Here is a 57,671-nt window from a genome sequence, read left to right as displayed (position 1 = left end):
AGCATCAAACAGACTTGTCAATGATTATACCAATACGTTGACAGCGAATCAAAAGCAATTATTGGAACAAAAGCTACTGGCCTTTGAGGATTCTACATCCACGCAAATCGCGGTGGTTATGATGAATTCTACGGGAGGCTATGATATTTCTGATTACGCAGTACAATTAGCGAAGAAATGGGGGATTGGCAATAAAAAATACAACAACGGTATTTTATTGTTGGTCGCACTTGGGGATCGCGCGGTGACCATTCAGACTGGATATGGGATAGAGGGAGCTGTTCCCGACGCGATTGCCTACCGCATTATCGAGAATGATATTAAGCCTGCATTTCGTCAAAGAGATTATTACAAGGGAGTGGATGATGCGACCAGTTCCTTAATATCCTATACCAAAGGTGAATACAGAGCTGATCCAAAGCAACCAAAAGGAAAGGGCTCGGGATCTGTTATGTTTGTGATCATTATTGTGATTATCTTGATCGTTATTTTCTCGAATCGCGGCGGCGGCGGTGGCGGTGGCCGGCGTGTCATGAATGGGCGCGGTGCTTCTGATGTGTTTTGGTGGACATTGCTGAGTGGCCTTGGCGGCGGTGGCGGGCGAAGTGGTGGCGGCGGATTCGGTGGCGGATCGGGCGGTGGATTTGGCGGTTTCGGCGGTGGTGATTTTGGTGGTGGCGGTGCATCTGGCCGTTGGTAACATCTTTGCTAAAAAATGTTAAATAGCGCTTCCATGAACTGGAAATGTTTTACATTTATGTGGAGTATATAATTATGAAAAAGAGAATATTAATGGGTTTAAGCTTTTTACCAGCCTTATTAATGGCGCAAGAAAGCTACACCGTGACAGGGAAAGTAAACGCTACGTCGGACAAAGCGAAGGTGTTTATGCAATACATTACCAATGCAACCCGGCAGACAGATTCTGCGATGGTCGTAAAAGGTGAGTTTAAGTTCAATGGGCAGGTGACCTCACCAACCAAAGGTATGATGATCTATTCACCAGAAGGCTTATCTTTCGCTGAACTTAGAAATAGTCAAAAGCAGCCCGAAACGGCACAGCTATATCTTTCTAAGGGAGTTATCAAAGTCGATGCAACCAAAGGGTTTAAAGATGCAACTATTTCGGGTACAACACTTAACGACGATCTTATGCAGTATAAGGCTTTTGTAAAACCTTATTCGGACGCATTCGAAGCGTTGAATCAACAATATTACGCTGCTTCTGATACTCAAAAACAGGATCCAAGTTTCATCGAAGGTTTGCAAAAGCAAGCTGGTGAGATTTCTGAAAAAATGGAAAAATCAGATGCAGAATTTATAAACAAAAATCCGAAGAGCTGGTATACATTGGATTTATTGTCTGACAATCTCAATGGAGAGAATGTTACTGAATATGTAACTTCTTTCGAGAAATTGTCTCCTGAATTGAAAAGTTCCGAAAAAGGGAAGGAGTTGGCTGATCGCATTCAGAAATTGAAAGCCGTGGCTGTTGGTGCAATAGCACCGGACTTTACGTTGCCGGATACCACAGGAAAAAATATTTCCTTATCATCTTTAAGAGGTAAATATGTCTTGTTGGACTTTTGGGCGAGCTGGTGCGGTCCTTGCCGTCACGAGAACCCGAACGTGGTCGCAGCCTTCAATAAGTTTAAAGATAAAGGGTTTACGGTATTTGGTGTATCTTTAGATAATCCTGGTAAAAAGGATGCATGGGTGAAAGCCATCCATGATGATAATTTACAGCAATGGCCACATGTTTCAGACTTACAGGGCTGGAAATCTGCTCCGGTCAAATTATATGAAGTGCGTGGTATTCCACAAAACTTCCTGATCGATCCGTCGGGTAAAATTGTCGCATCAAATTTAAGAGGTGAAGCTTTGGAAGCGAAGCTGGCTGAATTGCTGAAATAACTCAATTCGTTTTCGGCCGCCATTAGGCCTTTAATAGCCCCTAATTGTTAAACTCATGTGATATGAGGATGCAATTAGGGGTTTCTTCTTAAGGGAACAAAAAAAATTATAATAATGAATAAAATAGTATTTCTGAGTATATTTTTGTGGAGTGTGATTGCCTCGTGTAGTGGTGATGAAGATAAGGGTATTCCTGTTGTGAACTTAGAAGCACTTCATGCCATTCCTCTGGATCATTCTATTGATCAATTGGCCAAGGACACTACCTTTATTGATGTTACGCTTCCGCCAAATGCCAGAATCGATCAGCTCTCCCAAGAAGAACTGGGAAAACTAAAAGCTGCTGCCTATCGCTTTTATCAGCATGTCACCTTAGAAGATAATCAATATCGCATTAACCTTAAAAGCCCTGAGGTTTTACACTTATCTGATCAGGTGGTTAAAGCCTATGAACAGGCTATCAGTAATACGAATCATTTCGCTGACTCGATGGCAAAAGCAGGTCAGGCAATACAATTACCCCCTGTGTCTGAGCAATACCTAAATAATTTGCTGAAGTAGTAGTTTTTATAAGATCGTGTGCTATAGTTCGTTTTGTGCTAATAAAGCGAAAGAGTTTAAAAGTCAAGTCAGTTTCCTTTATAGCTGCAATAGTGTTTTGGGGAGATCTGTATAAAGTAAAAAAAAACGTGGCTGTCCAAAAGGTTGGACAATCCACGTTTTTTTATATGAAGTTGAGACTAAACGATATCTTTTACAGCGAAAGGATCTCGATGATACGAAGCAGATCTTCGTTCATTTTCACATGGTGTTTAATGGCGCTTTTAAAAGGAGTAAATCTTACCTCACTGCAAATTAGTCCGGCCATTTCACCTCTGCGGCCTTGTAGTAAAGCCTCTACGGCAGCTACGCCAAGCCTGCTTGCTAAAACACGATCCATACATGTTGGACTTCCACCACGTTGAATATGTCCTAAAATAGAAAGCCTAACATCGTAATGTGGGAAATTTTCCTTGATTTTTTCTGATACAACCATACCCCCTTCTTTATCACCTTCAGCAACGATAATGATACGAGATGATTTATTTTTACGCGTCTTGTCGAGCCTTTTCATGATTGCGTCATAGTCCACTTCAAACTCAGGAACCAAGACTGCTTCTGCGCCGGTACTGATTCCTGAACGGACGGCAATAAGACCTGAATCGCGTCCCATTACTTCAATCACAAATAGCCTATCGTGAGACTCGGCAGTATCGCGAATTTTGTCTACAGCTTGGATAACAGTATTAATGGCTGTATCATAGCCAATAGTAAAGTCTGTACCGGCCAAATCGTTGTCTATTGTACCTGGAAGGCCAATAATAGGAAAATCAAATTCTTCAATAAATTTGGATGCGCCCGTAAATGTACCATCCCCGCCGATAACCACCATGGCATCAATACCGTGGCTGCGTAAGTTTTCATAAGCCTGTTTACGTCCTTCTGTCGTTTTAAAGGCTTCGCTACGGGCAGTTTTAAGGATAGTGCCGCCACGTTGTATGATATTCGCTACAGATTTGGCATCCATAGGGACAATCTCTCCATTAACAAGACCATCATAACCTCTTCTTACACCAAATACCTCAAGATTATTGTAGATTCCCGCCCTAACAACAGCGCGGATACCAGCATTCATTCCTGGAGCATCTCCTCCAGATGTCAGAACAGCAATTTTTTTAATGTTACTCATACGTACTCAAACTTAGCTTTTTTCAAGCGTATATACAATTATATTTCCTTTATTAGCTATCGCCAATAATGCTATTGGCAACTGGTAATGGCTTTTTTACTCCACTTTATTTCAGGTTAAGCTAAAGATAATGCAAATTTAATAATTACCTATATTGTTCATGTATGCTATTCTTGTCGAATGTCTCCAATCGTATACGGACTATTTCTTTGCCTTAAAAGCGTCAATTCCACTCTGAAGGAAAGCAATATATTCTGTAACGTTATAGTTTGCACCTGTTTTCGGGACCAATACGGTTCCGGATGAATCGACGATCACGTATAGTGGTTGCGAATTGCTGTCGAAAGTCGAGGCTTGGAAATCACTGTTTTTATTTCCTATCGTTTTTATCTTTTTCCCACTGTATTTTGAAATAAACTGCTCACTTTCTGGTAATTTAGTTTTGTCATCGACAAATAATTCAGCCATAATAAACTCTTCCTTCAATAGTTTGGCAACTGCGGGATCAGTCCATACATTGGCTTCCATTTTCCGACAATTGACACAATTCCAGCCTGTGAAATCAATAAGTACCGGCTTATTTTGCTCTTTTGAAGCTGCTAGAGCTTCCTCATAATCGTAATAAGGATCAAATCCTTTTGGCGTGCCCCGTTCATGAAAGATTTCAGCGTATTTTTTGACCTTACCATCGCTATGCGCTGGTGAACCGCCTACTCCAGTAGACAGGTCAAAATCCTGAGTTGCCGTAGGGGGAAGGAATGCCGAAATGGACTTCAATGGTGCACCCCATAATCCGGGTACCATATAAATGACGAATGCGAATACAATGACAGCCAAGATAGTTCTCGGTACAGAAAGAAATTTTAGTTCACTGTCGTGGGAAAACTTAATTTTTCCAATAAGATATAATCCCATCAGGCCAAAGATAGCAATCCATAGTGATAAGAATATTTCTCTATCTAGCCAATTCCAATGGTAAGCCAGATCTACATTTGAAAGGAACTTTAATGCTAGTGCGAGTTCTAAGAAGCCGAGTACGACCTTTACCGAATTTAGCCATCCGCCCGATTTGGGGAGGGATTTTAGCATCGATGGGAACATCGCAAATAAACCAAAAGGAATGGCAAGCGCTATGGAGAAACCGAGCATACCGACTGCGGGAGCTAGGCGCTCTCCTTTTGAGGCAGCTTCTACCAATAGCGTTCCAATAATGGGACCGGTACAGGAGAACGATACCAGCGAAAGGCTAAAGGCCATAAAGAAGAGGCCTATTAGGCCGCCTTTATCGGATTTGGCATCCATTTTATTGACGAAAGAGCTCGGTAAAGTGATCTCAAAGGCACCAAAAAAAGACGCGGCAAAAACAACCAATAACAGGAAGAATAAGAAATTAAATATCCCATCTGTTGATAAAGCATTTAACGCGTCGGAACCGAAGGAAATGGTGATGACCATTCCTAAAGCGACATAGATGACAATGATGAAGAGGCCATAAAGTAGTGCTTTGCTGATACCGCTAGTCCGACTTCCTGCTTGTTTCGTAAAATAACTCACCGTTAGGGGCAACATTGGAAATATACAGGGCATAAGTAGTGCTGCAAAACCACCTACTAATCCGGCAATAAATATGCTCCAAAGTGATTTCTTTCCCGTTTCTGGATTGCCTGAGGAGGCGTTTATTTTAGCTGGAGCGGTTTTACTGCTATCCTGGCTAACCATCGTGTCGGGTGAGGCTGTAAAATTAAGGTCTTCCGGTACTGCTTCAACTGCATTAGATGTGTCCGGTGATGATTCAAATTGAAGTCCTTCTGTACTCGCTAAGCTATCTTGTGTCGATGCAAGCGTCGCTGTTGTTAACGAAAGACTGAAAAAAGCAATCAGAAGTAAAATGAATGTATTTTTTAACATGCGTATGTATTTCAGATGTTAGGTTCAAAAATAAAAAAAGGCGATGAGAATCGCCTTATTAATTTATCCGTATAGAATCATTTTTACTATTTGATTGTCACAGCAAAAGCATATTCATCTGGAGGAAGACATTGTGAAGCATCACATGCTTGCCACTCTACTGTCCCTTTAACTGTTGCAGTACCTTTGTTTAACGTTACTTTTTGTTGAAATATCACTTCATTTGTAAAGTAACCTACATCCATTTTAAATACGTCTTCATGTTTCACTTTTGGTTTTGGCTCAGCAGTTTTACCAACCACGGTATAATCAGCCGCTTTCGCAAAGGTGAAAGAAGTTGGGATAGGTCCACCATCTTTTATATTTTGTGAATAAATGTGCCATCCATTTTGGATGGTTGCTTTTACATATACGACAGCTTCTTTGCTATTTAGCTTTTTGCTGGCCACTGTCCATTTTACTGGTTTGTGAATTTGAGCGAATGCTCCCGTAACTGCAAAAATCACTGCAGTCATTAACAGTATTAATTTTTTCATCAGACTTTAATTTGTTCTTTCTTTTTCCGCTACAATTATTGCAGTGTGTTGTTTTTATTAGATACGTTGGGTGAATAAAGGTTTAATCACGCTTTTGACAAAGTTAGAACAAAGCTTTGATATTTCTAAAAATGGGTTCTGCTTTTTTTGTAAAGATTAAGAAATGAGATGCGTAATCTCTTTGATATCAAATTCTTGTAATTGGTTATCTAATAAAATCTTTAGTTTACCTTCGGCAGATACCTGCTGAATAATGCCCGTTTGCTTGGTGCCAGCGATTAAAAATGGTTTTTCTTCGCCTTTCCAGAATAATAATTCGTTGTATTTGTTTAGCTGATAGTGGGATCCCTTGTGAATGAGGTTCAAATATTCCAGGTGTATACTTTGATACAGCTCATCCGCTAAGTTCTTTATGTCGTAATCGGTTCGATCGGTTAGGCATGCTAAAGAGGTTATTGTTGATGTTGTGTCAAAATTGGTTTGATTGATATTTATACCGATTCCTATGATAGCGCTATTGATATTATGGCCTTTTAATGTATTTTCTATTAAAATACCGGCTATTTTCTTTGAATTGACGTAGATATCATTGGGCCATTTTACGGCAACAGGCTGCTCAACTTTGGTTTTCAACCAGTTGGCGGTGGCAATGGCGATGGTAGCCGAAAGTGAGAATTGTTGCGCTATTGGTAAGAAATAGGGCCTTAAAAGGATAGATGTCGTGAGATTTTTCCCCGGTTCACTGATCCATGAGCTTCCTCGCTGGCCTTTACCTTGGAACTGTTCTTCTGCTAAAATGGCAGTCCCTTCTGCTAGTGGCTTGAATTTTGACAATAATTCCCTGAGATAATCGTTTGTAGAGGCGACTTTGTCAAGATATATTGTATTTTGGCCGATGATAAGTCCCGAAATATTGTTATTTTGCAAACTGAAAGTATTAAATAAATATTAAGTCAAAACTATCATATTTTTTAATGAGTAAAAATAAAAGTACAGAATTGTCCCAACGTCTATCAGAAATTATCGTTTACGGTATGCAAGAAAAGAAAGCAAACGAGATTGTTCGTTTGGATTTAAGAGATCTTCACAGTTCTGTTTCTGATTATTTTGTTATTTGTCATGCTGATTCCAACATTCAGGTNNAAGAAAATATAATTACGATATAATGAAAAAAATCCCGAGTAGTAAGGTAAGCCCTAAACCGCCGAAATTTAATTTTGTGTGGCTTATGATTGCCATGTTTTTAGGTTTTTTTGCCTTACAGTACGTTTTTGGAGAAAACCCAGCTAAGGAAGTTAGCTATAGCGATTTTGAGACACGCATGTTGAACACAGGCTCTGTAGAGCGCCTTGTCGCTTATAAGAAAAATGATCTTGTAGAGGTTGAGGTGTATCTGAAGAAGGGCTGGAAAGATAATCCTAGTTTTAAGGATGCTGTAAAGACCTCCGATCCTTTACCAAGTTTGTCTGGACAAGAGGACAAAGGACCACAATATATTTTTAAAGATGCTTCTCCCGATGTTTTGGAGAAAAAGTTAGCTGCTTCTCAAGCTGAGTTAGCGCCTGGTACACCGAAGGTACAATTAACGTATGATGATCGTTCTAATCCATGGGCGAGCTGGTTTATTACCTTTATGTTGCCATTATTGGTGTTGGCTGCAATCTGGATTTTCTTGATGCGCCGTATGGGCGGCGGTGCCGGCGGTGGTGGCGGTGCTATCTTCAATATTGGTAAGTCGAAAGCTCAATTATTTGATAAAGAGGCTCAGATCAATATTACATTTAACGATGTGGCTGGTCTTGAAGAGGCGAAGCAGGAAGTTATGGAAATTGTGGATTTCTTGAAAAATCCGCGTAAGTATACAAATCTTGGAGGTAAAATTCCAAAGGGAGCATTGCTTGTAGGGCCTCCAGGAACAGGTAAGACATTGCTAGCAAAAGCTGTGGCTGGTGAAGCTCAAGTGCCATTCTTTTCACTATCGGGATCCGACTTTGTGGAAATGTTTGTGGGGGTAGGTGCATCTCGTGTTCGTGATTTGTTTAAACAAGCTAAAGAGAAAGCGCCTTGTATCATTTTCATTGATGAGATTGACGCAATTGGCCGTGCTCGGGGCAAGAATTCAATGATGGGTGGAAATGACGAGCGTGAAAATACGTTGAATCAATTGTTAGTGGAGATGGATGGTTTTGGCACGGATTCGGGTGTTATTATTTTAGCAGCTACTAACCGTATCGACGTATTAGATACGGCATTGCTACGTCCGGGACGTTTCGACCGCCAAATTTCGATTGATAAGCCAGATTTGATCGGCCGTGAGCAAATTTTTAAAGTGCATCTTAAGCCTCTGAAATTGTCGGCTGAGGTTGATGCAAAAAAATTATCTGCACAGACTCCTGGTTTTGCAGGCGCAGAAATCGCCAATGTATGTAATGAGGCCGCACTTATTGCTGCCCGTAAAAATAAACCGGAAATTGATATGCAAGATTTTCAGGACGCAGTTGATCGCGTGATTGGTGGTCTTGAGAAAAAGAATAAAATTATCTCTCCGGAAGAGAAACGTATTGTCGCTTATCATGAAGCTGGGCATGCTATTGCTGGCTGGTTTTTGGAACATGCAGATCCTTTGGTTAAAGTATCTATTGTGCCCCGCGGTGTGGCTGCTTTGGGATACGCGCAGTATCTTCCCCGAGAGCAGTTTTTATATACGACAGAGCAGCTTATCGATAGCTTATGTATGACCATGGGAGGGCGTGTAGCTGAAGATATTACTTTTGGAAGAATTTCAACTGGTGCTCAAAACGACTTGGAGCGTATTACGCAGCTTTCGTATGCAATGATCGCGATATACGGTATGAATGACAAAGTGGGAAATGTTTCTTTCAGAGACAGCTCGGAGGCATCGTTCCAGAAGCCATATTCTGACAAAACGGCAGAGTTGATTGATGCAGAGGTCCGTAACTTGATCAGTGATGTTTATGCACGTACTAAACAGTTATTGCTGGATAAACGTGAAGGACTGATCAAAATAGCGGAGAAGCTATTGGAAAAGGAAATCCTCTTTCAATCGGATTTGGAAGAGATACTAGGGAAGCGTCCATTTGAAACCAAGACTACTTACGAGGAGTTTGTGAATGGTGCCGACGGTGGTGGTGTACCACAAACTGATTTACCCTTAGATATTCATCCGGATGAAGCGCGATCCAGCGATGGTCCGATTTCAGACAATCCGTCCAATAATTTGAATTAATTTGAATGTTGCAGCGCTAGAATTATCTAGCGCTGCATTTATATATTTGCGCCATGAACGTGAAGAACGCAACTGCGAAGGAGGTAATGTTAAAACGGGTACGTCAGGCATTACTACAAAAAAATGATAATCCCCATCCGAATTTTAAGGAAACTGCTCTTTACCATGATGAAGATGAATTAGTGGATCTTGTTTTTGTGCGTGAATTGACCGCTGCGGGAGGCAAATTTCTATATTGTGATGGCGAGATTGGTCTGATTGAAAATTTGATTTCATTGACCGAAGTAAATAGCATTAAAAATATCTATGCTTGGGAACAAGGTATTCAAAACTTACTCAGTCCCTATGGTTTTCCCTTTTTGAAAACAGAGAAGGATTTTGAATTGGCAAATGCCAGTATCACCTCTTGTGAGGCTTTAATAGCTCGTAATGGAAGTGTTATGGTGAGTAATGCAAATGCTTCCGGACGGCGGTTGAGTATATATCCCCCCATTCATATTGTCGTTGCCAAGGCTTCGCAATTGGTCTGGGATTTGAAAGATGCTTTGGCTTATATGCAGAAACGTTACGGTCAGGAGATTCCGACGATGATTTCCACCATTACCGGCCCGTCCAGAACGGCTGATATTGAGAAGAGGTTGGTTTTGGGAGCACATGGGCCAAAAGAACTTTATGTTTTACTTTTAGAGGATAGATTTTAGAAATTATTATGCTATTAACTTATTTAACCGAAACGCCTGTTGCGAGTATTATCTTCTTTTTTACGATCGCCGTCAGCGTCTATACTTTTTCACATGAACAACTTTTCGGCAAACTGATGTTGCATCCCTACAGTATTGCACGCAACCGCAATGTCTTTACGATCCTGACAAGTGGTTTTGTGCACAAGGATTGGGGACATCTGCTGTTCAATATGCTTACCTTTTACTATTTTGGGTTTGGTTTAGAACGTATACTTGCTGCTGCAAGTCCCTATGGCCATATCTTATTTGCTGTTATTTATGTAGGCAGCTTGATCCTGAGCGATATTCCAACCATCGTACAGCAGAAAAATAATCCAGGTTACTATAGTTTGGGTGCTTCAGGTGCCATCTGTGCGGTGCTGTTTAGTTATATTCTTTTCGACCCTAAAGTGACCATTGGGGTAATGATGATTATTCCTATGCCAGCTTACTTATTTGCATTTCTGTTTTTAGGTTATTGTGTATGGGCGTCCAAAAAGGGACAGGATGGTATTAATCACGATGCCCATTTCTTTGGTGCGCTGTCGGGACTAATCCTGACGATCATCTGTTTTCCATGGGTTATCAAACATTGTCTGGCACAATTCTAAAATTTTCCGTTCCAGGTTTCCCGATCTAAATTTCTGTATTGGATTGCTTCAGCGATATGGTGGTTATCAATTGTTGGGCTATTTTCCATATCAGCGATTGTGCGGGCAACCTTCAGTATTCTATCGTATGCTCTTGCGGATAGGCTGAGACGCTCGATTGCAGTTTTGAGCAATTTCCTTCCGGCTTCGTCAATCTGACATATTTCTCGCGTTAATCGGGTACTCATTTGTGCATTACAATGCACGTCTGGGAAAGATTTAAAACGTTCTTTCTGGATTTCGCGTGTCTGAATGACCCGACGGCGTACCGTGCGGCTATCATCTACAGAGCGTGTCGTACTCAATTCGTCAAATAGCACGGGGGTGACTTCGATGTGCAGGTCTATACGGTCTAAAAGTGGTCCTGATATTTTGCTTAGATAACGCTGGACGGTGTTAGTGCCGCAGATGCATTCTTTCTCGGGGTGATTGAAATAACCACAAGGGCAGGGGTTCATAGCAGCAATGAGCATAAAACTTGCGGGGTACTCGACGGTAAGTTTAGCTCTTGATATCGTAATTTGACGCGATTCCAGCGGCTGACGCATGACTTCGAGGACGCTCCGTTTAAATTCTGGCAATTCGTCAAGGAATAATACGCCATGATGGGATAAAGATATTTCACCCGGCAATGGATTTGAGCCGCCGCCTACCATGGCTACATCGGATATTGTATGATGTGGAGAACGAAAGGGCCGTGCAGTGACGAGGGAATCTTTCGCCTTTAGATTTCCAGACACAGAGTGTATTTTGGTCGTTTCCAGCGATTCGGTCATATTGAGCGGGGGAAGGATCGTTGGTAGTCTTTTTGCCAACATGGTTTTTCCTGCGCCTGGCGGACCTATTAAAATAAGGTTATGTCCACCAGCTGCTGCGATTTCCAGCGCTCGTTTGATATTCTCCTGTCCTTGTACATCAGAGAAATCGACGTCATAAATGGCCGTATCATCCTGAAAAAACGTTTGTATGTTAACTTTTGTAGGCTTGATTGTTACTGTATTGTTGAGGAATTCCACTACTTGGGTCAGATTTTCTACACCAATAACATCGATTTCGGTGACGATAGCTGCTTCTTTTGCATTGGCTTCAGGTAATATTATTCCTTTAAATCCTTCTTTGCGCGCCTGTAATGCAATTGGTAGAACACCACGTATGGGCTTAATACTTCCGTCTAATGATAGCTCGCCTAAGATAAGATAGTTTTCCAGACGGATATTTGTGATCTGCCCGGAAGATGCTAATATGCCTATTGCGATTGATAGGTCGTAACTTGAACCTTCTTTACGAATATCTGCGGGTGCCAAGTTGACAACGATCTTTTGGCGCGGCATGTGAAGTTGACAGGAATTAATGGCACTTTCGATACGTCTTAAGCTTTCTTTAACGGCATTGTCAGGCAGGCCGACGATATAATAATGGAGGCCAGTAGATACGATTACCTCGACGGTAATTGTACAGGCATTTATCCCATGGACGGCGCTGCAATAGGTTTTATTTAGCATAATTTTCATAATCGATTGATTTAAAGATACTAAAAAATTGAGTAAGTTAATAATTGTTGGGTGAGATATTGAAGGCGGATCCAAGATTACCGAAAAAAATGATTATATTGTTAATATAGTTCCTTATTAATAATGGATAAAAAGCATTGTTTGGCAAACGATTTGCTTTGGTAATTGTATTATTAACGAGGACTAGATTCGTCGTAATAGATTTAGAACTTTAAAAGAAAAAGAAATGAATGACACAAGTAAAGTAGCTTTGGCGTTATTGGCCGGTCTTGCCGCGGGTGCAGCTTTGGGAGTTTTGTTTGCTCCGGATAAAGGGTCGGATACAAGAGATAAAATAAATGATTCACTAAGTGATTTGAGTGATGCTATTCGGGAAAGAGCGGAGGAGCAATTTGATCAGTTGAATGATTTCAAAGAGAAAATTGTTTCTACATTGAAGGGTAAGTTAAATCAGGCAGAAGAAGTGCTGGATGATGATATCATCGAACATGCATAGTTCGCGATTATTCAAAAGAATAATTGGTGTAGAGTACATATTATCAGGCTATTTCGCGAGATAGCTGTTTTACGATAGCTGCGCGCTCTTCATGTGTGTAGAGTAGTGCTGTGTTGCGGTTATAAGATACAGCGTTTTCGTTTTGTTAGTTATGGGCTGAAATAGCCTGAATAAATTTTAGATGCATGGAAGAAGAAAAATTTTCACTAAGTGGTACGTTTCAAAAGACTAAGGAGTATATTGACTCCCAATTTAAACTTGTCAAATTAAAAACCATTGAACGGTCTTCTCGTTTAATTGCAAGCTTAGTGGTAGATGCAACTAAGCTTATTTTTACCTTATTTGTTCTGTTTTTCTTATGTTTAGCTCTAGGTTTTTGGCTAGGAGAGTTATTGGGCAGTTATTCATTGGGTTTTTTGGCAACAGCAGGTATCTTTTTAGTGATCATTATCTTAATACGCGTTTTTGAGCCTATGCTGGAAGCAAAATTTATGGATCTTTCCATTCGACGTTTTTTGGCTAAATGGAACGATGAAATTGAGGAAGAAGAGGAAGAACTGCATAAAGAAAAACTTGATAGAGAAAGGGCTACAAATGAACAATAAACAGACCAAAATACGTAATTTACAGGAGCTTAAAGCTGAAATATTGCGCTTAAAAACGCTAAAGAATGAACAGGAGCTATACCTAAGGGCTCAATTTACGTTGCTTAATAATAAAATAGAGGCCCCCATTCGTTTTTTCAATACCTTAAAAAATAATATCCCGGGAGCGAATATTATAAAGCAGATGTTTTCCAAGAGTAATAATCCAGATTCTGATTGGTTAACAAAGACTTTACGTATTGGCGTACCCTTTATAATGAACAGATTGTTTCTGAAAAATACAGGGGTTTTAAAAAAAGCGCTCATGCTGCTGTTATCAGAACGTGCGGTTGGGCAAATCAATCAAGATAAAATCAGTGGTCTTATTGGAAAGTTAACGAGTTTTATTCGACCTAAGAAGAAGAAGAAAAATAAATTTGCCCAAACGGAAAATGCTCCTATAAAGGACGAAGTAAATGAATACGGCATCCCTTCTTATAGCGAGACATATTAATGTGATATTGTTTTCGCTATTCGGCTACTTCTTTTTTCAAAAAGTCAGTATAAGCGAGTTGAATGCCCTCCCGAAGGTTAACTTTGTGCTTCCATCCGAGTGCATGTATCTTTGATACATCCATGAGTTTGCGTGGTGTGCCGTCGGGTTTGGAACTGTCAAAAGTGATATTACCTGTGTAACCAATTACATCTTTAATCAATTCTGCGAGATCCTTTATGCTTATATCTTGACCTATACCGATATTGACAAATTGCTTTTCATTGTAATGATTCATTAAAAAGATACAAGCTTCTGCTAGGTCATCAGAGAAAAGAAATTCTCTTAAAGGAGTCCCCGTGCCCCAGATAACAACATCATCTCGCTTATTGACTTTTGCTTCGTGGAATCTACGGATCAAAGCTGGTAAGACGTGCGAATTTTGAGGATGATAATTATCGTTGATGCCATATAGATTTGTTGGCATTACGGATATATAATTGCAACCATATTGGTCCCGGAAGGCTTCTGCCATTTTTATACCTGCAATTTTGGCGATTGCATAGGGTTCATTCGTTGGTTCTAGGGTGCCCGTCAGTAACATGTCTTCGTTTAAAGGCTGGGGAGCCATCTTCGGATAGATGCAGCTAGATCCTAAGAACATCAACTTTTTAATGTTATTGTCGTAGGATGATTTGATGACATTATTTTGAATGGCTATATTTTCATAGATAAAATCTGCGCGATAGGTATTGTTTGCCATAATCCCACCAACTTTAGCGGCAGCGAGAAAAACATAATCAGGTTTTTCTTCGTTGAAAAAGTCAGCTACTGCTTGTTGATTGCGCAGATCTAATTCTTGAGATGTCCTGGTCACGATGTTGCTGTATCCAAGTTCTATTAATTTGCGATGTATTGCTGATCCGACCATTCCTCGATGGCCTGCTATGTAAATTTTAGCGCCTTTTTCCACGATAAGTTATTGAGTCCTGCAAACTTAGATAAATTGCTTTTTATATGCAATATAAATCGCCCGTATGAAAGTGATTTTATTGATTACTCTGTTTAGTCCATTGGCTTCATAATTATTCGCCAATCAATGGTATATTTCCTAGGATAAGATTTATTTTTTTAAGCGGGAATATAAGGTTATTTTTGCGGGATATTTATTGAAAATGGGAAAGGACAAACTACGTAAATTTGCTGAAGTTGCTACTTTTGAAAATGTAATCCAACTTGATGCAGGCAAAGAATATAAAGGAAAATGGGCCGAGAAGCAGTTTGGTAATAATAATCCGGTTGTTTTGGAACTTGCTTGTGGCAAAGGAGAATATACTGTTAATCTGGCGCGACTGTTTCCGGAGAAAAATTTCATTGGTATTGATTTTAAAGGTAATCGTATTTGGCGTGGTGCTAAAACAGCTTTGGAGGATGGCATTCGGAATGTTGCTTTTCTTCGGATACAGATTGAAACAATCCTTGAATATTTTGCCGAAAATGAAGTTGATGAAATCTGGATTACCTTTCCGGATCCTCAGCCTCAAGATAGCAGAGAGAAAAAGCGGCTGACAGGCCCAAAGTTTTTGGAGCGTTATAAATTCATTATGAAACCTGATGGGATGATGAATCTGAAAACAGATAACGACGGCTTTTATGCGTATACGCTGGAGCAGATCGATTTACAGAATCTAAAAAAATATAAGGAGACTACCGATCTTTACCATTCGGATTTAGTGGATAATGTTCTATCAATCAAAACTTACTATGAAAAAAAGTATTTAGCTGATGATAAGAATATCAATTATGTGAAATGGAGTTTCGAAAAAAGCTAATGAACGAATTTATTACATAATAGAAAGTCTAAACGAAAGTTTGGGCTTTTTTTGTTTAGTGGCGATATGACTTATTGCTGTGTTTGTTGGTTTTAAATTGATTTATAGGGCTTTTTAGAGGCCCTTTTTTTTGTTCGATGGCAACTTAAATAATTTCGATTTATTTCGTTTTGTAAATATTATTAATTATTTTCGATTTGAAAATTAAAAATAACCAACGAGATGTCGCATTAAAGCGAGCCTAATGCATGAAAATTCCTTCAAAGTGGATCTCAAAGCATTTTAATTACAATTGAAACCATAATAGTGTGATGAAAAGAAATGCTATTCGAAATAATTGTTAACAAAAAGAAAACATTAAGTTAAAGCAAACTTTTTGTTAGGGATATATTTTTGTGCCAAATTGAAAATTAACAATTTACACCAATAACTATGTTTAGTATTAACCCTATCCAAATTAATCTGCGGCACGCCTCCTCGAAAGTGCTATTTGCGGCTTTAGCAATTGCGTGCAATATGGATGTAGCTAAGGCGATGGTTCCATTAGAACGAGGCCATCGTGTTTTTCATGATTTTAATCAAGGGAAGATTAAGATTAAAGGAAAAGTTGTCGATAATCAAACGAAGGAGCCACTTGCATCTGTATCGATACTTTCAGGTGGAGTGACGAAGGGGTCTACGGATCGTAACGGAAATTTTGAGGTAGATATTGAAGTAGGGGGAAAGATCCGTTTTCAGATGATCGGTTATGAAGCTCAAACGCGAACTTACGAGGCTGCTCAATTGAATGCTAAAATTTCTTTAATTGCGAGATCGGAGGCGCTCAATGAAGTCGTTGTGACAGCACTAGGCATACAGCGAGAAGAGAAGGCATTAGGCTATTCCATAAGCACGGTCAAAGGCGAGGAATTGACGAATGCAATTTCAAACAACTGGACGGATGCCCTAACAGGAAAGGTCGCTGGTTTGAATTTGGTAAAGTCGGGTGCGGGGCCATTGGGATCCAATCAGATTATTTTAAGAGGGGAAACATCTTTTACGGGCGATAATTCCGCATTGATTGTTGTGGATGGTGTTGTCATGGGAGGAGGGACGCGGATGACCGGTAATGGTAGTTCCAATTATTTGGATAGCGATTCTCCAACAGACTTTGGAACATCGCTCTCGGATATTAATCCGGATGATATCGAATCTGTATCTGTTTTGAAAGGGCCTGGAGCTTCCGCACTTTATGGCTATCGGGGAGCGCATGGTGCAGTAATTATTACCACAAAAAAGGGAAAAGGAGCTAAAAATAAAATTGGCGTATCCGTTAATTCGAATACGGCAATTGGGACAATCAACAGATGGCCCGATTATCAATACCAATATGGTCAAGGTGCGATTGATCAGGATCTTTACTATTCCTACGGACAGTCAGAGGATGGTGCAAGTACTTTAAGTACGTCTTCTGCTTGGGGACCTAAATTTGATGGACAGTATTATTATCAGTACGATCCTAATTTCTACCGTTTGACACCTCCGGAGCGGACATTATGGAGACCCTATGAAAATAACCGAAAGGATCTTTTCCAAACGGAGCTCACGTCTACTAATTCGATCAGTATTTCTGGTGCTACTGAAAAGACCAGTTCGCGGTTTTCATATACCAACGTCACGAACAAATGGATTATTCCGAACATGGGTTATAATAGGAATACCATCGCTATGCAGTTCAATAACAAGGTGACGGATAAGCTGAGTCTCTCAACAAAAATTAATTTTAATAATAGGGGATCAGATAATTTGCCAAACAGTGGATATAACAATCAAAGTTACATGTACTTTGTGCGGGGTATTGTGCCGAATGTGAATGCAGCCTGGCTAGAGCAGAATTGGATTCCAGGCAAGGAAGGGATTGAACAGATGACTCCATTTTCAAACCTGTTGGATAATCCAAGAACCATATCTTATGATATGATCAATGCGCAGGATAAAAACAATGTTATTGGAAATTTACAGGCCGATTATAAATTCAATAAAGAGTTGAATTTGATGGTGCGGACAGGAATCGATTGGAGCTATGATAAACGCAAACAATCGAGACCATTTGATACCTATAAATATGCTTATGGCTATTACCGGGAGCAGTCAATTAATAACCAGGAAATTAACTCGGACTTTTTATTGCAATATAACAATCAACGGAGCAGTCTTCACAAATTTGGCGCATCGGTTGGAGGTTCATTGATGCACAATAAGTATATTAAGGATGATGCTTATGCTAATAGTTTAATTTATCCTAACCAGTATAATTTTGCAAATGCTAGGGAAAAGGTCGTTTATTTACCCCGTCGCGAAGAATATGCGGTCAATAGTTTATATGCTTTAACGAACTACAGCTATAAAGATATGATTTTTGTTGATGCGACAGGAAGGATTGATTGGGCGAGTACATTAGCTTCACCAAAAAAAAATGAGGTTAAGCCATTTTTCTATCCCTCTATAAATACGAGTTTCGTTCTTTCCCAATTGCTGAACTTGCCTAAAGCAATTAATTTTTGGAAAGTCAGGGCCTCCATCGCTGGGGTTGGGGGTGGGGGGAAACGTCCATATCTAAACTCTTATGGTTACAGCAGCGTTGAAGGAACTACGGGGGGACTTACAAATCCTACAACCGTTCCAGATGAAAATCTTAGATTTGAAAATACACGATCTTACGAGTTGGGAACAGATTTTAGAATGTTCAGAGACCGGCTCAAGTTAGATCTTACAGTATATTCGAGCACGACATACGATCAGATTATTGAGTCTCCGCTGGATCCTTCAAGCGGTTTCAGAAATCAGATTACGAATGCTGGAGAGGTACAGAATAGGGGAATAGAGATTGCGCTTTCTGGCGACATCATCAAGAAGAGAGACGGCTTAAATTGGAATATGTATGGAAATTTTACGAGCTATGATTCGAAAGTCATTTCCATACCTGCAGATCTGCAAGGAGAATTAGTGCTATCCACGTTGTTTGGCAGCAGAGGATCAATTGTGGCTTTACCCGGTAGACGATTTGGTGATATTTATGGACTTGGATATGAGCGGAATCAGGATGGCCAAATTGTTTATGAAAATGGACTTCCTGTATTGTCCCAACAGAACATGTATATCGGTAATCCAAATGCGACGACCAAATTCGGTTGGGGGAATGAATTTAAATACAAAGGATTTAGATTTAATTTCTTATTTGATGGTCAATTCGGCGGAGTGGGATATTCGTTGACACATGCCGTATTGATGGAAGAGGGAAAATTAAAAAAGACAATTCCGGGCCGATATAATGGTATTATTGGCGATGGTGTTGTGAAGAATAGTGATGGAAGCTACAGCAAGAATACAGTTGTTGCGTCTGCTGGAGATTATTATGCTAAACATTTTAACCGGGATAATATAGAATCAAATACTTTTTCCACGGACTTTATAAAGCTTCGTGAGGTCAGATTTGACTATACGTTACCTAAGTCTTTTGTTGAACGTTTGAAAATTGAGCGCGCATCAATTGGGGTGTACGGAAGAGATCTGTTTGTCATGACCAAATGGCCTTCATTTGACCCAGAGTTTGGATCGTTAAATTCAAGCGGTATTGAGAAAGGCGCAGAGATTGCCCAGTTCCCTTCAACCCGTACAATGGGTGTCAATTTATCATTCTCATTTTAAATCCAGCGTATTATGAAAAAGAATATAAGAAAAGCTTTTATTTTGTTGGCAGCCTGTGGGATGCTACAGAGCTGTACAAAAGACTTTGTCGCAATAAATACAAATCCAAATGCAATTTCTGCGGCAGCGCCACAAAGTCTCATAGCGCCAGCTTTACTCAATGTGTTAAACACAAACTTGTCCCGTAATATGCGCATCAACAATGAGCTTATGCAAGTGACGGTAACAGTAAATGATGCATTGGAGATTCAACGGTATGAAATCAGGCCGTCAGAAGCGGAATCTACCTGGTCCGGATGGTACGTACAGTTGACGAATATACGTGATATTTATCAGAAGGCAGGGGAAGGGCAGCAGAAGGGTTATCAGACATACCAGGGTATTTCGCTTATATTGGATGCTTGGGTGAGTTCGTTAATAACTGATATGTATGGTGATGTACCTTATACGGACAGCAATAAAGGGTATAGTGATAGTAATTTAACTCCTGTATTTGATAAACAGTCCGATATTTATGCGGATATCTTTAGAAAATTAGAAGAGGCCAATACGCTTTTGAAAGGTAAGGTTGCTGTCGAATCGACCAATTTAGCGATGGATCCCATATTTAATTCTGATCCTGCAAAATGGCAGAAATTTGGTAATTCTTTATATCTCCGATTATTGCTACGTATAGCACATAAGTCAGAAACCAATGCCGTTGCAAAGATCAAAGAAATATTAGAAACGAATGCCGCTGAATATCCTGTGATGCAAAGCAATGCCGAAACAGCTGCTTTATACTACACTAATGTACAGCCTTACATGAATCCTTATTTTAATAGCCGTGACATAGATTTTAATGGGAACAAAGGCTATTCAGAGTTTTTTATCAATAATCTGCTGGACCTTTCAGACCCAAGATTAAAAATTTGGGCCACTGAAGCCACATTAGGAGTGTATGGCGGTATGCAGTCCGGATACCAGAGAGGAAATGTCCCCGAGCAACAATCAACGCTTTTAACAAGTCTAAAAGCTGATTCGCATATGGGAAATATCATGAATTACGCCGAGTTGCAATTTATTATTGCTGAATGTGGTATGAGAGGGTATGCTCAGGTCGATGCGCCTGGAGCCTATTTAAAGGGAGTGAACGCGGCTATGGAATACTGGGGGCTAACAGCGCCAGCATCTTACCTAAGCAGTGCAAAGGTTCAATTGTTGCCCACAGATAGTGATAATGCGAAATTAAAAAAGGTGCATTTGCAAAAATACTATGCGATGCTATTTACGGATTTCCAACAGTGGTACGAATACCGTAGAACCCAATTATTGGATTTATACAAAGGTCCGGGCTTGTTGAATCAAGGGAAAATGCCAGTACGTTTAAATTATCCAATAATTGTACAATCTTTAAACAAAGTAAATTATCAGGATGCTGTGAGTCGTATGGGGGGAGACGGGATAAATGAAAAAATGTGGTGGCAACCTTCAATCAACTAATCAATGAAAAAGTTAAAATCAATACTATGCAGTATGTTGGCAATGTCAGCATTGCTGTCCGGCTGTATCAAAGACAACGTCAATGAATCGGTAGGGACACTAAATCCTGAAATATCGTTGTATGCGCTACGCAGTCTATATAAAAATGCCGATTTACAGCTTAATGCGTCTTCGCTACAAGGTGCAGAATATATCAAAGCAGTGGTCGTTTCGCATGCGGAAAATAAGAATTTACCGGAAAATACACTTGCTGTACAGAATATTTGGCGAAATCAACGCCGTGGAATATTAGTTCAGGTGCCCAATGCGTCTGAATTTAAATTTGGAGATTCGGTTCAGATCAATATTAGCGGTTCAAAACTGATTACAAAAGATGGCTTATTAGTTCTTTCAGTCGATAATAATCAACAGCTTAAAGTCTACTCATCTGGTAATACTATTGCCCCATTGCCTGTTGCTGTTTCCAGTCTAAAGTCGAAGTTTGATGAGTTTGAATCAACCTATATCGATATTACAGCCGATGTTGAACCTGAACCCGCAGCCGGGACAGCGTTGAAAGGAGATAAAATCTTGATGGATGGTGATAAAAATGAGATTATATTGCATACACAAGATAATGCGACATTTGCTGAGGAGTCCATCGCTCCAAGTGCATCTTTCAGAGGAATTGCATTCAAGGAGGGCGAAAATCTACAAGTTAGGATGCAGAGTTATGCTGATATGGCTTATGCCAGCGGTAAGTTATATGCAGGTTGGCCTGAAACTTTTGATGCTGTAGATGCGAGTTTGAAAGGTAGTTATGATATGAAGGATAAAAACGCGGTCTCCTTTCCAACGGGGCAATGGAACCTGTATCAGGCTATTCTAGGAACAACTGCTGGTCGTGATCGTATTGTTTCTGGAAAAAATGCCATCCGTATGCAGCAGAACTTAAGTGTTGATGGTTATGTGCAAATGAATTTTGATGTGCCGAATGGGGCCTCAAAAATAACGCTTTGGTATGGTTCGTATTACACCGATCGCTCGTGTACGTTCAAGTTGGAATACTCGAACGATGGAGGAACGACATGGAAGCAAACAGGCGAGCCTATTTCGGACGCGCACACAACAACAGAGAGCATGAATTCAAAACAGGCTGTATTCTTAATGAATATTCAGGGGCCGGTCCGTTTTAGAGTTACCAAGCTAGGATTAGGAACAAGTAACAATGTGATTAATAACGGCAGGTTGGGATTGGATGATATTGCTATTTATAAAAGTTATTAATTTAAAAAGTTGATTATAAGAAAGCCTCATTNNAATGAGGCTTTCTTATAATCAGGTATTATCTCAACTCGTCAAAAAAAATCGTTATCTTCATTATATAACTATAAACGAAGACTTATGAATTTAACAGATTTAGTTACAGGTGGAGTAGGTTCCAAAGTTATAGAGACTATTTCAAAAATAACTGGTGTCAGTGAATCTAAAGCAAAATGGATTGTAGCGGCAGCAGTTCCCTTGATGATTGCAGCACTGAATTACAATGCGAAAAACAAAGGGCAGGCAGAAAATATTGACAATGCTATTGATCAGCATAGCAATAGCGGGATACTCGATAAAATTGGCGATCTATTTGGACAAGGAGGAGCGGGGCATAATGGTTCTGAAGATGGCAATAAAATTGTTAACCATATGTTTGGTCAAAATACCGAAGTAGTAACCCAGAATATTGCGGATAAAGCAGGCTTGAGTTCCTCACAGGTAACAGGGGTACTTGCCACGCTGGCTCCTATCGTAATGGGTTATTTAGGGCAACAAAAGCAGGCTTCAAGTGGCGGTGGTATTGGCGATCTGATCGGTTCTGTGCTAGGAGGTGGAACACAACAGAATGCAGGTGGCGGTATGTTGGGGGGTATTTTAGGCTCTTTTTTGGGCGGTGGTCAAGAAGAACAAGCGCAAACAACGGAGCAGCCCACAGCGGGCGGTAGCATTACGGACATGTTGGGTGGACTAGCAGGCAGTTTTTTTGATAAAAATAACGATGGACAGGCGAAGGGAAATATTCTTGATTCGATCGTCGGTATGTTTGGGAAGTAAGCTGTGTTAGGCTATTAGTTTTTTTGATAAAAAGCTCGTATGGGATTAAGTTAGGATAATGCAGATCTTAAAAAGTATGAGGTCGGAAGTTCTACACTTCCGACCTCATACTTTTTGTCCAATTCGTATTAATTTTCGACCGACACTTTCGGTGGGAAATTTTTATGTTTTCTTTTGCTGATTTTGTCAATATTGACGGGTTGAGGTACCTTGACATAATATCCTGTTCCGTCATATTCACGTTTATTTGGGTTCTCTTTACATGCTGTCGAGCAGCATCCGTCCATCTCCCAGCCGCACTCATCACACTGGGTGAAATGCTCATTACAAGTCGGGTTGGCACAGTTAATCATCTTCGTTGTATGCTTGCCACAATTAAAGCAAGTCGATACAACCGATGGGTTGACAGAGTTGATATCCACTGTAACACGGTTGTCGAAGACGTAGCATTGGCCCTCGAAATCCTCGCCACCAGCTTCTTTCCCATATTTAATAATACCACCATGTAATTGATAAACATCCTCGAATCCTTCTTTTAATAAAAGAGCAGATGCTTTTTCACATTTAATTCCTCCTGTGCAGTAGGTTAATATTTTTTTGCCTTTATACTTTTCAAGCTCTTTGATTTTTTCCGGGAACTCGCGGAAGTTTTCAATATCTAAAGTAACAGCATTTTTAAAATGACCGACATTGTGCTCGTAATTTGAACGTACATCCAAAACAACAACATCCTCCTGATCTTTCATCGCCAAGAAATCCTTGGGTTCGAGGTGAACACCTGTTTGACGGTTGGGGTCAATTTCTTTCGGATCACGCAACCCAGAGTGAACAATCTCGGCTTTATATCGGCAGTGCATTTTAATGAATGACGGTTCTTCGACATCGTCAATTTTAAATTCTGTTTTGTTAAAACGTCCATCCGCATAGATTGCATCCATGTAGCTTTTACACGCTTCAATAGTGCCGGAAACAGTTCCATTAAGACCCTCATCAGCGACAATGATACGACCGACTAGGCCCAGTGATTTACAAAATTCTAAGTGATCTGATGCAAATTTTTCGGCATCCTCGATAGGGCTGTAGCAATAGTACAGCAAAGTTTGATATTGTGTCATGATATTCATTGATACCGCTGCAAACGGCGTTTAATGCTAAAAATAAATTCTTTGCAAAGCTACGAAAAATAATAAATGGAATAAAATGACCCTCGTCACCTTTTCTTCAAAGGTTCGAGAAGATACTCCAGACCGTTGAGTTTTATTTCGTAGAGTGTCGCTAACTGCTGACCTAGTTTTCCCTTCGGAAAACCTTTTTGGTTGTACCAGACCAAATATGGCTCAGGAAGATTACATAAGGTGTAGCCTTGGTATTTGCCAAACGGCATCTTGACTGTAACAAGCTCGGTTAAAATTTCAGGATTTAACATTAGTCTTGAGGTTTTCCATAATTAAGACGGTGCCATATGGCTTTTAGTGCAATAATCCCATGGTTGAATAGATTAGGAATAGCCCCATAGTAGTGTTTGAAAATAGCAAAACGCTCTTTCAAAGATTCCTTATGTTTTTGCTTTGACATTCCACCAACAAGATAGCGGGCCACATATTGCTGTGCATTAACGGATTTTTTTGACTTTTTGGCACAGCGAATAACCCAGTCAATATCGGCGCATAATTTATAATTGAGATCGTATGACTCGGCTATGTCACGCTTGATATAGATGGCCTGATGGCATATATTCATACCATAGCGAAAGCTTTTCCAGTTAAAATAAGCTGGGACTTTATGTCTCCGTTCACCAACAATATTTCGATGTTCGTCTACAAGTATAGTTTCGCCATAAAGAATATCGGCGTTGTCACTCAGTTTAGCAAGGTTCTCAATGCTGTTGAGATCATATATTTCATCACCGGAATTTAGAAAAAGAACATAATCACCTGTTGCTAGGGCCAACCCTTTATTCATCGCATCATAGATGCCCTTATCTTTCTCGGATAACACGACAGAGATCTGATTGCTATATTTTTGGATGACATCTAATGTACCATCGGTTGATTGTCCGTCTATCACAATATACTCTATATTGTCATAGCTTTGATTAACAACAGATTTAAGGGTGTATTCTATGTCACGAAGATTGTTGTAAACGACAGTTATAATCGAGAATTTAGGATGAGCAGACATGTTTCTTTATGTATTGAATGTGTTTATTTTCTTTTTAAAGAATCGGATGGCACGGTTGAACAATGATCCTTTGCGATGTGCATAAAAATGCTTGATAGCTTCGTAAGCTTGTTTGTTTTCTGAAATTTCCGTTGGAAAATACGCTACAGGATGTTCAGCTAGTGCAACCTGATAAGTTGATTCAGAAGCTGTATGTGTGCCCGAACCGTCGTTCCCAATATTCTGGGTCATCGAATTCCTAGGATACAAAACTAATCCATTTTTTCTGAATATGGAAGCATACCAGCGTATCGCCCAAGAGTTGATCTTTCCCGCCTTCAATTCCCGTACTTGTTTCCAAAAGTTTTCTTTACCCTCTATACTAAATTGATGGATCTGCGCTGCTGTAAAATCCGATACAATTTCATCAATGTTTGGGTTGAAATATTTCCAGGCGCGATCCCAGGTTGCCCAACCCCAACTGTTTGCCACTCGGAAAAAGAACGTCTCTGGCAGCTTATTTAAATCCTTTACCGGATAACTGTAGCCACTGATTTCCATGACCTGTTCTTGATCTTTATACCGCTCCAATGCTTTGTTAAAATAATCCAGGGCAAAAACTGAAGTTTCTAGATCGTCTTCTAAGACAATAATCTTTCCATGCGTATTGACCACTTTCGTAACACCGTCAATTACATTCGCTGCCAGACCCCAATTTTCTTTTCGTTCTACGATAATCACCTCTTTAAATTTCCAGGCCCTATTGATAATTTTTCGCACTTCATCAACTGCTTGAACAGACTTTTCATTTTTTGCAGCATCCGAATAGATGTAAAGTATAGTTTGGCCTGCCTGTTTATTTTTTTCTAATGCTGTAAGCGTTCTTATCGTATGATCAGGACGATTATAGACAAAAAGTATGACTGGAGCAATACTGTTCATGTGTCAAAAGATTGTGTTGAATGCTTTCTTGTTGGCCTGACGAGTCCGATAAACAGCACTCGTTTTTCCAAGTAATCTAAAAACAATAGTTAAATAGCTCTTTGCTTCAAAAAGATCTCCTTTAAAAAATGAAGATGCCATTTTCTTTAGGCTTGCCAATACCGCCATCGAAAAAGCTTTTACAAAAGTATAATTGATATTGCAATATTCAGTCAGATGATAGACAAATTCGCTTTTCATAAAAGCTTTGCGGTCTGTTTTGCGTTGCTGCCTATCGTGATAAGCCTTGGCTTCTTCAGCCAGAACAATGTTTAATCCGTAGTAATTGATGCGGTTGGCATAATCCTTATCTTCCCCATAATGAAAAAAGATCGGTGCGAAACCACCGACTTTTCTGATAACTGTGTTGGGGATCAACCAAAAGGCGGCATTGACAAAAGGACAGATCCGATAGGAATTTTTGGTGATGGCATCTTTTGTGTACTCAGCAAAGCCATGGTCCAGTGTGGTTTCTGTACCGTCGTAGTGAATCGGTGAAATAATGCCGATATTGTCTGTATTTACCTTGATTAAATTGGCGAGACAGTTCCGATCCACCCAGGCATCCTGGTTGACCAAAAATGCATAATCATATTCTTCCTTCAAAACAATGTCAAGTCCGATGTTGTTGGCCTTTCCAAAACCCAGATTTTCGGAACTTTCTATTAGTCTTATTGTCGGATACGTTTCTTTTATGATCTGTGTGGTATTGTCTACCGAATTGTTGTCGACAACTAAAATATCTGTAGGGTAGCTCGAATCCAATAGACTGGGTAAGCACTTGTGGATCCAAGGCTCAAAATTATAAGAGACGATTATGGTGAGAATCCTGGCCATCTATTTTTTTCGGATAACTGTTAGGAAATAGTGGAATAATTCCAACAAAATGCTGGGTTTAAAGATTCTATTGACAATGATATATGCACATACGGCCACTCCAATTGTGCTTGCAAACCTAAGATAGAGATTGGCGATAGCTGCGGTGGCATAATGAGCTGTAATACAACTGGCAGCTGCCAATAATGCATAAGCAAAAATATCTGCCAGAAGATAACGAAATGAATAACTCATATAAGGTTTAGCAGAAGCATACCATACGAATATCCAGAGCGCATTTAATGCTGAGGTTAATCCAATGAGCAATTCAAGACCTAATGATTTGCCGAAGAACAGAATAGCGATTTGGAGCAGACCAAACACGATGATATTCCGCATATAAACTTGAGGTTTTCCCTTGCTAATGATGAGGTTAGAAAAAACGTTGCTAACAGAATCAAATGCCGCTCCAATACAAAATATTTGAAGAAATATGGCACTTTGCGCCCATTTGTCGGTGATTGCAATCGAAATGAAATCCTGTGCTACAGTGGTTAAACCCAATAACATGGGAAATGCCAAAAAAGCAGTAAAAGAAATCAGTTTGCGAAACACCCTTACTTGCCTGTCTTTATCATCTTCTATCTCCTTTAAAATGGGCTGGGTCACATTATTGACCATATTGGTTAATATATTCTGGGCCATGATGCTCCAGCGGTTTGGATTAACCGTGTAACCTAATTCTTCTGCAGTATAATGGCGTCCTAAGATTGCCGCATAGATATTTTTATTCAGGTTGATAAAGATGTTGGTAACCAGTATTTTACTGCTAAATCCTAAAATGTCACGAATGGGGCGGAAATCGAATTGAAAAGTTGGCCTAAATTTGGAAAAATACCAGAATCCGAGCATATTAAAGCCACTGTAGGATACAATTTGAATAGCGTATGCCCAATAAGCATAATCTTTATAAGCAAGATAAACCCCGACCAAATTGGATACAATAAGTGCAAAAGTGCCCGTAATAACGCGTTCTTTTATTTTTAGATTTCTGAAGAGGTAGGCGTTATGGGCGATACCAAAACTTCCTAGCCAAAAGGACAAGAAGGTAAACCTGCTTAGTTCTATAAGTACTGGTTGATTATAATATAGAGCGATAAGAGGAGCTGCGAAAAATAAGACGATATAGATGAATGTTCCAATCCCGACGCTTGTCCAGAAAACAGCGTTATAATCCTTATGTTCAACCTGCTTTTTATTCACGATACCGTAAACAAACCCACTTTCTTGAAAGGCAGAAGCTAGAACGGAAAAGATAGTGATCATCGCTACTAAACCGTAATCTTCCGCTGTTAGTTTACGGTTTAGAAGGATGCCGAAGCCGAAGCCCAAAAACTGCTGGATGATACTGGCCATACCACCCCATAGCAGTCCTTTTGTTGTTTTTGATTTTAAAGAGTCATTTTTCGTTTGCGATGACATGCTAAATTAAATGAGCGGCAATATTAAAGTATTGCAATTGTATTCGCAAATTCTTTTAGGGAAACATCAGTTGGATTGACATCGGTAATCAAATAGGAAATATCACGTAACGGAACTACTTTCATTTTTTGAACTGAATTAAGTTTTTCCGCAATGCTCAGAATAGCTACCTTTTTCGAGCATTTAATCATAGCGCGTTTGATTTGTACGACCTCCCAGTCCGAGTCAGTAACCCCGTCTTCTACGGAAAGAGAATTTGTTCCCAACAAACAAAGATCGACTTTAAGATCGGCCAATTCATTGGCCACTTGAGCTCCAGAAACAATGTTTGTGTTGCGTGAAAGCTTTCCGCCGACCAAAATGACTTCCAGATTTGGTTTTTCTGCCAGTTCTAATGCAACTAACGGGCTTATAGTGAAAAATGTACACTGAAGGTGATCAGGTATTGTTCTTGCCAATTCGATTAATGTTGTCCCGCCGCCGACTAAGACTGTCATGCCATTTGAGATTAATGTGCTTGCTTTCTTAGCAATTTCTTTTTTTGCTTCCTTGGCATACACATTCCCATCCTGGAAGGGAAATTGAAAAGATTTGGATAATGCTCCACCATAGACTTTTAAAACTTTACCGTTCTCTGCAAGTTCGTTTAAGTCTCGTCTAATTGTATCCTCAGATACATTGAGCTGGACACTTAGATCTGAAGATAAAACTTTGTTATGTAGGTTAATCTGATGTATAATGAATGCTTGTCTTTCTTCCTTTAACATTGGTCTGTGGTTTTTAATCGGAATTTAAAAATTAATTGAAAAAATCACTCTAAATGTAGTGAAAATTATTCTTCCTTTTTGTCAATTTTTGTTAAGCCAGCTTTGAACCTTGGTTTGAAGCCCGTGGGTTTACTGGTTGCAGTTTGCTGTTCGTCAATGCTATGGTTTTCGGGCGCTATTGCCGGAGTTTGCTGTGTGTCTGAATCTTCGTTTTTTTGTTCCGCATTTACGACTTCTTCTGATTTGACTGCGGCTTTCGGTGCGGCCTGCGGCGCTTGTTCGGAAGTTTCTATTTTCGTCACACCTGCTTTAAACCGCGGTTTGAATCCTGTTGGTTTGTTGGCAACAGGTTCTTGGGTATCTGAATTGTTATTTTCTGGTTCAGCGTTTATAGTTGTTTCTGAACTGATTTTATCTATTGATGCGGCCTGCGGCGCTTGTTCGGAAGTTTCTATTTTCGTCACGCCTGCTTTAAACCGTGGTTTGAAGCCTGTAGGCTTGTTGGCAACAGGTTCTTGGGTATCCGGATTGTTATTTTCTGGTTCAGCGTTTATAGTTGATTCTGAACTGATTTTATCTATTGGTGCGGCCTGCGGCGCTTGTTCGGAAGTTTCTGTTTTCGTCACCCCCGCTTTAAACCTCGGCTTAAAGCCTGTCGGTTTTGGTGCCGATGGAGTAGCTTTGTCAGTTGTTTCTTCGGATGCAGGAGTAGTTGCTGCTGCGTCAGGAGCTTTAGTGACTCCGGCTTTAAACCTCGGCTTAAATCCTGTTGGTTTTGGCGCTGATGGAGTAGCTTTGTCAGTTGTTTCTTCGGATGCAGGTGTAGTTGCTGCTGTGTCAGGAGCTTTAGTGACTCCGGCTTTAAACCTAGGTTTGAATCCTGTTGGTTTTGGCGCCGATGGAGTAGTTTCGTCAGTTGCAGGAGTAGTTGCTGCTGCGTCAGGAGCTTTAGTGACTCCGGCTTTGAATCTCGGCTTAAATCCTGTTGGAGCAGAGGCGGTCTCAGTTTTAGCAGAATCTGGTGCTTCGGTGGTTTTAGCCTCATCAACTGCTGGTGTAATTGTAGCTTTGAATCGAGGTTTGAAGCCCGCGGGTTTTATCGCCTTCGAACCAGAAGTCTCCGTTGGAGTATCAGCCACGGCCTGTTTTACTGCAGGTTTTGCGGCTGGAGTTTCTTCCTCTTTCAGATGGAAGCTTTTTCGAAGCTTATTGAACCAGAACTTCTTGCTGTGGTCAAAGCTTTTTTCTCCCATCGCAGAATAATGTGCTTTGAACTCCTCAAATAAGGGTTTATCTGCAGCTTGTAAAGCTTTTAAATCAATTTTCTTTTTTATGAAAAATTCTTCAAAAGTCATTCTGATACGAGTTTGATTTAGTCTATTACAAATGTAGTAATTTTTCTGACGGAGCTAGACGGTGTTTTAAACAAAAAAGAGCGACGAGCGCTCTTTTTTGTTATTTGACAGATTCCTTAACTATGCCATATTATGGTAAACAGCTTGAACATCATCATCTTCTTCGATTTTATCAATCATCTTTAAGACATCTGCTGCTTGTTCTTCGGTAATATCTGAATGCGATAAGGCGATGCGTTCCAATTTCGCAGATTTCACCTCAATTCCTTTCTCTTCCAGTAATTTTTGCATATTACCAAAGTCTTCAAAAGAAGTTTGAACGACAGCAACATCATTGCCCTCTTCATCAGATTCCACGTATAATTCTTCTAAGCCTCCATCGATCAACTCTAATTCCAACTCTTCTAAGTCCAGTTCTTCTGTTGCAGCAAAACGGAAAATGGATTTGCGGTTGAAAATAAAATCCAGTGATCCTGTTTTTCCTAGTGAACCACCTGCTTTCGTAAAATAGCTGCGGATGTTTCCTACGGTGCGGTTGGTGTTATCTGTCGCAGTTTCAATTAAAACAGGTACACCATGAGGGCCATAGCCTTCGTATACATATTCTTCATAACCCTTGGAATCTTTCTCTGAAGCACGTTTGATTGCAGCTTCAATACGATCCTTGGGCATATTAACGGCCTTGGCATTGTGTATTGCTGTACGAAGTCTCGAGTTGGTTTCGGGATGAGGGCCGCTTTCTTTAACCGCCATAGCGATTTCTTTACCTAAACGTGTAAATTGAACGGCCATTTTGGCCCAGCGTTTGAATTTCCGCTCTTTTCTGAATTCGAAAGCTCTTCCCATTGTTATATTTTGTTTTTAAGATTTTCAATCATGTCGACCGTCATCTTTTGGATGTCAAATTCTGGCGTCCAATTCCAGTCTTTTCTTGCATAGGAGTCATCTAGACTAGCAGGCCATGAATCGGCAATCTGTTGTCTCGGATCGTTCTCTACGTAAGAGATTGCAAAATTAGGAAGAATTTTTTTAATTTCTTGTGCAAGTTCTTTTGGAGTAAATGTGATACCTCCAAGATTATAACTGTGGCGAATGCTTAGTCTTTCTTTTGGTGCATCCATTAATTCGAGTGTGCCCCGAATGGCGTCCTCCATGTACAACATCGGTAATGCTGTGTTTTCAGATAGGAAGCAAGCATAGGAACCGGTTTTTAATGCTTCATAAAAAATGTCTACTGCATAATCCGTTGTACCGCCCCCTGGTTCAGTTTTCCAAGAAATGATGCCGGGATAACGGAGGCTGCGAATATCAAGACCACGGTGTTCTTGATACCATTCTATGAGGCGCTCGCCTGCAAGTTTGCTGATTCCATAAATTGTGTTTGGATCCATTACACAATATTGTTCGGTATTATTTTTGGGAGAATGTGGTCCGAAAACGGCAATTGAGCTTGGCCAAAATATCTTCGAAACTTTATAGCTCACAGCTAAATCAAGAACATTTAATAAGCCATTCATATTCAATTCCCAAGCTTTTTCAGGATACTTTTCTCCTGTAGCCGAAAGCATAGCCGCTAGTAGGTATACTTGAGTAGGTTTATATTGTTGAAATAATTTCTCAAGTCCATTTTTGTCAAGAACATTAGCGATTTCGAAATTTTCGTCAGGGCTTTTAATCTGTGGTTCTCTAATGTCAGTGGTTACAACATTCTCTGCACCAAACTTTTTGCGCAATGCGATAGCTAATTCTGTGCCGATCTGGCCATTTGCACCAATGATAATAATGCTTTCTTTCATTTGTAAGTTTAATTTATGAAGCTACTACTTTTACCATCTTGAGTGTCCATGCTCAACAGTATAAAGGAATCGCTCCGCTCATTTGTTCCCATCGATTAGGACAGGATCTAGCCTGACATAATTTACGTTTCATCGTGTAATGAAAATGAAATTTCAACCATGGCGGTTTATGATGCAAATATAAAGGCTTTTCAGTATCTATCAACTGTGGGATGTTGGATGATGTGTGTAAAAAACGTTAATTTATAGACTCTTGGGGCTGTTTTTATGAGATTTTAAACTGTTTCAATCGTTTGTTCTTTTTTTTTGAATAAGCAGCGAAAATTTTTACTTTTTTTGAATTGCTTTAATATTAAATTTTATCGGCTGGTACGTGATGTAGAGATCGTTCTTCGGCAATTAGCGCCAATAAACTCTAAATGTTGTGACATTTTTAGTAGAGGGACTAATATTTTGTTATTTTAATAGTGAAATTGCTGAATATTTTTTAAATTTGAAGAATTCATTCTTCGAGAATCAACTAAAACAAAATCAAATAACAAATTTTATATACACAATTTAAACACAGACAAAAATGAAAGTGGCAGTAGTCGGCGCAACAGGCCTTGTAGGTACTGAAATGCTAACCGTGTTGGCGGCGCGAAATTTCCCAGTAACAGAATTAATTCCAGTAGCTTCAGAGCGTAGCAAGGGTAAGGAAATTGAATTCAAGGGAAAGAAGTATAAGGTGGTGACTCCATCTGAGGCTATTGCTTTAAAACCTGATGTTGCTTTGTTTTCCGCTGGCGGTGATACATCGAAAGAATTTGCTCCTAAATTTGCTGAAGCTGGAATTACGGTGATCGACAATTCTTCGGCTTGGCGTATGGATCCTACAAAAAAACTGGTAGTTCCGGAAGTAAACGGTGATGTGTTATCTGCTGACGACAAGATTATTGCAAATCCAAACTGTTCGACGATACAAATGGTAGTGGCGTTGAAGCCATTACACGATAAATATAAAATTAAGCGTGTGGTAGTTTCGACTTACCAATCTGTGACAGGTACGGGCGTAAAAGCCGTCAACCAATTAATGGATGAGCGTGCCGGAAAAGATGGTGAGAAAGCTTATCCTTATCAGATTGATCTCAATGTAATCCCTCATATTGATGTTTTCCAAGAAAACGGCTATACAAAAGAGGAGATGAAAATGATTCTTGAAACAAATAAAATCATGCGTGATGATTCTATTAAAGTCACTGCAACGACAGTGCGCATTCCTGTAATGGGTGGACACTCTGAGTCGTTGAATATCGAATTTGAAAATGACTTTGATTTGAATGATGTACGTGCAGCTTTAGCGGCACAAAGCGGTTGTATCGTTGTTGACGATCCATCTTCACTGCAATATCCGATGCCGAAAGATGCACATGGTAGAGATGAAGTATTTGTAGGACGTATCCGTCGCGATGAATCTCAACCAAATACCCTTAACATGTGGGTAGTAGCGGATAACTTACGTAAAGGTGCTGCAACCAACGCCGTTCAAGTAGCCGAGTTATTAGCTGAAAAAGGATTGATCTAACTCAAGTAGATTCCATAATAAATATGGAGCCCTCATGATAACGTTCATGGGGGCTCTTTTTTATAAGCGATTAATAATTTAGGGCACTTACTGGTTGACTCTGAATCGTGTCCTAAAAGATTACGGCATCAATGTGCTGGGCTTGATAGAAAACTCAATCTTATCATTTAATGGGGAGTATGCTTCTTTACTTTGCTCTTCGAGTCGATCCGGAAACAAGATCCCGAAGAGATGATCGGTTTCGTGTTGAAAAATAACAGCAGTAAAGCCTTCGATATTTTCTTCGATCACTTTCCCTTCTTTATTGATGTATTGCAAGCGGATCGCGTAACTCCTCAATACGTCTTCTTTACGGTTAGGAATAGACAGGCAACCTTCGGCACCCGTACGTTTTAATTTGGAGCGCCATAGAATTTTAGGATTGATATAGAACTCAAAAGGTTGATCTGATTTGTCAAATCGCTGTACCCAGATTAGATTTTTATTTATACCGATTTGTGGCGCAGCGATGCCTACACCCGGGTGATTGGGATCACGTACCGTCGCAAACATTCTTTTGGAAAGTGATTCAATCAATGGGTCGTTGTATTTGACATCAGTGCTTGTCGCTTTTAAAACTTTCAGATCTTTTTCGTCCGTTGTCTGCAATACACGAAGAATTGCATTTTCACCTCCAGATGAAATGATTTCCTTGTCGGCAGCACTGAATTCCTGGCCTGCATTAAGATTGACCGGCCTTTCGTTTTTTGACTTATGAAATGCTTTTTCTCCTGCCATAATTTTTGTTTCTAAATTGTTTTCAACTGGGGGAACCGGACAACGGTAACCGTTACTATAAGCGCAATAGGGGTTATATGCTTTATTAAAATCTATCTCAACGTTGTCCCCTTTTATATCGTCTGTGGATAGATCAATATATCGGCCACCACTATAACTTTCCTGGCCATTTGTTAAATCTAGAAATGGCAAAAATAAATGCTTTTTGTATGCAGGGTTTTGAAATAATGCGACGCTTTGGTAGACATTCAGTACACGTTTTTTACCTTGAAGGATAAATGTTATGATTCCGTATCTTTTGTATTCATTGCTTGTGCCGTCGTAGGTCGGCATCCGAAAAACTGGTTCATCAAACAGAACATCAATTTTGCCCTTTACTTTGTAGCTGACGTCTACAGGAAAGTAATCCAAAAATGCCACTTGATCTGATTTCAATGGGCCATATTGTTCTTTCGCCAATTCAGCGGCTTTTTCTTCACGAAGAGTGGTAATGTATTGCTCGTATTTAGTTTGTGCATGCGTATTCAAGCATAAGGCCAACAGGAAACTGGCTACAAGTGTTCTTTTCATTTGTTTAAATATCTTTCTGTCCGATTTTTATGATTTAATACTGTGCCACTTCTTGCCAACATTAGAATTTGGCAAAGCGTAAAGGAAGAGATTATAGTTTCAAAAATCAATATCTTTTGTCGTAGCAAAATCGACAATCAAAGTTATTACTTGATTTCGATTATTCAAAACGTTGTTTTTCATTGTTTAACACCATTGTGCCCAATCTTAATGAGTTGAATTTGACGTATTCAACCATCCATTTCCATGCAATAGCTGTGTTCATTTGCCCGGTGAGTCAATTTCGCTCTCAAGATCAATGTCTTCAAGCTTAAAATCGTCATTGGGATTTGATGAGGTATATAATGATATAGTAAAGATCTGTATGCTCCTAAATTACCTTAGGATTTGTATAGCTATAAGTTAGATTTTAGTTAGGGTTTACTTAGGTCTTACCTATACTATACCTAAACTAACCCTAACTAAACCCTAAACTAAACCTAAGTAAACATGGAACTAAATAGGACACAAAAGAACGTTATTTTAGTGTAAGTAATTTAATCCTATTTTGTTAACGTATAAATGGAACTTCATGCATATATCTCCCAATACTCATATCTAAATTGTACTTTTGTAAAAAAACATATCCATGAGACTGATGGCATTTGATTACGGTACAAAACGAATAGGGGTTGCAGTGACCGATCCAATGCAAATTATTGCGACGGCATTGAAGACTGTACATCCGGAGGATATCTGGACATTTCTAGCAGCGTATTTACAGACAGAGCAGGTAGAAACTTTTGTTGTCGGCAAGCCGCGTCAGTTGGATGGTACCGACTCTGAATCCGCACAGCATGTTGTCGGTTTTATTCGAAAACTGAAAAAGACTTATCCAGCCATTGCTGTCGCTGAAATAGATGAGCGTTTTACTTCTAAAATGGCTTCTGCGGCGATCGCGCAAAGTGGGAAAAAAAAGAAGGACCGTCAACAGAAAGGGTTGATTGATACCGTGTCTGCAACAATCATTTTGCAAAGCTACATGGATAGCCGCAATTTTTAGATACAAAACGACTAATACGTCAAACAAGAATGAATAAAAAATAGAAGGATGAAGAGCATATTATTTTTTACCGAGGATACGGATTTCAAATTAAAAGAAAAGGGAAAGATTCGCCAATGGATTGCTGATGCCATCAAAGGAGAAGGATTTAAACGTGTTGGCGAATTGAGCTTTATCCTTTGCTCGGATGCTTACTTGCTTGAAATCAATAAGCAATATTTAAATCACGACACCTATACTGATATCGTTACTTTTGATTCTTCCGAATATGATGACACCATCGCCGGCGATATTTTTATTAGTGTGGAGCGTATTCAGGAGAATGCTGAAAAGTTTAAAGTTGATGTGCGTGACGAGCTTCATCGGGTTATTATTCATGGTGTCATGCACCTGTGCGGTTATCCCGATAAAAAACCGGCAGATAAAGCCAAGATGACCGCCAAAGAGGATGAGTATCTTGGTAAAAGAAACTTTTAAAGATTCCTACGCGGCTTTTTAAACTGCGACTACTGGTATGAGAACGGAATTGAACGCTGGAGCTTGTCGAGAGAGTGGAGGGCAAAACATAAAAAAAGGTCTTTACAAATTTTGTAAAGACCTTTTTTTATGTTGTTCTAAAGATTAAAATCTTTCAAATTGCGAGAAGAAGAAGTTACCCTCGATAGCAGCATTATCATCTGAATCAGATCCATGAATAGCGTTTGCATCGATTGATTTTGCATATTTATTACGGATTGTGCCTTCAGCCGCGTCAGCAGGGTTAGTTGCACCGATCAGTGTACGGAAATCTTCAACAGCATTGTCTTTTTCCAAGATGGCAGCAACGATAGGACCTGAGGTCATAAATTCCACCAATTCACCATAAAAAGGACGCTCTTTGTGTACTGCGTAAAATGCACCAGCTGTCTCTTTAGAAAGTTGAATGTATTTCATTGCGATGATTTTAAAACCACCAGCAATGATATCGTTTAAGATTGCACCGATGTGACCGTTCGCTACAGCGTCAGGTTTGATCATCGTAAAAGTTCTGTTAGTTGCCATTATTTTAATTTTTATGCAAAATTAGATAAATTGCATTTCATATGCAATATCCTTACGATTCATATACACACAATTCTTGATAAACTTAATAGGTTCTTACGGGTGAAATGTTTGTGTGTCACTTCCGATCGCTATTGATGTTGAGATAAATGTTTCTTTCTGATCCGTTACACTTGTCTTTTTTGTGCAGACGGTAACAAGCTTTACATTATATCGATTGTAGAAAAGTAAAAGAACAATTGATCTAAGTTCAATATGAATATGTAACTTTGTGATATTATGGCATTAAATCTAACAGTAGACATCGATAAGGATTCAGGCTTTTGCTTTGGAGTAGTATACGCTATTGATATGGCGGAAGAGATCTTGGAAGAAGATGGTTATCTTTATTGTTTGGGTGATATTGTTCATAATGATGAGGAAGTTGCTCGATTAAAAGCAAAAGGTTTACGAATTATAGACCATGCTGCTCTGCCCACTTTGAGCAATGAAAAGGTATTGATCCGTGCCCACGGTGAAGCGCCAGATACCTATCGTATTGCTTTGCAAAATAATATTACGTTGATAGATGCATCTTGTCCAGTAGTCCTTAAATTGCAGAACCGTATAAAGACGTCCTTCGATCAAAAGGAGAAGATTTTGATTTTCGGTAAGCATGGACATGCTGAAGTGATTGGTTTGCAGGGGCAGACGAATAATGAAGCCTTGGTTTTTCAGGATATTTCTGAGCTGGATCAAGTCGCGTTGCCATCTTCATTTACGCTATATAGCCAGACAACAAAAAGTGTGGATAAATTTTATGCGATCAAAGACGAGCTTATCAAGCGTGGTTATGAAGTGAAGGCAAATGACACTATTTGTCGCCAGGTCTCCAATCGATATGAAGATCTGGGTGCTTTTGCGAAACAATATGACAAAATCGTTTTTGTGTCAGGCAAAAAATCGTCCAATGGAAAAGTGCTGTTTGAAGTCTGTCAAAACGCAAATCCAGCTAGTTATTTTATTTCTGATCCAGCCGAATTGGATGCATCGGTCTTCGCTGAGAACGATCGTATTGGTATTTGTGGTGCCACATCAACGCCAATGTGGTTGATGAAAGATGTAAAGGCAACTTTAGAAGCCTTATAAGGGCAATTACCCGTCACAGATATTTCATAATTCCAAGGTTTAGATCCCGGGTGTGTTCTTGGTGTATTCTTTTTGTGTAGCTTTGTAAGCTATGAGCAATAAAGGCAAAAAAGGTATTCTTTTGGTACAATTGGGTACACCTGATAGTCCCACTACTCCTGATGTTAGAAGATATTTAACGGAATTTCTAATGGATTCGCGTGTAATTGATATTCCTTACGTCCAACGAACCTTGTTGGTAAAAGGAATTATAGCACTGACACGTGCTCCGAAATCCGCAAAGGTATACAAATCAATCTGGGATAAAGAAACTGGATCACCTTTGATGCATTATAGTATCTTGCAGCGTGACCTGCTTCAGAAAGCGTTGGGAGATGAGTACCATGTGGAACTGGCGATGCGCTACCAGAATCCATCGATTGAGTCTGCTTTGAAAAATATGGAAGGTCTATTGTTGGAATCTATTCGGGTCATCCCTTTATTCCCTCAATATGCCTCAGCAACATCGGGATCAGTGATAGACCGTGTTATGGAATTGATTCGCAAATGGAATTATTTGCCAGAAATCAGTTTTGTGAGCAATTTTTGTACGAATGATTTAATGGTAGAGACCTACGCAGATCATGCCCGCAGGCATGATTTAGAAAGTTTTGATCATTTTGTTTTTAGTTATCATGGCCTTCCTGTGCGGCAACTTGGAAAAGTTGATCCTACAGGTCAGCTAAAATGTCCCGAATCAGGCTGCGAGTCCTGTAAAGCGACAGTTAATTCATACTGCTATCTTTCTCAATGTTATGCAACAACACGTGCTATTGCTACCAAACTAGGTTTAAGAAAGGAGCAATATTCGCAGTGCTTTCAATCCCGTTTGGGTAAAGAACCCTGGATACAGCCTTATACTTCCGATTTATTGCAAGATCTTGCCGCCAAAGGATGTAAGAAATTATTAATTTTCAGTCCTGCCTTTGTGGCGGATTGTATCGAGACCATTGATGAAATTGGCGTGGAATATGCTAATGAATTTAAGCAGTTGGGCGGAGAAGAAGTGTGTTTGGTAGAAAGTCTTAATGATGATCCCAAATGGATTGAATCTTTAAAACAAATGGCACTCAATGCCAAAAATTAAAACAAGTAAAAGATGTTGTTAATAAACGCGTGTGTATTACTCCTATTAGATTTTTATATTTTCTTTGCGCTCCGTGCAACGAAGATTAAGTTCCCCAAAACAAAAGTATTTTCGATCTTGTGGTGGTCTTATTCTGCTTTGCTTCTATTAGGTGTCTTTATCTCCGCAAAATATAGTATTCCTTTAATCGTAAGGTCGGTGATCTTGGTGGCCTTTTTTCTAACGGCGGCATCCAAGATATTTTTCTTTTTGATTTTGTTAATTGATGATATCCGACGTGGTGGTGTATGGGTAAAACGTCTTTTTGCAAGGAAGAAATCAGTCGAGGATTTGGTCGAAGATGCCGGAGACCCTTTACCAGAAAATCCAGTCAAAGGAATTAGCCGATCGGAGTTTTTGACCAAAGCAGGTATTCTAGTTGGCGCCTCGCCCTTGATACCGCTGAGCTGGGGTATTATTTCAGGAGCTTACGATTATCGTGTCAGAAGAGTTCCTTTGTATTTGCCTAATTTGCCCAAGGCATTTCACGGTATGACGATAGCGCAGATATCGGATGTGCACTCTGGATCTTTTTACAATAAGAAAGCTGTCAACGGAGGGATTGATATGCTATTGAAAGAAAAGGCTGATGTGACGTTTTTTACTGGTGATATTGTGAATGCACAAGCTTCCGAAATGCGCGGTTATCAAGATATTTTTGCACGTGTAAAATCTGATTTAGGCGTATTTTCTACACTGGGTAACCATGATTATGGCGACTATTATTATGGTAAAGAAGATTCTCCTGCAAAGCGCAAGAACCTCCAGGATGTGATCGATGTTCATAAAATCATGGGCTGGGATCTTTTAATGGATGAAAATCGTAAAATTAAAGTAGATGGGGAAGAACTTTGTATCGTAGGCGTTCAAAATTGGGGTACAGGCCGTTTTCCAAAGCATGGTGACATTCAGAAAGCTTTAATGGGCACCGAAGAACAGCCTGTTAAGTTATTGTTGTCGCATGATCCTTCTCATTGGCGCGCTCAGGTATTGGACACAGATGTGGATGTGATGTTTGCCGGTCATACGCATGGTATGCAATTTGGTGTCAGGTCTGAAATGTTGCAATGGAGCCCGGTACAATACATCTATAAAGAATGGGCGGGATTGTACCGTGCAAAACAGAACAAACGACTATATGTCAATGTTGGCTATGGCTTTTTAGGCTACCCGGGACGTGTTGGTATTCTTCCTGAAATTACCATATTCGAATTGTTAAAAGCGCAGGACCCGAAGTTTAAAGCATAAAAATCCCCTTTGACTTTTCAGTTAATATAGCTATAATTGTGTATTCTGTACACCAGTTATACATGACATGCAATCAACTTTAAACTTTGGGGACTCTCCCCACACACGCGTTAATATTCTTACCGGGGAAAAAGTACTTGTGTCTCCGCATCGTAGTAAAAGACCATGGCAAGGACAAGTGGAGGATCTTCCGGGAGATAATAGGCCTGAATATGATCCAAAATGTTACTTGTGTCCCACCAATCAACGGGCAGATGGCGATATTAATCCAGGTTATAAAGAAAGTTTTGTCTTCGTGAATGATTTTTCTGCTTTACTCCAAGATACAAGCCAGCAAGAATTTAATGAAGATGAATTATTTGTAGCCGAAACCGAAAGAGGAATCTGTAAAGTAATTGCATTCACGCCCCGCCACGATCTCACTCTGCCAGAAATGGATCAAGAGGCAATAAAAGCTGTGGTAGATCTTTGGCAAAAGGAATTTGTGGATCTCTCCAAGGTTGAATGGATCAAATACATTCAGATTTTTGAGAATAAAGGTGCAATTATGGGATGCAGTAACCCACATCCACATGGACAGATTTGGTCACAAAACCATTTGCCTGTAGAAATTCAAAAAGAATGTGTTCAGCAACAGACGTATTTCGATAAATATCAGCGCACCATCCTGTCAGATTATGTTAAAGCTGAACTAAGTAAGGAAGAACGAATTATCGACGAAAATGATTCATTTGTTTCCCTGGTTCCTTTTTGGGCGGCTTGGCCTTATGAGACGATGATCGTCAGCAAACGGGCTATTCAGAATATTGCTGGCTTTGACGATAAAGAAAAGGCCGATTTTGCGGCTATACTCAAGCTTTTGACGACACGTTACGACAATCTTTTCAAGACATCTTTCCCTTATTCCGCTGGAATGCATCAGGCTCCAGTGAATGGCGGCGACCATCCCGAGTGGCATTGGCATATGCACTTCTATCCACCATTGCTGCGTTCTGCAACGGTGAAAAAATTTATGGTCGGCTATGAGATGTTAGCAAACCCCCAACGTGATATTACACCAGAAGTTGCCGCTGAACAGTTGCGAAATTGTTCGACAATACATTATAAATCTAAACAAGATGATAACAAAGGATACAATAGTAAATAAATTTAAAGAGCACTATCAAGAAGAGCCGCTTGTGGTTTCTTCCCCTGGACGCATTAATATTATCGGCGAACATACCGATTACAATGATGGCTTTGTATTGCCTGCAGCGATTGATAAGGCAATTTATGTTGCTGTAAGTAAGCGATCGGATGATACGATCGTATTGTATGCAGAAGACTATCAGGAGCGGCACGAGGTGAAAATGGCAGAGATTGCTATTTCGGAAAAACATTGGCCAAACTACATCCTCGGAGTGGTCGATCAGTATCAGAAACGCGGGGCAGTATTAGGTGGATTTAATCTTTATATCGATGGTGATGTGCCGCTAGGAGCAGGCTTGTCATCTTCAGCGGCTGTTGAATGTGCGGTTACCTTGGCCCTCAGCGAATTGTTCAATCTGCAGGTAGAACGACTTGATATTCCCCAGATCGCGCAGAAAGCTGAACATACTTACGCTGGCGTGATGTGTGGTATCATGGACCAGTTTGCGTCTGCTTTTGGTAAAGAAAAAAATGTTATTAAGCTGGATTGCCGTACGTTAGGGTTTGAGTATGTTCCGCTTGATCTGAAAGGATATGAAGTTGTATTATTGAATACCAACGTAAAACATTCATTGGCTTCTACCGCTTATAATACACGCCGAGAGCAGTGCGAGCAGGCCTCTGCGTGGATACAGGAGAAATACCCTGAAGTCAAAAACTTACGTGACGTAACTGTCGAGATGCTGGATGAATTGGTGAAAGAAAAAGATGCCGATATTTACGCTAAAGCAAGCTTTGTTGTCCGTGAGAATGAGCGCGTCGAAAAGTCATGCGATGCACTACGTTCTGGCGATGTTGTTCAGTTGGGGCAATATATTTTCGAAAGTCACGAAGGTTTGAGCAAAGTATATGAAGTCAGTTGTGCGGAACTGGATTATTTAGTGGATTATGTCAAGCAGTTTCCCGAAGTGATCGGAGCCCGAATGATGGGCGGCGGCTTCGGCGGCTGTACGATCAATATCGTTAAAGAGGGAGTACTGCCTTCCATTTTGCCAACACTCGAAAAGGAGTACAAGCAGAAATTTGATAAAGAACTTTCGGTGATTCAGGTCAGGATTGCGGATGGTACTCGTGTACTGTGATTGGATAGTATTAAAGAGGGGGATAGCAAGTTCATGTTATCCCCTTTTTTTGTTCTCCGCGATAACGATCTAATGGATAGATCCTAGTTAATCTGGTCCAAGGCTTGTTTTAAGTCGGCGATTAAATCATCTATATGTTCGATCCCAACGGAGATGCGTAGCATTCCAAGTGTGATTCCCGAAGCTTCTTTCTGTTCCTTTGTATGATGACGTCCCCACATACTCGCAGGGTGTACAATTAGGGATTCAACACCACCTAAACTGGCGGCATTGATAAATATGTGCAAGCCATTGATGAGTTTCTGTGCATTTAAAAATGCCTCCTCCTCATCTTTACCATCGACATCGATGCAAAGCATGCCCGAAAAGCCTTTCATCTGTTGGGCTGCAAGCTCATGTTGTGGATGATTGGCTAATCCAGGGTAACTGACTTTTTTGATTTTTGGATGTTGATCCAAAAATTCGGCCAGCTTAAGCGCATTTGTATTGATCTGTTTGACCCGTAGACTTAGCGTTTTCAATCCACGTAACAATAACCAGGAGTCAAGCGGTGCAAGTGATGCCCCTAAAGCGACAGACCGTTTCCATACACGCGCAATATAGTCCCGCGTACCGCACACGATACCTGCAGTGAGATCGCTATGTCCACCCAAATATTTCGTAGCGCTATGGACAACGACATCAATTCCAAAATCTGTCGGTGTTTGGTTAATGGGGGAGGCAAAGGTATTATCGACCATGCTCTGAATCCCATGCTTTTTGGCGAGTTCTCCGATCGCTTTTAGATCCGTGATATAGAGGTTGGGATTGGACGGAGTCTCTATATATATCAGCTTGGTATTTGTCTGAATAGCTTTTTCAAAAGCTGAAATATCTGTTTGATCCACAGCAGTAACTGTAATGCCATAATCCGTTAAGAATTCCTTAAAGAAAATAGCCGTTCCGGAATAATGTGCATGTTGGGCGACAATATGATCTCCCGATTTAACGATGGCCAATATGGCCGTACTGATCGCTGCCATACCAGTTGCAAATACCAGTGCATCCTCTGTTTTTTCCAACTTCGCTAAGATGGTAGCCACTTGACTATTCGTTGGATTGCCATGGCGATGATAAAAATAAGGATGCTTTGGTTCGGTAGCGGCTTTAATATACTCCATTGGATCTGGGTCTGCAACGTAGGTTGATGTCTGATAGATTGGAGTGGTTACTGCAGATGTCTGGTTGAATTGCTGTCCTTCATGAACGAGGATCGTTTCAGTATTGCTTGTCATGCTAATGGTGTTTATTGATGCTTATGATGCCTTATTCCTCCATAACAAGATTGCTCAATAGCGAGAGTAAGTAAATTCCCATTTGTGTGGAAGTACTTTTGGTACTATTCGGAACGAATAAGGTGTTTCCTGCATACCAAATATAAATAAAATCTACAGATGGAGTAGATTTTATTTATACCTGGGGTATTTAAATATCTTATAACATTTCTCTCAAGAGGTTCAGTGCATATCCAATGGTATTCACATTGTTCAACGCCAAACGGAGCTGGCCTTTAACTTCTTTCAGGTTGCTAATCTCTGGATGGCTTTGTACAAAAGACAGTACGCGGCCGAATTGATCTGACTCAAAGTAGCTTGATTTAGGATTACTGACAAAGTAAGCTTTCAGCGTATGTTTTTTGTAAGCTATTTTTTCGAAGCCGATCGTTTTACCAAACCACTGCAGACGGAGTGTATTGAATAATTCAAACACTTCACGTGGAATAGGGCCAAAGCGATCTTCAAGCTCCTGCTCAAAGGCTGCCAATTGCTGCTCGTTTTCCAGTTTGGAGAGTTCGGTATACAGATTATATCGCTCCGTAATATTTGTCACATATTCGTCGGGAATCAATACCTCGAGGTCCGTGTCAATCTGTGTAAAAGACACATATTTTCGTTCTTTTTCATCGGCGAATACTTCCGAGAACTCGTCTTCTTTCAGCTCCTGAATGGCCTCGTCTAAGATTTTATGATACATTTCGAAACCGATTTCGGCAATAAAACCCGATTGTTCGCCTCCTAGGAGGTTTCCCGAACCGCGTATATCCAGATCGCGCATGGCAACATTAAATCCAGAGCCCAGTTCAGAAAATTCTTCTATCGCCGAAAGTCGTTTGTAAGCCTCCGGTGTTAAGGTTGACAATGGTGGACTGAGGAGATAACAAAATGCTTTCTTATTGGAACGACCAACCCGACCGCGCATTTGGTGTAGATCGCTCAGACCAAACATATGCGCGTGATTGATAATGATCGTATTGGCATTTGGAATATCAAGACCTGCCTCAATAATCGTTGTTGCGATCAAGACATCAAAATCATGGTTGATAAATTTGAGCATTACATCCTCAAGTTCATCGCCTTCAAGCTGGCCATGAGCCACACCGACCCGGGCTCCGGGGACCAGTTTACGGATTAAATTGCCCAGCTGCGGAAGATCCGCCACACGATTATGGATAAAGAATACCTGCCCACCTCGATCAAGTTCGTAGCTGACTGCCTCGCCGATCAATGTTTCATTGAAAACGTGCAGTTCTGTCTGTACAGGCTGCCGGTTGGGGGGAGGAGTGGAGATAATACTTAAATCGCGGGCACCCATCAATGAGAAGTGCAATGTCCTGGGAATTGGTGTTGCTGTCAGTGTTAGCGAATCTACATTCGCACGCATAACTTTCAATTTTTCCTTTACCGCAACGCCAAATTTCTGCTCTTCATCAATAATCATCAGGCCGAGGTCTTTGAACTTAACATCTTTGCTGACAAGACGATGGGTACCGATAATAATGTCTATTTTTCCTTCGGCAAGCCTTGCTAAGGTATCTTTAATCTGTTTGGTCGTTTTAAAACGGTTGATGTAGTCTATATTGCATGGAAGACCTTCTAGTCGCTCCGAAAATGTACGGAAATGCTGCAATGCAAGAATTGTCGTCGGTACGAGTACGGCAACCTGCTTACTGTCTGCTACAGCTTTGAAAGCCGCACGGATGGCAACTTCCGTTTTTCCAAATCCAACGTCCCCACAGATCAATCGGTCCATTGGATGTGGAGATTCCATATCTTTTTTTACATCGGCAGTAGCTTTCTCCTGATCGGGTGTATCCTCATAAATAAAGGAGGCCTCCAATTCATTCTGTAAGTAGCTGTCCGGTGAAAAAGCATTTCCGTGCTGTGCCTTTCTTTTGGCATAAAGCATGATTAGGTCACGCGCAATATCTTTTACCTTTTTCTTGGTCGTCTTCTTCAGTTTGTCCCAAGCATCGGTCCCGAGTTTGTTCATTTTGGGAACCGTACCCTCCTTACCGGAATATTTGGAAATACGGTTTAAAGAATTGATGTTCACATACAAAAGATCGTTATCTGCATAGATCAGACGGATCATTTCCTGGGATTTACCATTGACATCCACTTTTTCCAAACCTCCATATCGGCCGACACCGTGGTCAATATGGGTAATAAAATCGCCTGGTTTGAGATCCCGTAAATCCTTCAGTGTAATTGCCTGCGAACGTTCGTAAGCTTTCTTGCGTTTATATTTATAATAGCGGTCAAAAATTTGGTGATCTGTGTAGCAGGCCAACTTTAAACTGTCATCTCTGAAACCTTCGCGTAAAGCTTTATGAATCGGGATGAATGTTGCCGATTTGTCGAGATCTTCTAGAATGGTATAAATACGCTCAACCTGTTTCGTTGAATCTGAAAAGATAAGGTTTTGGATGCGTTGGTCTTCATTCTCCTTGAAATTATGGATTAAAAGATTAAAATCTTTATTGAAAGAGGGTTGCGGATGGATATCAAACTTGAATGTATTCTCCGCTTTATAAAAGAATTGTTTGCCGAATTCAATAATTGGGAACTCAAAAAACAGCGCATTGAGGTTTTTTTCGTCTGTAAATTCGTGGGCTGGATTATGCCATTCGGGGTTGTCTTTTTTCTGCTTATCGTTCAATCCTGCCCATAATTTTTCCGCCTTCTTTATGCCCTCTCTAACAATATCTAAGGTGAATTGAGCGTCTTTTATCCAGATCGTGGCGCCCTGATCAATATATTCTAGCAGCGAAATGTGCTGTGATGTCAAGAACTTGGCCTGAACGTTAGGAACAATGGTTACTTTGTGGATCTTTTTGACGGAAAGCTGCGACTCAATGTCAAATGTCCGTATGCTTTCAATATCGTCGCCAAAGAATTCAATACGGTAAGGAAGATCGTTCGAAAAAGAAAAGATATCGACGATGCCTCCTCGTATCGCGAACTGCCCAGGCTCATACACAAAGTCTACACGATCAAAATCATATTCAATCAAGAATTCATTGATGAAATCAATACTTAAAGCGGTATTCTCTGTTATCTCCAATGTATTCTTATCCAAATCACTTCGGTTGATTACTTTCTCCGCAATAGCTTCCGGATACGTAACCACCATTTTAGGCAATTCGGATGTGTGGTTAAGTGAACTTAACGTCTCTGCACGCTGTAATACGTTGGCAGAGTCGGTCTGTGTAAAATCAAATGCTTTTCGATAAGACGAAGGAAAAAAAAGGACCTGTTTATCCAGTAGGCTTTCCAGATCGCTTAAAAAATAAGATGCGTCTTCATGGGTCGGTAAGATAAACACCATTGGACGTTCCTGTAAGTTGTAAGAAGATACGGCTATAAATGCATCCGATGATCCAATAAGTCCTTTAAGCTGAATTTTCGGATTTTTGGATTGCATAGCCTTGGTTAGCGACTGGATGGATTCGCTTTGGCTGTATTTTTCTAATATTTCTTGAATTCCCACGAGCAAAAATTTCGAATAATTGCGAATTTAGCGAAATACTATTAAGTATTGGGTATGAAGTGCTAAATTTTTTGGTAAAAAAAATAGCAGACTTGCTCGTTATGAAAGGTGTGGCTTTTGTATGGACTGAAGTGTATAACCGATGACTCCGGGCGGACATTTATCTCGCTAGGTAAAAGGTATAGGCGAAAGCGAGTAAAACTAGCAATGTAGCTAGGTAAATTAATTTATATTGCTCGTAAGCAGTAACATGAAAGGATCCAATTTTAACGCGGTTTTTGCTATTTCTCATAATTAATTTAGGTCGATATCAATCTTCTGTTCACTAATATAGCTTTTTAGCGTCGTATTACCAAAGGTATCCAATGTATTTTGGAAATCTTCCCGATAGTCGAACTGAAAGTCCTCATGAAGTTTGCTGTATTTGCCTACCGCATGCTTTATACGTCCTGTTATATATTTATGCAATTTATGGGCAGCAGACTGGTAGGAGGAGTCAAAAAGTCTGTCGTAATCCACGATCGTTCTTTTCAGGATATAGATTCTAAATTTCACCTCACTAACTTTATCCTTAGTGACTTTTTCGTGTTCATTGACCAGGCCACTCGCCTGTTTGACAAGTTTACTAAGCGCAATAAAATTACTGTGATGTGGCGTATTGCCAATTTGGCTTATATTAGTATCGAACAGTTGTGCCAGTTGCTTGCGTAGTTTTTCAATACGTTCCTCTAAGTCATCTGCATTCTCCAATAATTGGAAATGCAATTGTTTGATCAGCATTTTGTCCTTGCTTATCAGACGTACGAGAAGCTTGTCTTTCTCCTTTTGGGGCAAGTCTAGGACAGCCTTCTTTAATTCGGGATCCTGATGTAAGGACATAACGCGTTTTTTTGTGTGAAAGAGAGCGATTGAAATATAAATCAGGCACCGCTGTGGGGAGCCTGATTTATAGCAATCGTTTAATATAAGATTCTAAATTTTATTGTATTCTCGATCTGTTTGAGTTGTTTCAAAAGATCTTTATCGTATTCTCCTTGTATATCTGTTACCGCATATCCGATATCGCTTTTGGTCATTAGAAATTGGGCAACAATATTAATATTATTTTGAGCATATACCTTATTGATTTGAGCCATGATTCCAGGAACGTTTTTATGGATATGGAGCAATCTGGTTACCTGTTTCACTTTGGGTAAAATCAGATTCGGGAAATTACGGCTAAGGTACGTGTCGCCATTATTAATGAATTCAGCCATTCGACGAGGAATAAACTCTGAATTCTTCTTTTTATTTTTCTTGTCGTCGAAAACGACAATACCTTTGGCGTTACAGATCTCCTTATTGATGTGACCTTTGATATCGCCCAAATACCCGATCGTTTTTAATTTGTCAGCTTGCTGAAGCAGCTCATCACTGATATCAATATTGCCGCCCAATAGTAGCATACCGACATCTTTGATGTACTTTTCTTCAATGGTATCCTTTATCCGGATTGAAAAGCCATCTCTTTTTAAGATATGAGCTGCTATTTCTGGTACATCGCCTACGATCAAACATAGGATACGATTCTTGGGATAGGATATTGCACGGGGAAGATCATTGACATAGAGGAACTCATCAAAACTTGGTGTAATGAAATCGGCTTTTTCAGTCACGCTTTTACGTTGGATATTCTCAGTGAATGCAAAAAACTTTTCAATTAACCCCGACTCTTTTAATTGGAAATCGGAATATCCGTCGCCAATGCCAAATAGCCTTCCTTCAATTTTTAATTGTCTCAATAATTGCACTTTTCCACCTTCATTTGACAGTGGATTCTCTTCGTCAAAACCGATAATATTGCCTTCATCATCGAATCTGAATGTGTTGGCATAGATATTTTCCGTCTTTATATGGTAAGGGGTAACGACAGGTGTAATAAACTCTTTAAAACCTCCTGAAACAATCCATGCGGTGTCAGCGTTTTTTTTGAAGAATTCACGATTTCGCGAAAAAGAGGTGGATACTTTCTTTTTAAGATGTGAAACAAGTTTATCCAGATGAGTTTTATTCGCATTTAAGAGCTTTACGCGGCCAGCCAAAGCTTCGCGAAAAGATAGTTTACCCTCCATCGCGAGATTGGTATACCGCTCGATTTCGAGGTAGATAGCCTCGCGATCGGGGTGATGTTCCAAAGAGATTCGTGCAAGTTCATCAAGTGCTTCTACTTGCGTAAATGTACTATCAAAATCAATGATGTAATAGTTTTTCATTGTATTATTTTTTTATGAAACAATGGTGAATAATGCATCCAAATACTGATCTTCCCTATCGGCATTTCCCTTAAAAACATATTGATTAAGGGAAATAAGAACTAGTTAAGGGATCGTTATAGAATGACTGTTACGCACGATGAATCAAGGTTTGGTTGTTTAATATATTATAGTTTACTGTTTGTTATATAATGCTGCAATTTCTTTTAAGGTTTGTTCCAAAGGACGATAACTGTGATTAAGAAGTGCTTGGATTTTAGCATTGGAATAGTGCAATTTAGCACTGGAAGCAACTGCCGTCTCTTTTGTTAAGGTTGCATTTGATTTTTTAAATATAGAAAGCAAGCTGGATACTGTAGACGCAATTTGAAGCATGGTCTCTGACACTTCGATTGTCGGTTCAGGCTTGTTCATTAATACACTCGCAACACTCAAAAGGTCTTTGTTGCTAATATTGAGATTATTGATGATATAGCGTTCCGCAGTAACATCTTCTCTTTCCATCAGCTGAATCATGATGGAAGCAACGTCTTCTACATCAACAACGCCAACGCTTCCTGTTGGGTAAAATCGTAAGCCTTTATCGATCATCGAAAATATAGCTCCAGAGCCTTTATCGCTAGCTGAGGCCCCTAAAATTACAGAAGGATTGACAATAACTGCATTCAAACCTTCTGTTATACCGCGCCACACCTCCATCTCTGCCTGATATTTGGATAGCGAATAGTTAGATGTCAGTGAATTGTGTTCCCATTGATCTTCTTCGGATACAGGAATGTTGTCCCTATTTGTACCCAAAGCGGCAATAGAGCTTACATGTAAGAGACGAATGCCCTTTTCAAGGCAAAGGTTGACTACGTTTGTCGTTCCTTCAACATTCACCTTAAACAGTGATTTAGCATCCTTTTTTTGGTAGGAAACCATTGCAGCGCAATGATACACTTTGGTGACTCCTTCGAGAGCATCCTCGAGTTCAAAATAGTTGTTGATATCTGCGTCGACCCACTGAATCAAAGAAGAAGATAACAACGGGGTGGGAATAGTCGATTGAGCTCTTTTAATGGCAATTACGTCAATTCCTTGGTCTATCAACTGCCTAATTAGTGTAGACCCTAAAAAACCTGTTCCTCCAGTTATTAATATCACTTGATAAAGATACTGTTAAAAATAATGTTTTCAAAAGTTAGTTAATAAATGGATATTTGTGTGAATTGTATCTTGAAAAATAAGATATTTTACAAATTATAGCTTATGTCATCACTGTCCGTATTCTTTCGTCCAATTTCAGTTATAAGTTTTGCGCCCGAGCATGGCTTCTTAAATTCTCAACTAGGAAACGTTATTCAAGCCTATGAAACAGACTTTCCAAACTGGGAAGGAGATAAAAAGCCGCACTTAGCTATTGTCGGGGTAGAAGAGGACCGGGCTTCTCTGAATAATAACGGAACAGATAAAGCGCCAGATGCCGTACGAAAACATCTATATGCGCTGTATCAGGGGGATTACAAGATGAATATTGTTGATCTGGGAAATATCAAAGCAGGCAATACAATTCAAGATACCTATATTGCTTTAAAATCCGTAGTTGAAGAGCTGGTGAAAGAAAATATTGTCCCTATTATCATTGGAGGAGGCCAGGATCTTACTTATGCACAATATTTGGGGTATCAAAATTTGGAACGGAAAATAGAGCTAGCGGTTATCGATGCACGTTTTGATATTGATCAGGAAAATGCTGAAAATGTAAGCTTAACATCTCGCTCTTATGTGAATCATATTATCCTACATCAGCCAGACTATTTGTTCAATTTGAATTCCATAGCCTATCAAACCTACCTCGTCAGTAAGGAATCTATCAATATGTATGATAAGCTATTCTTCAACGCAACGCGAGTAGGTATGATTGCCGGTAAAATGGATCAATCAGAGCCCCTGATTCGCGCAGCCGACCTAATTAGCTTTGACATTGGTGCTATTCGGTCTTCCGAAGCGCCAGGGAATGCCAATGCAATTCCGAATGGCTTGTATGGCGATGAAGCTTGCCAACTTGCACGTTATGCTGGGATGTCGGATAAATGTTCTTCCATTGGTTTTTATGAATTCAATCCGACATTTGATCCAATGGAGCAGACAGCGATGTTAGTATCTCAAATGATATGGTGCTTTATTGATGGCTACTATAACCGTAAGCAAGATACGCCTTTGTATCCCAAATCATCTTATATCATCTACCGTACAACACTGGAACACGAAGCGCACGAGTTGGTCTTTGTGAAGAGTAAAAAATCAGACCGCTGGTGGATCCAAGTTCCCTATTTTGGTTCAAAATCGGTCAATGAGCGCTATTATCTCGTCCCATGCCGTTATGAGGACTACCAATTGGCGATTTCTGGCGAAATGCCTGACCTGTGGTGGAAAACACATCAAAAGTTACAATAATGTGGCTTTGAATGAGATCTAACTATTATACGTTCCGATAGCGGGCAACTTTAGATTAAGAAGAGTGTTGCCACGCTGTGTGCGCTGATAAAGGACTAAACTGTATTGCTCTTTAGAATCGTACTCAACCCTTAGAATATGGTCAGTTATATGTAATTAAACGTAATGGCAAAATATCATTAAGGATAATTTTAGCCATCTTAAGAAATACAAATCATGGAAATAGTTTTCTTTGCAGGAATCGTCCTGTTGTTAGTCATTTTGATAGTCTTGGTGCTTAAAAAGAATAACCATGCCACTATTGAGCCTGGGTATAGCAAAGAAGTGGAAACACTGAAAATTGAGCTCGCTAGATCCCAACAGCGGGAGCAAAGCTTGTTGGAAGAGCGTTTGATGCTAAGAAATGAACTGGAAAAGGAACGAGAGAATCTTTTGGTTGCCGAACGTTCTTTAGAAAGTACACGTTCATTTTATGAAGCGCAGCTTGATAAATACCAAGAGCAAAAGAATGAAATCGCCGAAATCAAACGGCAGTTCAATAATGAATTTCAGGTTATTGCCAATAAAATATTAGAAGAAAAGACGCAGAAATTTACAGAAACTAACCATCGTTCACTGGGCTTGATCTTGGATCCATTGAAAGAAAAGATCAAACTTTTTGAAGAAAAAGTTGAAAAAAATTACAATCAGGAAGCAGCAGAAAGGAATTCTTTAAAGGGGGTTGTTCTCCAGCTGGTTGAACAAAGTCTGAAAATCAAAGATGAAGCCAATAGCTTGACCAAAGCCTTAAAAGGAGATACCAAAAAACAGGGAAATTGGGGCGAAGTAATTTTAGAAAGGGTATTGGAGCGTTCGGGACTTATGCGCGATCGTGAATTTAGATTACAGGTATCTCTTATGGATGCTGAGGGAAGGAGAATGCAGCCGGATGCAATTATTGATCTTCCCGAAGATAAACACTTAATTGTGGATTCAAAAGTCTCATTGGTTGCCTACGAACGCTGGGTCAATGCCGAGACGGATGAAGATCGAGCAATTTTTTCAAAACAGCACATACAATCCGTAGAAAACCATGTGAAAGAACTTTCCGCAAAAAATTACCACGAGTTATATGGTATTGAATCACCGGAATTTGTATTGTTATTTATGCCGATCGAATCTGCTTTAAGTATGTCAGTGGTTCAGAAACCAGATTTGTTTAGTGATGCCTGGGATCGCAAAGTTGTCATTGTTAGCCCTTCTACGTTATTGGCAACCCTTCGTACCATCGCTAGCATATGGAAGCAAGAACGTCAAACTAGAAATGTGATTGAAATTGCAAAAGAAGCAGGAAGTCTTTATGATAAATTTGTAAGCTTCCTAAATGATATGGAACAGGTACAAAACCAGTTGGAACGTGCATTAAAAAGCCATGAAGATGCGACCAAAAAACTGTCCACCGGAGCAGGGAATGTGATTGGTAAAGTGGAGAAATTAAAACGTCTGGGGGCTAAAGCAAATAAACAAATAGATGCTAAATTCCTGGACGAAGAAGATTAACGTATACGGGCTTAACAAATAGTAAGCCCGTTTATAATTTTTATCTGTTAGATTTAAAGTCCGTTTTTCTACTAATAATAGTGGTTTCCATTAGAGCTCTTTCATTCGCTTATTGATGGAAACATCAACATATGTATCCTTTAATCGGTCTACAGCTTCTTTCTGAACGGTTACATTGGTGTCTGACTCATAATCATGAATAGTCCTTTGGTTTTGGAGTTCATTATCATAAGGGTCTTTCCCTGCCAACAGTTTAACGATTACCGGCAAGCATTCAAGAAAGACAAAAAGCAAAGCAATAAAAAATACAGCGTTCGCATTTGACTCGTTGACTTTACCATTGGCATCATACCGGAGATTGCCTAAAGCCGAGTTGCGATCGGCAAAACCAGCCACATTCACGGCGCTATCCAGCGAAGCGTTCGATAAAACTTTTTGATCTAATATACCTTCAAATTGTTGCTTTTGGCGTATCGCGTTCTGCTGGAGTGTTATTTTGTTGCGTAGCGTGTCCAAGTAGCCCTCTTTTTTCTTCAATTCCTCTTCTTTCATCTTGGCATAAGGTCCATAGCCCATTACACCCGATGTTTCGGTCGTTTTGTTTCCAAAAATTTCATAATTCAATTTTGTTCGGTCATTTTTTATGCTAGATTCCAACGAATCCCGTTCTGTCGTAATCGATTTTAAAAGGGCAACCTCATTGGCATATTTCTTATTGAATGTACTATTAAGCGTATCAATTTTAGCACGTTGGTCGGCGAGAAACCGAACTCGGAGGTTTTCTCGGATCTCTTTGTCAAAGATTTTTAACTCTAATGGCCTTGAAATTACCAATCCAATCAAAATGGCCAATAGAATTCGAGGAAGAGCCTGCAGAAGTTGCATAAAGCCACTTTTCGATTTATTTATACTCAGGACAATATAGCGATCCATATTAAATATCGCTAATCCCCAAATGATACCAAATACAAGGGCTAACAGCCAGTCAAATGCTCCCCCACTAAATACGAAATACATGGCATAGCCGCCAGAAAGGCTGGCAAATAATCCCGTGAAAAAAATAGTAGCACCTATGGCTGTGTACTTACTATGTTCTTCTGGATATTTTTCAAGAGTTTCTTGATGCACTCCGGCACATCTCCAAAAGAAACGGTTAATATCGCTCATTAAAATATTTTTACTCAAATTGACAGATTATTTTTAACAAGATTATGAATAAGTTTTTGTTTTACAATAGGATGACGTTTTTCCCTTCTCATTTTACAGTTCTAGTTCGAAGCCGTTCATTTGTCTAATTTTATTATCTTTGAAAAATAACAGGAATAATCAGATAATATGAAGAAAAGACAACTTTTGCCATTTTTTGCGATAGTGGCAACTGCATTTGTTGGTTGTGAGGAAAAAAAAGTGATGACAGATAATCCTCTTTTATTGGCTTATGAGACCCCATTCAATGTCCCTCCTTTTGACAAGATCAAAACTGAGGATTTTAGGCCAGCTTTTGATGAAGCTATAAAAGTACATAATTTGGAGATTGACACAATAGTCAATAATTCGGATAAAGCAACATTTCAAAATACTATAGTTGCACTTGAAAATGCAGGTAGGTTGTTGAATAATGTATCTACTGTATTTTATAATCTAAATAGCGCCAATACAAATGACAGTATTCAGGCAATAGCAAAAGATCTGGCGCCTATTTTATCGAGTCATTCAGATGAAATCTCGATGAATAGTAAATTATTCGACCGTATTAAAACCGTATGGAGTAACCGAAATACATTGGGACTTGATGAACAGGATAATAAGCTCCTGGAGGAAACTTATAAGAGCTTTGTACGTTCTGGAGCAAATCTTAAGGATGCCGATAAGGAAAAAATGAAAAAGATTAATGCTGAACTTTCAACATTAACAACCCAATTCGGACAAAATTTGCTTGCTGAAACAAATGCGTATATGCTCGTAGTTGATTCAGCTAGTCAATTGGAAGGATTGCCAGAGTCTTTGAAAACAGCGGCTGCTGAGGAGGCCATAGCAAAAGGTAAGAAGGACAAATGGGTTTTCACTTTACAGAATCCTTCAATTATGCCTTTCCTACAATATTCAAAAAATCGCGAGTTGAGAAAGCAGCTTTGGGAAGCATATCAGCTTCGCGGGAATCAAGATAATACAAACGATAGCAAAGCAATTATTCAAAAAATTGTCAACCTTCGTCTCCAGAAGGCAAAATTGTTGGGCTATTCATCCCATGCAGACTATGTACTGGAGGAGTCCATGGCCAAGAATCCAGCCAATGTGTATGCGTTGTTAAATAAGTTATGGAGTCCAGCGTTGGCGAAAGCGAAAGGAGAGGAAGCAGATATTGCGAAAGAAATAGCCGCTGAAGGTGGGAATTTTGCAGTAGCACCCTATGATTGGAGATATTATACAGAGATTATTCGCAAAAAGCGTTTTGCCTTGGATGAGGATGAGATTAAACCATATTTAAGTTTGCCTGCTGTCCGTGAAGGCGCATTTGGTGTAGCTAATAAATTGTACGGTTTGACATTCGTCGCTTTAAACAATGTCCCAACTTATCATAAAGATGTGGAAGTATATGAAGTAAAAGATAAAGACGGTTCACATTTAGGTCTTCTATACGCTGATTTCTTTCCGCGCGAGTCTAAACGCGGTGGAGCTTGGATGACCTCTTACCGTAGCCAGTCAACAGAAGACGGAAAACGTGTCGCGCCGGTAATTTCCATCGTATGTAACTTTACAAAGCCAGTAGGAAAGAATCCAGCACTTTTAACATTTGATGAGGCTACTACGCTGTTTCACGAATTTGGACATGCTTTACATGGGCTCCTCTCCAATGTGAGATACAGATCGATGGCCGGGACTTCCGTACCACGTGATTTTGTTGAACTGCCTTCGCAGGTGATGGAAAATTGGGCTGCAGATCCTGAGGTGCTCAAAACGTATGCAAAACATTTTAAAACCAAAGAGGCAATGCCAGATTCATTGATTCAGAAGATGGAGAAAGCTGGTACTTTTGACCAGGGATTTGCAACAGTTGAATACCTTTCGGCAGCATTGTTAGATATGGATTACCATGCTACGACAAAGCAGATTTCAAAAGATATCAATGGCTTTGAAAAAGCTGCAATGAAGAAAATAGGTATTATTGATGCGATTATCCCACGCTATAGAAGTACCTACTTTCAGCACATCTTCGCGGGTGGATATTCAGCCGGTTACTACGCCTATATCTGGTCTGAAGTATTAGACTCGGACGCTTTTGCAGCTTTCAAAGAAAAATCATTATACGATCAGGTAACAGCAGATTCTTTCCGCAAAAACATTCTTGAAAAAGGAGGTACAGATGATCCTGCCAAAATGTACCGCACGTTTAGGGGCGCGGACCCAGATCCAAAATATCTATTGAAGAAGAGAGGTTTAAACTAATCTTTAATGACTAAAAGAGACTGTCTCAAAATGACAGTCTCTTTTTTTTGCATTATCTAAGGCTTTATAATTTGTTTTAATTGTTTGATTTTCATATATTTATAGTTTAAACAAAAAAGATATATGTCATCGCAAAGACCTACTTTTAAGCCT

The 57,671-nt window shown here is 39.8% G+C and carries 49 protein-coding genes and 1 pseudogene (1 of these 50 running past the window's edge); 26 read left to right on the top strand and 24 right to left on the bottom strand.

What is annotated here, in order from left to right:
- The 3 genes from B3139_RS19635 to B3139_RS19625 all read left to right on the top strand — a co-directional run.
- Positions 1 to 700: the 3' portion of a TPM domain-containing protein gene (locus tag B3139_RS19635; RefSeq protein WP_293885173.1), read on the top strand. The gene continues 104 nt to the left of window position 1, outside the view; the window shows 700 of its 804 coding nt (coding positions 105-804); its start codon lies off the left edge, out of view; its stop codon occupies positions 698 to 700.
- Between the two features lie 74 nt (positions 701 to 774).
- Complete coding sequence (locus B3139_RS19630; RefSeq protein WP_293885172.1) at positions 775 to 1,914, top strand: TlpA disulfide reductase family protein; 1,140 nt, start codon at positions 775 to 777, stop codon at positions 1,912 to 1,914.
- A gap of 114 nt (positions 1,915 to 2,028) precedes the next feature.
- Positions 2,029 to 2,475 (top strand): hypothetical protein, encoded by a 447-nt coding sequence (locus B3139_RS19625; protein ID WP_293885171.1) that lies wholly within the window; start codon positions 2,029 to 2,031, stop codon positions 2,473 to 2,475.
- Between the two features lie 193 nt (positions 2,476 to 2,668).
- Here the strand turns inward: B3139_RS19625 and pfkA are convergent, their stop codons facing one another.
- From pfkA to B3139_RS19605, 4 genes are all read right to left on the bottom strand, one after another.
- Positions 2,669 to 3,643 (bottom strand): 6-phosphofructokinase, encoded by a 975-nt coding sequence (gene pfkA, locus B3139_RS19620; RefSeq protein WP_293885170.1) that lies wholly within the window; start codon positions 3,641 to 3,643, stop codon positions 2,669 to 2,671.
- Positions 3,644 to 3,844: 201 nt separating this feature from the next.
- Positions 3,845 to 5,551, bottom strand: a complete 1,707-nt coding sequence (locus B3139_RS19615) for a protein-disulfide reductase DsbD family protein (RefSeq protein ID WP_293885169.1) — start codon at positions 5,549 to 5,551, stop codon at positions 3,845 to 3,847.
- An 86-nt stretch (positions 5,552 to 5,637) separates the two neighbouring features.
- Positions 5,638 to 6,087 carry a protein-disulfide reductase DsbD N-terminal domain-containing protein gene (locus tag B3139_RS19610; RefSeq protein WP_293885168.1) on the bottom strand — a complete coding sequence of 150 codons (450 nt, stop codon included), beginning with the start codon at positions 6,085 to 6,087 and terminating at the stop codon, positions 5,638 to 5,640.
- 156 nt (positions 6,088 to 6,243) lie between these two features.
- A complete protein-coding gene (locus tag B3139_RS19605) occupies positions 6,244 to 7,014 on the bottom strand; it encodes a biotin--[acetyl-CoA-carboxylase] ligase (protein WP_293885167.1) in 771 nt (256 codons plus the stop codon).
- Between the two features lie 47 nt (positions 7,015 to 7,061).
- Here B3139_RS19605 and B3139_RS19600 point away from each other — a divergent pair.
- The 4 genes and pseudogenes from B3139_RS19600 to B3139_RS19585 all read left to right on the top strand — a co-directional run.
- Positions 7,062 to 7,226, top strand: a pseudogene (locus B3139_RS19600) (RsfS/YbeB/iojap family protein); the annotation flags it as partial.
- Positions 7,227 to 7,252: 26 nt separating this feature from the next.
- Positions 7,253 to 9,334, top strand: coding sequence for an ATP-dependent zinc metalloprotease FtsH (ftsH, locus tag B3139_RS19595; protein ID WP_293885166.1), 2,082 nt, complete (start codon positions 7,253 to 7,255; stop codon positions 9,332 to 9,334).
- Positions 9,335 to 9,387: 53 nt separating this feature from the next.
- Complete coding sequence (locus B3139_RS19590; RefSeq protein ID WP_293885165.1) at positions 9,388 to 10,035, top strand: LutC/YkgG family protein; 648 nt, start codon at positions 9,388 to 9,390, stop codon at positions 10,033 to 10,035.
- 8 nt (positions 10,036 to 10,043) lie between these two features.
- On the top strand, positions 10,044 to 10,667 hold the full coding sequence (locus tag B3139_RS19585) for a rhomboid family intramembrane serine protease (protein WP_293885164.1): 624 nt from the start codon (positions 10,044 to 10,046) through the stop codon (positions 10,665 to 10,667).
- Here the strand turns inward: B3139_RS19585 and B3139_RS19580 are convergent.
- Entirely contained in the window at positions 10,664 to 12,208 is a 1,545-nt protein-coding gene (locus B3139_RS19580; protein ID WP_293885287.1) for a YifB family Mg chelatase-like AAA ATPase, read from the bottom strand. The two genes, B3139_RS19585 and B3139_RS19580, sit on opposite strands and share 4 nt — an antisense overlap.
- Before the next feature lie 235 nt (positions 12,209 to 12,443).
- Here B3139_RS19580 and B3139_RS19575 point away from each other — a divergent pair, with 235 nt between their 5' ends.
- The 3 genes from B3139_RS19575 (at position 12,444) to B3139_RS19565 (ending at position 13,811) form a co-directional block, all read left to right on the top strand.
- A complete protein-coding gene (locus tag B3139_RS19575; RefSeq protein ID WP_070561440.1) occupies positions 12,444 to 12,713 on the top strand; it encodes a YtxH domain-containing protein in 270 nt (89 codons plus the stop codon).
- 185 nt (positions 12,714 to 12,898) lie between these two features.
- Positions 12,899 to 13,318, top strand: a complete 420-nt coding sequence (locus B3139_RS19570; protein WP_293885163.1) for a hypothetical protein — start codon at positions 12,899 to 12,901, stop codon at positions 13,316 to 13,318.
- Entirely contained in the window at positions 13,308 to 13,811 is a 504-nt protein-coding gene (locus B3139_RS19565) for a hypothetical protein (protein WP_293885162.1), read from the top strand. The genes B3139_RS19570 and B3139_RS19565 overlap by 11 nt, the downstream gene beginning before the upstream one ends.
- Before the next feature lie 16 nt (positions 13,812 to 13,827).
- On the opposite strand, the gene fcl is transcribed toward B3139_RS19565, so the two are convergent.
- Positions 13,828 to 14,763: a GDP-L-fucose synthase gene (gene fcl / locus B3139_RS19560; protein WP_293885161.1), complete on the bottom strand. Its 936-nt coding sequence runs from the start codon at positions 14,761 to 14,763 to the stop codon at positions 13,828 to 13,830.
- A gap of 202 nt (positions 14,764 to 14,965) precedes the next feature.
- On the opposite strand from fcl, the gene trmB reads away from it, so the two are divergent.
- The 5 genes from trmB (at position 14,966) to B3139_RS19535 (ending at position 22,870) form a co-directional block, all read left to right on the top strand.
- Positions 14,966 to 15,622, top strand: a complete 657-nt coding sequence (gene trmB / locus B3139_RS19555) for a tRNA (guanosine(46)-N7)-methyltransferase TrmB (protein WP_209578401.1) — start codon at positions 14,966 to 14,968, stop codon at positions 15,620 to 15,622.
- Positions 15,623 to 16,054: 432 nt separating this feature from the next.
- Positions 16,055 to 19,309 carry a SusC/RagA family TonB-linked outer membrane protein gene (locus tag B3139_RS19550; protein WP_293885160.1) on the top strand — a complete coding sequence of 1,085 codons (3,255 nt, stop codon included), beginning with the start codon at positions 16,055 to 16,057 and terminating at the stop codon, positions 19,307 to 19,309.
- A gap of 12 nt (positions 19,310 to 19,321) precedes the next feature.
- Positions 19,322 to 20,791, top strand: coding sequence for a SusD/RagB family nutrient-binding outer membrane lipoprotein (locus B3139_RS19545; protein WP_293885159.1), 1,470 nt, complete (start codon positions 19,322 to 19,324; stop codon positions 20,789 to 20,791).
- A gap of 3 nt (positions 20,792 to 20,794) precedes the next feature.
- The gene (locus B3139_RS19540) at positions 20,795 to 22,057 is read left to right on the top strand and encodes a DUF5689 domain-containing protein (protein WP_293885158.1); all 1,263 of its coding nucleotides are present in this window, start codon (positions 20,795 to 20,797) and stop codon (positions 22,055 to 22,057) included.
- Positions 22,058 to 22,174: 117 nt separating this feature from the next.
- Positions 22,175 to 22,870, top strand: coding sequence for a DUF937 domain-containing protein (locus tag B3139_RS19535; protein WP_293885157.1), 696 nt, complete (start codon positions 22,175 to 22,177; stop codon positions 22,868 to 22,870).
- A 128-nt stretch (positions 22,871 to 22,998) separates the two neighbouring features.
- On the opposite strand, the gene B3139_RS19530 is transcribed toward B3139_RS19535, so the two are convergent.
- The 10 genes from B3139_RS19530 to B3139_RS19485 all read right to left on the bottom strand — a co-directional run bounded on the left by B3139_RS19530 (position 22,999) and on the right by B3139_RS19485 (position 32,227).
- Positions 22,999 to 23,985, bottom strand: a complete 987-nt coding sequence (locus B3139_RS19530; protein ID WP_293885156.1) for a rhodanese-related sulfurtransferase — start codon at positions 23,983 to 23,985, stop codon at positions 22,999 to 23,001.
- A 95-nt stretch (positions 23,986 to 24,080) separates the two neighbouring features.
- Entirely contained in the window at positions 24,081 to 24,296 is a 216-nt protein-coding gene (locus B3139_RS19525; protein ID WP_046673143.1) for a DUF3820 family protein, read from the bottom strand.
- Positions 24,296 to 25,051 (bottom strand): glycosyltransferase family 2 protein, encoded by a 756-nt coding sequence (locus B3139_RS19520; RefSeq protein WP_293885155.1) that lies wholly within the window; start codon positions 25,049 to 25,051, stop codon positions 24,296 to 24,298. Before B3139_RS19520 ends, B3139_RS19525 begins: the two co-directional genes overlap by 1 nt.
- 6 nt (positions 25,052 to 25,057) lie before the next feature.
- Positions 25,058 to 25,972: a glycosyltransferase gene (locus tag B3139_RS19515; RefSeq protein WP_293885154.1), complete on the bottom strand. Its 915-nt coding sequence runs from the start codon at positions 25,970 to 25,972 to the stop codon at positions 25,058 to 25,060.
- Positions 25,973 to 25,975: 3 nt separating this feature from the next.
- Positions 25,976 to 26,848, bottom strand: coding sequence for a glycosyltransferase family 2 protein (locus tag B3139_RS19510; RefSeq protein ID WP_293885153.1), 873 nt, complete (start codon positions 26,846 to 26,848; stop codon positions 25,976 to 25,978).
- Positions 26,849 to 28,309 (bottom strand): lipopolysaccharide biosynthesis protein, encoded by a 1,461-nt coding sequence (locus tag B3139_RS19505; RefSeq protein ID WP_293885152.1) that lies wholly within the window; start codon positions 28,307 to 28,309, stop codon positions 26,849 to 26,851. It abuts the gene before it with no gap.
- A 23-nt stretch (positions 28,310 to 28,332) separates the two neighbouring features.
- Positions 28,333 to 29,076 (bottom strand): DeoR/GlpR family DNA-binding transcription regulator, encoded by a 744-nt coding sequence (locus tag B3139_RS19500; RefSeq protein ID WP_046673148.1) that lies wholly within the window; start codon positions 29,074 to 29,076, stop codon positions 28,333 to 28,335.
- Between the two features lie 65 nt (positions 29,077 to 29,141).
- Positions 29,142 to 30,431, bottom strand: coding sequence for a hypothetical protein (locus B3139_RS19495; protein WP_293885151.1), 1,290 nt, complete (start codon positions 30,429 to 30,431; stop codon positions 29,142 to 29,144).
- 120 nt (positions 30,432 to 30,551) lie between these two features.
- Positions 30,552 to 31,277, bottom strand: coding sequence for a YebC/PmpR family DNA-binding transcriptional regulator (locus B3139_RS19490; RefSeq protein WP_209578414.1), 726 nt, complete (start codon positions 31,275 to 31,277; stop codon positions 30,552 to 30,554).
- Between the two features lie 2 nt (positions 31,278 to 31,279).
- Positions 31,280 to 32,227: an NAD-dependent epimerase/dehydratase family protein gene (locus B3139_RS19485; RefSeq protein WP_209578416.1), complete on the bottom strand. Its 948-nt coding sequence runs from the start codon at positions 32,225 to 32,227 to the stop codon at positions 31,280 to 31,282.
- A gap of 574 nt (positions 32,228 to 32,801) precedes the next feature.
- Between B3139_RS19485 and B3139_RS19480 the strand changes: the two genes are divergently transcribed.
- Positions 32,802 to 33,791 (top strand): aspartate-semialdehyde dehydrogenase, encoded by a 990-nt coding sequence (locus B3139_RS19480; protein WP_209578418.1) that lies wholly within the window; start codon positions 32,802 to 32,804, stop codon positions 33,789 to 33,791.
- Positions 33,792 to 33,911: 120 nt separating this feature from the next.
- Here B3139_RS19480 and def read toward each other — a convergent pair whose 3' ends face one another.
- On the bottom strand, positions 33,912 to 35,138 hold the full coding sequence (gene def, locus B3139_RS19475; RefSeq protein WP_293885150.1) for a peptide deformylase: 1,227 nt from the start codon (positions 35,136 to 35,138) through the stop codon (positions 33,912 to 33,914).
- Positions 35,139 to 35,766: 628 nt separating this feature from the next.
- On the opposite strand from def, the gene ruvX reads away from it, so the two are divergent.
- Both ruvX and ybeY read left to right on the top strand, forming a co-directional pair.
- A complete protein-coding gene (gene ruvX / locus B3139_RS19470) occupies positions 35,767 to 36,180 on the top strand; it encodes a Holliday junction resolvase RuvX (protein ID WP_293885149.1) in 414 nt (137 codons plus the stop codon).
- Between the two features lie 48 nt (positions 36,181 to 36,228).
- The gene (gene ybeY / locus B3139_RS19465; RefSeq protein ID WP_046671590.1) at positions 36,229 to 36,657 is read left to right on the top strand and encodes an rRNA maturation RNase YbeY; all 429 of its coding nucleotides are present in this window, start codon (positions 36,229 to 36,231) and stop codon (positions 36,655 to 36,657) included.
- Positions 36,658 to 36,801: 144 nt separating this feature from the next.
- Here the strand turns inward: ybeY and B3139_RS19460 are convergent, their stop codons facing one another.
- The gene (locus B3139_RS19460) at positions 36,802 to 37,221 is read right to left on the bottom strand and encodes a nucleoside-diphosphate kinase (RefSeq protein WP_209578426.1); all 420 of its coding nucleotides are present in this window, start codon (positions 37,219 to 37,221) and stop codon (positions 36,802 to 36,804) included.
- Between the two features lie 279 nt (positions 37,222 to 37,500).
- Here B3139_RS19460 and B3139_RS19455 point away from each other — a divergent pair, with 279 nt between their 5' ends.
- The 5 genes from B3139_RS19455 to galK all read left to right on the top strand — a co-directional run bounded on the left by B3139_RS19455 (position 37,501) and on the right by galK (position 43,032).
- A complete protein-coding gene (locus tag B3139_RS19455; protein WP_293885148.1) occupies positions 37,501 to 38,349 on the top strand; it encodes a 4-hydroxy-3-methylbut-2-enyl diphosphate reductase in 849 nt (282 codons plus the stop codon).
- Positions 38,350 to 38,440: 91 nt separating this feature from the next.
- The gene (hemH, locus tag B3139_RS19450; RefSeq protein WP_293885147.1) at positions 38,441 to 39,475 is read left to right on the top strand and encodes a ferrochelatase; all 1,035 of its coding nucleotides are present in this window, start codon (positions 38,441 to 38,443) and stop codon (positions 39,473 to 39,475) included.
- A gap of 12 nt (positions 39,476 to 39,487) precedes the next feature.
- A complete protein-coding gene (locus B3139_RS19445; protein WP_293885146.1) occupies positions 39,488 to 40,762 on the top strand; it encodes a metallophosphoesterase in 1,275 nt (424 codons plus the stop codon).
- Positions 40,763 to 40,829: 67 nt separating this feature from the next.
- Positions 40,830 to 41,909: a UDP-glucose--hexose-1-phosphate uridylyltransferase gene (locus tag B3139_RS19440; protein WP_293885145.1), complete on the top strand. Its 1,080-nt coding sequence runs from the start codon at positions 40,830 to 40,832 to the stop codon at positions 41,907 to 41,909.
- Positions 41,881 to 43,032 carry a galactokinase gene (galK, locus tag B3139_RS19435; protein ID WP_209578434.1) on the top strand — a complete coding sequence of 384 codons (1,152 nt, stop codon included), beginning with the start codon at positions 41,881 to 41,883 and terminating at the stop codon, positions 43,030 to 43,032. The genes B3139_RS19440 and galK overlap by 29 nt, the downstream gene beginning before the upstream one ends.
- 83 nt (positions 43,033 to 43,115) lie before the next feature.
- On the opposite strand, the gene B3139_RS19430 is transcribed toward galK, so the two are convergent.
- The 5 genes from B3139_RS19430 to B3139_RS19410 all read right to left on the bottom strand — a co-directional run bounded on the left by B3139_RS19430 (position 43,116) and on the right by B3139_RS19410 (position 51,239).
- A complete protein-coding gene (locus tag B3139_RS19430) occupies positions 43,116 to 44,306 on the bottom strand; it encodes a trans-sulfuration enzyme family protein (RefSeq protein ID WP_293885144.1) in 1,191 nt (396 codons plus the stop codon).
- Between the two features lie 199 nt (positions 44,307 to 44,505).
- Positions 44,506 to 47,841 carry a transcription-repair coupling factor gene (mfd, locus tag B3139_RS19425; protein ID WP_293885143.1) on the bottom strand — a complete coding sequence of 1,112 codons (3,336 nt, stop codon included), beginning with the start codon at positions 47,839 to 47,841 and terminating at the stop codon, positions 44,506 to 44,508.
- Positions 47,842 to 48,135: 294 nt separating this feature from the next.
- A complete protein-coding gene (locus B3139_RS19420) occupies positions 48,136 to 48,720 on the bottom strand; it encodes a hypothetical protein (RefSeq protein WP_293885142.1) in 585 nt (194 codons plus the stop codon).
- 80 nt (positions 48,721 to 48,800) lie between these two features.
- Positions 48,801 to 50,093 carry an HAD-IB family phosphatase gene (locus tag B3139_RS19415; RefSeq protein WP_293885141.1) on the bottom strand — a complete coding sequence of 431 codons (1,293 nt, stop codon included), beginning with the start codon at positions 50,091 to 50,093 and terminating at the stop codon, positions 48,801 to 48,803.
- A gap of 174 nt (positions 50,094 to 50,267) precedes the next feature.
- Positions 50,268 to 51,239: an NAD-dependent epimerase/dehydratase family protein gene (locus tag B3139_RS19410; protein ID WP_293885140.1), complete on the bottom strand. Its 972-nt coding sequence runs from the start codon at positions 51,237 to 51,239 to the stop codon at positions 50,268 to 50,270.
- 105 nt (positions 51,240 to 51,344) lie between these two features.
- On the opposite strand from B3139_RS19410, the gene B3139_RS19405 reads away from it, so the two are divergent.
- Positions 51,345 to 52,532: a formimidoylglutamase gene (locus tag B3139_RS19405; RefSeq protein WP_293885139.1), complete on the top strand. Its 1,188-nt coding sequence runs from the start codon at positions 51,345 to 51,347 to the stop codon at positions 52,530 to 52,532.
- Between the two features lie 216 nt (positions 52,533 to 52,748).
- Positions 52,749 to 54,071 (top strand): DNA recombination protein RmuC, encoded by a 1,323-nt coding sequence (rmuC, locus tag B3139_RS19400; protein ID WP_293885138.1) that lies wholly within the window; start codon positions 52,749 to 52,751, stop codon positions 54,069 to 54,071.
- Between the two features lie 90 nt (positions 54,072 to 54,161).
- Here rmuC and B3139_RS19395 read toward each other — a convergent pair whose 3' ends face one another.
- Positions 54,162 to 55,238, bottom strand: a complete 1,077-nt coding sequence (locus tag B3139_RS19395) for a DUF4407 domain-containing protein (RefSeq protein WP_293885137.1) — start codon at positions 55,236 to 55,238, stop codon at positions 54,162 to 54,164.
- A gap of 168 nt (positions 55,239 to 55,406) precedes the next feature.
- On the opposite strand from B3139_RS19395, the gene B3139_RS19390 reads away from it, so the two are divergent.
- Entirely contained in the window at positions 55,407 to 57,518 is a 2,112-nt protein-coding gene (locus B3139_RS19390; RefSeq protein WP_293885136.1) for a M3 family metallopeptidase, read from the top strand.
- Positions 57,519 to 57,671 lie beyond the last annotated feature (153 nt).

Source organism: Sphingobacterium sp. UBA1498 (genome assembly GCF_002325125.1).
Taxonomy (GTDB): Bacteria; Bacteroidota; Bacteroidia; order Sphingobacteriales; family Sphingobacteriaceae; genus Sphingobacterium.
Note: the sequence above shows the minus strand (reverse complement) of the source record. Positions and strands in the feature narration are given on the sequence as shown.

What these genes read in the sequence shown, in the direction of transcription:
- B3139_RS19540 (WP_293885158.1), top strand. Translation starts at nt 20,795, where the DNA reads ATGAAAAAGTTAAAATCAATACTATGCAGTATGTTGGCAATGTCAGCA.
- B3139_RS19405 (WP_293885139.1), top strand. Translation starts at nt 51,345, where the DNA reads ATGTCATCACTGTCCGTATTCTTTCGTCCAATTTCAGTTATAAGTTTT.
- B3139_RS19420 (WP_293885142.1), bottom strand. Translation starts at nt 48,720, where the DNA reads ATGTCCTTACATCAGGATCCCGAATTAAAGAAGGCTGTCCTAGACTTG.
- B3139_RS19510 (WP_293885153.1), bottom strand. Translation starts at nt 26,848, where the DNA reads ATGGCCAGGATTCTCACCATAATCGTCTCTTATAATTTTGAGCCTTGG.
- rmuC (WP_293885138.1), top strand. Translation starts at nt 52,749, where the DNA reads ATGGAAATAGTTTTCTTTGCAGGAATCGTCCTGTTGTTAGTCATTTTG.
- def (WP_293885150.1), bottom strand. Translation starts at nt 35,138, where the DNA reads ATGAAAAGAACACTTGTAGCCAGTTTCCTGTTGGCCTTATGCTTGAAT.
- B3139_RS19570 (WP_293885163.1), top strand. Translation starts at nt 12,899, where the DNA reads ATGGAAGAAGAAAAATTTTCACTAAGTGGTACGTTTCAAAAGACTAAG.
- B3139_RS19430 (WP_293885144.1), bottom strand. Translation starts at nt 44,306, where the DNA reads ATGACAAGCAATACTGAAACGATCCTCGTTCATGAAGGACAGCAATTC.
- B3139_RS19615 (WP_293885169.1), bottom strand. Translation starts at nt 5,551, where the DNA reads ATGTTAAAAAATACATTCATTTTACTTCTGATTGCTTTTTTCAGTCTT.
- B3139_RS19575 (WP_070561440.1), top strand. Translation starts at nt 12,444, where the DNA reads ATGAATGACACAAGTAAAGTAGCTTTGGCGTTATTGGCCGGTCTTGCC.
- B3139_RS19505 (WP_293885152.1), bottom strand. Translation starts at nt 28,309, where the DNA reads ATGTCATCGCAAACGAAAAATGACTCTTTAAAATCAAAAACAACAAAA.
- ybeY (WP_046671590.1), top strand. Translation starts at nt 36,229, where the DNA reads ATGAAGAGCATATTATTTTTTACCGAGGATACGGATTTCAAATTAAAA.
- B3139_RS19495 (WP_293885151.1), bottom strand. Translation starts at nt 30,431, where the DNA reads ATGACTTTTGAAGAATTTTTCATAAAAAAGAAAATTGATTTAAAAGCT.
- B3139_RS19515 (WP_293885154.1), bottom strand. Translation starts at nt 25,972, where the DNA reads ATGAACAGTATTGCTCCAGTCATACTTTTTGTCTATAATCGTCCTGAT.
- ftsH (WP_293885166.1), top strand. Translation starts at nt 7,253, where the DNA reads ATGAAAAAAATCCCGAGTAGTAAGGTAAGCCCTAAACCGCCGAAATTT.
- B3139_RS19590 (WP_293885165.1), top strand. Translation starts at nt 9,388, where the DNA reads ATGAACGTGAAGAACGCAACTGCGAAGGAGGTAATGTTAAAACGGGTA.
- B3139_RS19585 (WP_293885164.1), top strand. Translation starts at nt 10,044, where the DNA reads ATGCTATTAACTTATTTAACCGAAACGCCTGTTGCGAGTATTATCTTC.
- B3139_RS19520 (WP_293885155.1), bottom strand. Translation starts at nt 25,051, where the DNA reads ATGTCTGCTCATCCTAAATTCTCGATTATAACTGTCGTTTACAACAAT.
- B3139_RS19500 (WP_046673148.1), bottom strand. Translation starts at nt 29,076, where the DNA reads ATGTTAAAGGAAGAAAGACAAGCATTCATTATACATCAGATTAACCTA.
- hemH (WP_293885147.1), top strand. Translation starts at nt 38,441, where the DNA reads ATGAGCAATAAAGGCAAAAAAGGTATTCTTTTGGTACAATTGGGTACA.
- B3139_RS19445 (WP_293885146.1), top strand. Translation starts at nt 39,488, where the DNA reads ATGTTGTTAATAAACGCGTGTGTATTACTCCTATTAGATTTTTATATT.
- B3139_RS19395 (WP_293885137.1), bottom strand. Translation starts at nt 55,238, where the DNA reads ATGAGCGATATTAACCGTTTCTTTTGGAGATGTGCCGGAGTGCATCAA.
- B3139_RS19490 (WP_209578414.1), bottom strand. Translation starts at nt 31,277, where the DNA reads ATGGGAAGAGCTTTCGAATTCAGAAAAGAGCGGAAATTCAAACGCTGG.
- B3139_RS19485 (WP_209578416.1), bottom strand. Translation starts at nt 32,227, where the DNA reads ATGAAAGAAAGCATTATTATCATTGGTGCAAATGGCCAGATCGGCACA.
- pfkA (WP_293885170.1), bottom strand. Translation starts at nt 3,643, where the DNA reads ATGAGTAACATTAAAAAAATTGCTGTTCTGACATCTGGAGGAGATGCT.
- trmB (WP_209578401.1), top strand. Translation starts at nt 14,966, where the DNA reads ATGGGAAAGGACAAACTACGTAAATTTGCTGAAGTTGCTACTTTTGAA.
- B3139_RS19440 (WP_293885145.1), top strand. Translation starts at nt 40,830, where the DNA reads ATGCAATCAACTTTAAACTTTGGGGACTCTCCCCACACACGCGTTAAT.
- B3139_RS19390 (WP_293885136.1), top strand. Translation starts at nt 55,407, where the DNA reads ATGAAGAAAAGACAACTTTTGCCATTTTTTGCGATAGTGGCAACTGCA.
- B3139_RS19415 (WP_293885141.1), bottom strand. Translation starts at nt 50,093, where the DNA reads ATGAAAAACTATTACATCATTGATTTTGATAGTACATTTACGCAAGTA.
- B3139_RS19455 (WP_293885148.1), top strand. Translation starts at nt 37,501, where the DNA reads ATGGCATTAAATCTAACAGTAGACATCGATAAGGATTCAGGCTTTTGC.
- B3139_RS19630 (WP_293885172.1), top strand. Translation starts at nt 775, where the DNA reads ATGAAAAAGAGAATATTAATGGGTTTAAGCTTTTTACCAGCCTTATTA.
- galK (WP_209578434.1), top strand. Translation starts at nt 41,881, where the DNA reads ATGATAACAAAGGATACAATAGTAAATAAATTTAAAGAGCACTATCAA.
- B3139_RS19565 (WP_293885162.1), top strand. Translation starts at nt 13,308, where the DNA reads ATGAACAATAAACAGACCAAAATACGTAATTTACAGGAGCTTAAAGCT.
- B3139_RS19525 (WP_046673143.1), bottom strand. Translation starts at nt 24,296, where the DNA reads ATGTTAAATCCTGAAATTTTAACCGAGCTTGTTACAGTCAAGATGCCG.
- B3139_RS19460 (WP_209578426.1), bottom strand. Translation starts at nt 37,221, where the DNA reads ATGGCAACTAACAGAACTTTTACGATGATCAAACCTGACGCTGTAGCG.
- B3139_RS19535 (WP_293885157.1), top strand. Translation starts at nt 22,175, where the DNA reads ATGAATTTAACAGATTTAGTTACAGGTGGAGTAGGTTCCAAAGTTATA.
- B3139_RS19545 (WP_293885159.1), top strand. Translation starts at nt 19,322, where the DNA reads ATGAAAAAGAATATAAGAAAAGCTTTTATTTTGTTGGCAGCCTGTGGG.
- ruvX (WP_293885149.1), top strand. Translation starts at nt 35,767, where the DNA reads ATGAGACTGATGGCATTTGATTACGGTACAAAACGAATAGGGGTTGCA.
- B3139_RS19480 (WP_209578418.1), top strand. Translation starts at nt 32,802, where the DNA reads ATGAAAGTGGCAGTAGTCGGCGCAACAGGCCTTGTAGGTACTGAAATG.
- B3139_RS19580 (WP_293885287.1), bottom strand. Translation starts at nt 12,208, where the DNA reads ATGCTAAATAAAACCTATTGCAGCGCCGTCCATGGGATAAATGCCTGT.
- B3139_RS19625 (WP_293885171.1), top strand. Translation starts at nt 2,029, where the DNA reads ATGAATAAAATAGTATTTCTGAGTATATTTTTGTGGAGTGTGATTGCC.
- B3139_RS19550 (WP_293885160.1), top strand. Translation starts at nt 16,055, where the DNA reads ATGTTTAGTATTAACCCTATCCAAATTAATCTGCGGCACGCCTCCTCG.
- B3139_RS19610 (WP_293885168.1), bottom strand. Translation starts at nt 6,087, where the DNA reads ATGAAAAAATTAATACTGTTAATGACTGCAGTGATTTTTGCAGTTACG.
- B3139_RS19530 (WP_293885156.1), bottom strand. Translation starts at nt 23,985, where the DNA reads ATGACACAATATCAAACTTTGCTGTACTATTGCTACAGCCCTATCGAG.